The 55,380-nt window shown below is 64.2% G+C and carries 59 protein-coding genes (2 of these 59 only partly in view); 34 read left to right on the forward strand and 25 right to left on the reverse strand.

Features of this window, described 5'->3' with window-relative positions; translation table 11 throughout:
* The 6 genes from lgt to EN861_RS31215 form a co-directional block, all read left to right on the forward strand.
* A protein-coding gene (lgt, locus tag EN861_RS31190; RefSeq protein ID WP_135867480.1) for a prolipoprotein diacylglyceryl transferase crosses the window boundary here: on the forward strand, window positions 1-676 show its 3' portion. Its footprint begins 185 nt before the window's first position; the window shows 676 of its 861 coding nt (coding positions 186-861); its start codon lies beyond the left edge, outside the window; its stop codon occupies window positions 674-676.
* Entirely contained in the window at window positions 673-1,761 is a 1,089-nt protein-coding gene (locus tag EN861_RS31195; protein WP_135867481.1) for a class I SAM-dependent methyltransferase, read from the forward strand. The genes lgt and EN861_RS31195 overlap by 4 nt, the downstream gene beginning before the upstream one ends.
* Window positions 1,762-1,864: 103 nt before the next feature.
* On the forward strand, window positions 1,865-2,659 hold the full coding sequence (gene pgeF / locus EN861_RS31200; protein WP_135867482.1) for a peptidoglycan editing factor PgeF: 795 nt from the start codon (window positions 1,865-1,867) through the stop codon (window positions 2,657-2,659).
* On the forward strand, window positions 2,659-3,810 hold the full coding sequence (locus tag EN861_RS31205; RefSeq protein ID WP_127278812.1) for a Xaa-Pro peptidase family protein: 1,152 nt from the start codon (window positions 2,659-2,661) through the stop codon (window positions 3,808-3,810). Before pgeF ends, EN861_RS31205 begins: the two co-directional genes overlap by 1 nt.
* A 43-nt stretch (window positions 3,811-3,853) precedes the next feature.
* A complete protein-coding gene (locus EN861_RS31210) occupies window positions 3,854-4,492 on the forward strand; it encodes a hypothetical protein (protein ID WP_135867483.1) in 639 nt (212 codons plus the stop codon).
* A gap of 155 nt (window positions 4,493-4,647) precedes the next feature.
* Window positions 4,648-5,583, forward strand: coding sequence for a ribose-phosphate pyrophosphokinase (locus EN861_RS31215; RefSeq protein ID WP_019860650.1), 936 nt, complete (start codon window positions 4,648-4,650; stop codon window positions 5,581-5,583).
* A gap of 214 nt (window positions 5,584-5,797) precedes the next feature.
* Here the strand turns inward: EN861_RS31215 and EN861_RS31220 are convergent, their stop codons facing one another.
* Window positions 5,798-6,898, reverse strand: a complete 1,101-nt coding sequence (locus tag EN861_RS31220; protein WP_135867484.1) for a Gfo/Idh/MocA family oxidoreductase — start codon at window positions 6,896-6,898, stop codon at window positions 5,798-5,800.
* A 157-nt stretch (window positions 6,899-7,055) separates the two neighbouring features.
* On the opposite strand from EN861_RS31220, the gene EN861_RS31225 reads away from it, so the two are divergent.
* Entirely contained in the window at window positions 7,056-8,033 is a 978-nt protein-coding gene (locus EN861_RS31225) for an AraC family transcriptional regulator (RefSeq protein WP_135867485.1), read from the forward strand.
* Here the strand turns inward: EN861_RS31225 and EN861_RS31230 are convergent.
* A complete protein-coding gene (locus EN861_RS31230; RefSeq protein WP_135867486.1) occupies window positions 8,008-8,757 on the reverse strand; it encodes a glucose 1-dehydrogenase in 750 nt (249 codons plus the stop codon). The genes EN861_RS31225 and EN861_RS31230 overlap by 26 nt on opposite strands.
* Window positions 8,758-8,888: 131 nt before the next feature.
* Between EN861_RS31230 and EN861_RS31235 the strand changes: the two genes are divergently transcribed.
* Window positions 8,889-9,782, forward strand: a complete 894-nt coding sequence (locus tag EN861_RS31235; protein ID WP_135867487.1) for a LysR family transcriptional regulator — start codon at window positions 8,889-8,891, stop codon at window positions 9,780-9,782.
* 129 nt (window positions 9,783-9,911) lie between these two features.
* Here EN861_RS31235 and EN861_RS31240 read toward each other — a convergent pair whose 3' ends face one another.
* Window positions 9,912-10,790 carry a helix-turn-helix transcriptional regulator gene (locus tag EN861_RS31240; RefSeq protein ID WP_135867488.1) on the reverse strand — a complete coding sequence of 293 codons (879 nt, stop codon included), beginning with the start codon at window positions 10,788-10,790 and terminating at the stop codon, window positions 9,912-9,914.
* A 139-nt stretch (window positions 10,791-10,929) separates the two neighbouring features.
* Here EN861_RS31240 and EN861_RS31245 point away from each other — a divergent pair, with 139 nt between their 5' ends.
* Window positions 10,930-12,171: an MFS transporter gene (locus EN861_RS31245; RefSeq protein ID WP_189343780.1), complete on the forward strand. Its 1,242-nt coding sequence runs from the start codon at window positions 10,930-10,932 to the stop codon at window positions 12,169-12,171.
* 72 nt (window positions 12,172-12,243) lie between these two features.
* On the opposite strand, the gene EN861_RS31250 is transcribed toward EN861_RS31245, so the two are convergent.
* On the reverse strand, window positions 12,244-13,101 hold the full coding sequence (locus EN861_RS31250) for an alpha/beta hydrolase (RefSeq protein WP_135867489.1): 858 nt from the start codon (window positions 13,099-13,101) through the stop codon (window positions 12,244-12,246).
* 153 nt (window positions 13,102-13,254) lie between these two features.
* Between EN861_RS31250 and EN861_RS31255 the strand changes: the two genes are divergently transcribed.
* The 7 genes from EN861_RS31255 to EN861_RS31285 all read left to right on the forward strand — a co-directional run bounded on the left by EN861_RS31255 (window position 13,255) and on the right by EN861_RS31285 (window position 18,772).
* Window positions 13,255-13,683 (forward strand): MarR family transcriptional regulator, encoded by a 429-nt coding sequence (locus EN861_RS31255; protein WP_127278808.1) that lies wholly within the window; start codon window positions 13,255-13,257, stop codon window positions 13,681-13,683.
* Between the two features lie 236 nt (window positions 13,684-13,919).
* Window positions 13,920-14,561 (forward strand): 50S ribosomal protein L25/general stress protein Ctc, encoded by a 642-nt coding sequence (locus EN861_RS31260; protein WP_135867490.1) that lies wholly within the window; start codon window positions 13,920-13,922, stop codon window positions 14,559-14,561.
* Between the two features lie 23 nt (window positions 14,562-14,584).
* Complete coding sequence (gene pth, locus EN861_RS31265; RefSeq protein WP_127869760.1) at window positions 14,585-15,322, forward strand: aminoacyl-tRNA hydrolase; 738 nt, start codon at window positions 14,585-14,587, stop codon at window positions 15,320-15,322.
* A 96-nt stretch (window positions 15,323-15,418) separates the two neighbouring features.
* On the forward strand, window positions 15,419-16,522 hold the full coding sequence (gene ychF, locus EN861_RS31270; RefSeq protein ID WP_135867491.1) for a redox-regulated ATPase YchF: 1,104 nt from the start codon (window positions 15,419-15,421) through the stop codon (window positions 16,520-16,522).
* Window positions 16,523-16,756: 234 nt separating this feature from the next.
* Window positions 16,757-17,731 carry a magnesium/cobalt transporter CorA gene (gene corA / locus EN861_RS31275; RefSeq protein ID WP_127276056.1) on the forward strand — a complete coding sequence of 325 codons (975 nt, stop codon included), beginning with the start codon at window positions 16,757-16,759 and terminating at the stop codon, window positions 17,729-17,731.
* A gap of 115 nt (window positions 17,732-17,846) precedes the next feature.
* Window positions 17,847-18,317: a MaoC family dehydratase gene (locus tag EN861_RS31280; RefSeq protein ID WP_167531307.1), complete on the forward strand. Its 471-nt coding sequence runs from the start codon at window positions 17,847-17,849 to the stop codon at window positions 18,315-18,317.
* Window positions 18,314-18,772, forward strand: a complete 459-nt coding sequence (locus EN861_RS31285) for a MaoC family dehydratase (RefSeq protein WP_127276057.1) — start codon at window positions 18,314-18,316, stop codon at window positions 18,770-18,772. The genes EN861_RS31280 and EN861_RS31285 overlap by 4 nt, the downstream gene beginning before the upstream one ends.
* Before the next feature lie 42 nt (window positions 18,773-18,814).
* On the opposite strand, the gene EN861_RS31290 is transcribed toward EN861_RS31285, so the two are convergent.
* From EN861_RS31290 to petA, 5 genes are all read right to left on the reverse strand, one after another.
* Complete coding sequence (locus tag EN861_RS31290; protein WP_027143364.1) at window positions 18,815-19,360, reverse strand: adenine phosphoribosyltransferase; 546 nt, start codon at window positions 19,358-19,360, stop codon at window positions 18,815-18,817.
* A 228-nt stretch (window positions 19,361-19,588) separates the two neighbouring features.
* The gene (locus tag EN861_RS31295; protein ID WP_135867492.1) at window positions 19,589-20,284 is read right to left on the reverse strand and encodes a phosphatase PAP2 family protein; all 696 of its coding nucleotides are present in this window, start codon (window positions 20,282-20,284) and stop codon (window positions 19,589-19,591) included.
* A gap of 149 nt (window positions 20,285-20,433) precedes the next feature.
* A complete protein-coding gene (locus EN861_RS31300; protein WP_127276059.1) occupies window positions 20,434-21,306 on the reverse strand; it encodes a cytochrome c1 in 873 nt (290 codons plus the stop codon).
* A gap of 27 nt (window positions 21,307-21,333) precedes the next feature.
* Window positions 21,334-22,635 (reverse strand): cytochrome b N-terminal domain-containing protein, encoded by a 1,302-nt coding sequence (locus EN861_RS31305; RefSeq protein ID WP_127276060.1) that lies wholly within the window; start codon window positions 22,633-22,635, stop codon window positions 21,334-21,336.
* A gap of 16 nt (window positions 22,636-22,651) precedes the next feature.
* Entirely contained in the window at window positions 22,652-23,212 is a 561-nt protein-coding gene (gene petA, locus EN861_RS31310) for a ubiquinol-cytochrome c reductase iron-sulfur subunit (protein ID WP_127276061.1), read from the reverse strand.
* Between the two features lie 314 nt (window positions 23,213-23,526).
* Between petA and EN861_RS31315 the strand changes: the two genes are divergently transcribed.
* The gene (locus EN861_RS31315) at window positions 23,527-23,871 is read left to right on the forward strand and encodes a cupin domain-containing protein (RefSeq protein ID WP_127276062.1); all 345 of its coding nucleotides are present in this window, start codon (window positions 23,527-23,529) and stop codon (window positions 23,869-23,871) included.
* An 83-nt stretch (window positions 23,872-23,954) separates the two neighbouring features.
* On the forward strand, window positions 23,955-24,839 hold the full coding sequence (locus tag EN861_RS31320; RefSeq protein WP_127276063.1) for an alpha/beta hydrolase: 885 nt from the start codon (window positions 23,955-23,957) through the stop codon (window positions 24,837-24,839).
* On the opposite strand, the gene EN861_RS31325 is transcribed toward EN861_RS31320, so the two are convergent.
* Genes EN861_RS31325 through EN861_RS31345 form a run of 5 tightly spaced genes read right to left on the reverse strand, consistent with a single transcriptional unit; the run spans window position 24,820 to window position 29,989 of the window.
* Window positions 24,820-25,131, reverse strand: a complete 312-nt coding sequence (locus tag EN861_RS31325; protein ID WP_127276064.1) for a DUF6665 family protein — start codon at window positions 25,129-25,131, stop codon at window positions 24,820-24,822. The genes EN861_RS31320 and EN861_RS31325 overlap by 20 nt on opposite strands.
* A 1-nt stretch (window position 25,132) precedes the next feature.
* Window positions 25,133-25,636 (reverse strand): GNAT family N-acetyltransferase, encoded by a 504-nt coding sequence (locus EN861_RS31330; RefSeq protein WP_127276065.1) that lies wholly within the window; start codon window positions 25,634-25,636, stop codon window positions 25,133-25,135.
* Window positions 25,637-25,640: 4 nt separating this feature from the next.
* Window positions 25,641-27,524, reverse strand: a complete 1,884-nt coding sequence (locus EN861_RS31335; RefSeq protein ID WP_127276066.1) for an ABC transporter ATP-binding protein — start codon at window positions 27,522-27,524, stop codon at window positions 25,641-25,643.
* Window positions 27,525-27,534: 10 nt separating this feature from the next.
* Window positions 27,535-29,436: an ABC transporter ATP-binding protein gene (locus tag EN861_RS31340; protein WP_135867493.1), complete on the reverse strand. Its 1,902-nt coding sequence runs from the start codon at window positions 29,434-29,436 to the stop codon at window positions 27,535-27,537.
* Between the two features lie 31 nt (window positions 29,437-29,467).
* Window positions 29,468-29,989 carry a hypothetical protein gene (locus tag EN861_RS31345; protein ID WP_189343782.1) on the reverse strand — a complete coding sequence of 174 codons (522 nt, stop codon included), beginning with the start codon at window positions 29,987-29,989 and terminating at the stop codon, window positions 29,468-29,470.
* 283 nt (window positions 29,990-30,272) lie between these two features.
* Between EN861_RS31345 and EN861_RS31350 the strand changes: the two genes are divergently transcribed.
* A complete protein-coding gene (locus EN861_RS31350) occupies window positions 30,273-30,731 on the forward strand; it encodes a tRNA (cytidine(34)-2'-O)-methyltransferase (RefSeq protein ID WP_127276068.1) in 459 nt (152 codons plus the stop codon).
* A gap of 129 nt (window positions 30,732-30,860) precedes the next feature.
* On the forward strand, window positions 30,861-31,307 hold the full coding sequence (gene soxR, locus EN861_RS31355; protein ID WP_127276069.1) for a redox-sensitive transcriptional activator SoxR: 447 nt from the start codon (window positions 30,861-30,863) through the stop codon (window positions 31,305-31,307).
* Here the strand turns inward: soxR and EN861_RS31360 are convergent.
* On the reverse strand, window positions 31,304-31,561 hold the full coding sequence (locus EN861_RS31360) for a hypothetical protein (protein ID WP_023770299.1): 258 nt from the start codon (window positions 31,559-31,561) through the stop codon (window positions 31,304-31,306). The two genes, soxR and EN861_RS31360, sit on opposite strands and share 4 nt — an antisense overlap.
* Before the next feature lie 132 nt (window positions 31,562-31,693).
* Here EN861_RS31360 and hemF point away from each other — a divergent pair, with 132 nt between their 5' ends.
* The 4 genes from hemF (at window position 31,694) to EN861_RS31380 (ending at window position 34,840) form a co-directional block, all read left to right on the forward strand.
* Window positions 31,694-32,608, forward strand: a complete 915-nt coding sequence (hemF, locus tag EN861_RS31365; protein WP_127276070.1) for an oxygen-dependent coproporphyrinogen oxidase — start codon at window positions 31,694-31,696, stop codon at window positions 32,606-32,608.
* 148 nt (window positions 32,609-32,756) lie between these two features.
* Window positions 32,757-32,942 carry a DUF1059 domain-containing protein gene (locus EN861_RS31370; protein ID WP_027047304.1) on the forward strand — a complete coding sequence of 62 codons (186 nt, stop codon included), beginning with the start codon at window positions 32,757-32,759 and terminating at the stop codon, window positions 32,940-32,942.
* Between the two features lie 245 nt (window positions 32,943-33,187).
* Window positions 33,188-33,766: a hypothetical protein gene (locus EN861_RS31375; protein WP_135867494.1), complete on the forward strand. Its 579-nt coding sequence runs from the start codon at window positions 33,188-33,190 to the stop codon at window positions 33,764-33,766.
* Window positions 33,767-33,853: 87 nt separating this feature from the next.
* Window positions 33,854-34,840 carry a S8 family serine peptidase gene (locus tag EN861_RS31380; protein ID WP_127280919.1) on the forward strand — a complete coding sequence of 329 codons (987 nt, stop codon included), beginning with the start codon at window positions 33,854-33,856 and terminating at the stop codon, window positions 34,838-34,840.
* A 48-nt stretch (window positions 34,841-34,888) separates the two neighbouring features.
* Here the strand turns inward: EN861_RS31380 and EN861_RS31385 are convergent, their stop codons facing one another.
* The 3 genes from EN861_RS31385 to EN861_RS31395 are packed head-to-tail and all read right to left on the reverse strand — an operon-like array spanning window position 34,889 to window position 37,409.
* Entirely contained in the window at window positions 34,889-36,151 is a 1,263-nt protein-coding gene (locus tag EN861_RS31385) for a CCA tRNA nucleotidyltransferase (protein WP_127280918.1), read from the reverse strand.
* Complete coding sequence (locus EN861_RS31390; protein ID WP_127869773.1) at window positions 36,148-36,780, reverse strand: CoA pyrophosphatase; 633 nt, start codon at window positions 36,778-36,780, stop codon at window positions 36,148-36,150. Before EN861_RS31390 ends, EN861_RS31385 begins: the two co-directional genes overlap by 4 nt.
* Window positions 36,780-37,409, reverse strand: coding sequence for a DUF1285 domain-containing protein (locus tag EN861_RS31395; RefSeq protein ID WP_127280907.1), 630 nt, complete (start codon window positions 37,407-37,409; stop codon window positions 36,780-36,782). The genes EN861_RS31390 and EN861_RS31395 overlap by 1 nt, the downstream gene beginning before the upstream one ends.
* A gap of 158 nt (window positions 37,410-37,567) precedes the next feature.
* On the opposite strand from EN861_RS31395, the gene EN861_RS31400 reads away from it, so the two are divergent.
* From EN861_RS31400 to EN861_RS31415, 4 genes are all read left to right on the forward strand, one after another.
* Window positions 37,568-38,572, forward strand: coding sequence for a MoxR family ATPase (locus EN861_RS31400; RefSeq protein WP_127280906.1), 1,005 nt, complete (start codon window positions 37,568-37,570; stop codon window positions 38,570-38,572).
* On the forward strand, window positions 38,572-39,540 hold the full coding sequence (locus EN861_RS31405) for a DUF58 domain-containing protein (RefSeq protein WP_135867495.1): 969 nt from the start codon (window positions 38,572-38,574) through the stop codon (window positions 39,538-39,540). Before EN861_RS31400 ends, EN861_RS31405 begins: the two co-directional genes overlap by 1 nt.
* Window positions 39,537-42,359, forward strand: coding sequence for a DUF4159 domain-containing protein (locus EN861_RS31410; RefSeq protein WP_135867496.1), 2,823 nt, complete (start codon window positions 39,537-39,539; stop codon window positions 42,357-42,359). Before EN861_RS31405 ends, EN861_RS31410 begins: the two co-directional genes overlap by 4 nt.
* 63 nt (window positions 42,360-42,422) lie before the next feature.
* A complete protein-coding gene (locus tag EN861_RS31415) occupies window positions 42,423-44,495 on the forward strand; it encodes a hypothetical protein (RefSeq protein WP_135867497.1) in 2,073 nt (690 codons plus the stop codon).
* 174 nt (window positions 44,496-44,669) lie between these two features.
* On the opposite strand, the gene clpS is transcribed toward EN861_RS31415, so the two are convergent.
* From clpS to EN861_RS31435, 4 genes are all read right to left on the reverse strand, one after another.
* Window positions 44,670-44,975 carry an ATP-dependent Clp protease adapter ClpS gene (gene clpS / locus EN861_RS31420; protein WP_127278085.1) on the reverse strand — a complete coding sequence of 102 codons (306 nt, stop codon included), beginning with the start codon at window positions 44,973-44,975 and terminating at the stop codon, window positions 44,670-44,672.
* Between the two features lie 129 nt (window positions 44,976-45,104).
* Window positions 45,105-45,419 carry a hypothetical protein gene (locus EN861_RS31425; protein ID WP_135867498.1) on the reverse strand — a complete coding sequence of 105 codons (315 nt, stop codon included), beginning with the start codon at window positions 45,417-45,419 and terminating at the stop codon, window positions 45,105-45,107.
* Between the two features lie 162 nt (window positions 45,420-45,581).
* Entirely contained in the window at window positions 45,582-45,875 is a 294-nt protein-coding gene (locus tag EN861_RS31430) for a hypothetical protein (protein ID WP_135867499.1), read from the reverse strand.
* A gap of 37 nt (window positions 45,876-45,912) precedes the next feature.
* Window positions 45,913-46,212 (reverse strand): hypothetical protein, encoded by a 300-nt coding sequence (locus EN861_RS31435; RefSeq protein ID WP_127278088.1) that lies wholly within the window; start codon window positions 46,210-46,212, stop codon window positions 45,913-45,915.
* Window positions 46,213-46,494: 282 nt separating this feature from the next.
* On the opposite strand from EN861_RS31435, the gene EN861_RS31440 reads away from it, so the two are divergent.
* Together EN861_RS31440 and EN861_RS31445 are read left to right on the forward strand one after the other, a co-directional pair.
* Window positions 46,495-47,211 (forward strand): response regulator transcription factor, encoded by a 717-nt coding sequence (locus tag EN861_RS31440; protein ID WP_127278089.1) that lies wholly within the window; start codon window positions 46,495-46,497, stop codon window positions 47,209-47,211.
* On the forward strand, window positions 47,208-48,617 hold the full coding sequence (locus EN861_RS31445; protein ID WP_127278090.1) for an ATP-binding protein: 1,410 nt from the start codon (window positions 47,208-47,210) through the stop codon (window positions 48,615-48,617). The genes EN861_RS31440 and EN861_RS31445 overlap by 4 nt, the downstream gene beginning before the upstream one ends.
* A gap of 19 nt (window positions 48,618-48,636) precedes the next feature.
* Here EN861_RS31445 and choV read toward each other — a convergent pair whose 3' ends face one another.
* The 3 genes from choV to EN861_RS31460 all read right to left on the reverse strand — a co-directional run bounded on the left by choV (window position 48,637) and on the right by EN861_RS31460 (window position 51,726).
* Window positions 48,637-49,818, reverse strand: a complete 1,182-nt coding sequence (gene choV, locus EN861_RS31450) for a choline ABC transporter ATP-binding protein (RefSeq protein ID WP_127869780.1) — start codon at window positions 49,816-49,818, stop codon at window positions 48,637-48,639.
* On the reverse strand, window positions 49,815-50,669 hold the full coding sequence (gene choW / locus EN861_RS31455) for a choline ABC transporter permease subunit (RefSeq protein WP_135867500.1): 855 nt from the start codon (window positions 50,667-50,669) through the stop codon (window positions 49,815-49,817). Before choW ends, choV begins: the two co-directional genes overlap by 4 nt.
* Window positions 50,670-50,790: 121 nt before the next feature.
* Complete coding sequence (locus tag EN861_RS31460) at window positions 50,791-51,726, reverse strand: choline ABC transporter substrate-binding protein (RefSeq protein WP_135867501.1); 936 nt, start codon at window positions 51,724-51,726, stop codon at window positions 50,791-50,793.
* Window positions 51,727-52,130: 404 nt separating this feature from the next.
* On the opposite strand from EN861_RS31460, the gene EN861_RS31465 reads away from it, so the two are divergent.
* From EN861_RS31465 to EN861_RS31480, 4 genes are all read left to right on the forward strand, one after another.
* Window positions 52,131-52,742, forward strand: a complete 612-nt coding sequence (locus EN861_RS31465; RefSeq protein WP_127278094.1) for a thymidine kinase — start codon at window positions 52,131-52,133, stop codon at window positions 52,740-52,742.
* A gap of 131 nt (window positions 52,743-52,873) precedes the next feature.
* On the forward strand, window positions 52,874-53,263 hold the full coding sequence (locus EN861_RS31470) for a cytochrome c family protein (RefSeq protein WP_127869783.1): 390 nt from the start codon (window positions 52,874-52,876) through the stop codon (window positions 53,261-53,263).
* A gap of 318 nt (window positions 53,264-53,581) precedes the next feature.
* Entirely contained in the window at window positions 53,582-54,670 is a 1,089-nt protein-coding gene (locus EN861_RS31475) for a hypothetical protein (protein WP_027143401.1), read from the forward strand.
* A gap of 40 nt (window positions 54,671-54,710) precedes the next feature.
* On the forward strand, window positions 54,711-55,380 hold the 5' portion of the coding sequence (locus tag EN861_RS31480) for a hypothetical protein (RefSeq protein ID WP_135867502.1). Its footprint extends 476 nt past the window's final position; 670 of the gene's 1,146 nt are visible here — the first part of the coding sequence; it begins with the start codon at window positions 54,711-54,713; its stop codon lies beyond the right edge, outside the window.

The raw sequence follows: 55,380 nt of genomic DNA on the forward strand, positions 1-55,380 counted from the left end.
GCCGATGAAGCCGGAGGATCTCGACGATTTCATCGTCTGGGCGGCCATCGGCGTGGTTCTGGGCGGCCGCACCGGCTATGTCCTGTTCTATGACCTGGCGCGCTATATCGCCCATCCGGTCGATATCTTCGCCGTCTGGCAAGGCGGCATGTCCTTCCATGGCGGCCTGCTCGGCGTCATCCTCGCCATGACGCTGTTTTCCATGAAGCGCGGCATCCGCACATGGTCGCTGTTCGATGTCGTGGCAGCCGGCGTGCCGGTCGGCCTCGGCCTCGTGCGTGTCGCCAACTTCATCAACTCCGAACTCTGGGGGCGGCCCACCGATGTGCCCTGGGCGATCGAATTCCCCAATGGCGGTCCGTTCACCCGCCATCCGAGCCAGCTCTACGAGGCCCTGCTCGAAGGCCTGGTGCTGTTTGTCGTGCTGCGCATCCTCACCCATTCGCGTCTCAAGCTGAAGACGCCGCGCTTTGTCGGCGGCGCCTTCATCTGCGGCTACGGCCTGTCGCGCATCTTTGTCGAGTTCTTCCGCGAACCCGACCAGCAGCTCGGCTATCTCCTCGGCACCAACTGGCTGACCATGGGCATGATCCTGTCGACGCCGATGGTGCTGGCCGGCATTTGGGCGATGGCGACAGCCAAGCCGGTGACCCAAGCACAACCGCAGGTGACATGACGCGACTGAAATCCCGCATCGTCGACCTGATCGAGGCGGTGGGCCCGATGCCCGTCAACGAATACATGGCGCTGTGCCTGTTCGATCCGCGCGACGGTTACTACACGACCCGCGAACCGTTCGGCGCGGCCGGCGACTTCATCACCGCGCCGGAGATCAGCCAGATGTTCGGCGAGCTCGTCGCCGTCTGGCTTTACCAGGCCTGGACAGCAATCGGCCGGCCGATGCCGGTCACCATCGCCGAGATCGGCCCCGGCCGCGGCACGCTGATGAAGGACATGCTGCGCACCTTGTCGCGGCTCGATCCGGCCTTGGCCGATGGCGCCGCCTTCGCCATGGTCGAGACCAGCCCGCGCCTGACGGAAGTCCAGAAACAGACGCTCGGCGAGACACCATTCGATGTTTCCTGGCACGAGATCATCGACACGCTGCCGCGGCAGCCGCTGCTGATCGTCGGCAACGAATTGTTCGATGCCGTGCCCATCCGCCAGTTCGTCCGCGCCGGCGCCGAATGGCGCGAGCGCATGGTCGGCCTGGACGAGGCCGGCAATCTCTGCTTCTTCGCCGGCGCCGGCTCGGTCGACCCGACGCTGCTGCCCAGGGATGCGGGCGACGCGCCGCGAGGCGCGATCGTCGAAGTCGCGCCCGCCCGCACCGCACTGATGGCGGCCATCGCCGAGCGCATGGCCAGCGACGGCGGCGCCGGACTATTCCCCGACTACGGCCATCTGCGGCCTGGTATCGGCGACACGCTGCAGGCCTTGCGCCGGCACAATCATGAAGATGTGCTGGCCAATCCCGGCGAGGCCGACCTCACCTCGCATGTCGATTTCGCCGCTCTTGCGGCAGTCGTGCGCGCGCATGGTCTCGACGCCCATCTGTCGACGCAGGGCAATTTCCTGCTCGGGATGGGCATTCTGGAGCGCGCCGGCCAGCTGGGCGCCGATGCCGGCCAGGCGGCACGCGACAGGATATCCAATGCCGTCGAGCGCCTCGCCGGCCCGCAAGCGATGGGCGAGTTGTTCAAGGTGCTTGCCGTCATGCCACGTGGTATCTCCGTCAGGCCCTTCGCCACGGCGGATTGACTTTTTGCCGCTGCCCCTCCCAATCTCCCGTCCGGTAAGAGAGCGGCCGGACCGCCGGCTGCTTTTCCTTGACGAAACCGCCCACACGGACAACAACGCCCACATGCTCAATCAGACCAAACCGGATCCCGTTCGGTCGCCGCTGCTGGACAAGGCGCAGGCACAAGGCATCCGCCACGGCTATTTCACCCGCAATGGCGGCGTCTCCACCGGCATCTACCAGGGCCTCAACATCGGCACCGGGTCGGATGACGACCAGGCGCTGGTGGCCGAGAACCGGGCCCGTGTCGCCGACTGGATGGGCGTGCCCGCAAGCCATCTCCTGACCGCCTGGCAGATCCATTCGCCCGACGTCGTCATCGCCAGGGAACCATTCGCGGGCGAGCGGCCCAAGGCCGATGCCATCGTCACCGACCGGCCCGGCATCGCCATCGGCGCCTCGACCGCCGATTGCGGCCCGGTTCTGTTCGCGGATGCCGGCGCGCGCATCATCGGCGCGGCGCATGCCGGCTGGAAAGGCGCTTTCACCGGCGTGCTCGAAAACACCATTGCCGCCATGGAGAGCCTCGGCGCCCGTCGCGAAAACATCATCGCCGTGCTCGGCCCTTCGATCGGCCCCGACAATTACGAAGTGGGGCCGGAATTCGTCGCCCGCTTCGTCGAGGCCGACAGCGAAAATGCCCGGTATTTCGTGCCTTCGGCACATGCCGGCCATTCGATGTTCGACCTCGCCAGTTACACGGTCGACCGGCTGGCCAGGGGCGGCGTGACGGCCGAGGGTCTCGGCCGCTGTACCTATGCCGAGGAAGATCTGTTTTACTCCTACCGGCGCACCACGCACCGCAAGGAGCCCGATTATGGCCGGCAGGTTTCGGCAATCGTTTTGGAGAAGATATAATGGCGCTGCATTTTGAACGATCGGAATTCGACGCGCGGCGCGACCGGCTGATGATCGAGATGGCCGAAAAGAAGCTCGACGCCATGCTGCTGTTCGCGCAGGAAAGCATGTACTGGCTGACCGGCTACGACACGTTCGGCTTCTGCTTCTTCCAGTGCCTGGTGGTGAAGGCCGACGGCTCCATGGTGCTTCTGACGCGCTCGGCGGACCTTCGCCAGGCGCGCAACACCTCGATCATCGACAACATCGTGCTGTGGACCGACCGCGACGGCGCCAATCCGGCGGTCGACCTGCGCAACCTGCTCAACGAACTCGACCTGCTCGGCGCCCGCATCGGCGTCGAATACGACACCCACGGCCTCACCGCCTATAATGGCCGCCGCCTGGACGAGCAGTTGCAGACCTTCGGCCAGATCGCCGATGCCTCCGGCATCGTCGGCCGGCTGCGCCTGTTCAAGAGCCCGGCCGAGGTCGCCAAGGCGGAAAAGGCCGCCAATCTCTCCGACGACGCGCTGGACGCGGCCCTGCCGCTGATCAAGCAGGGCGGCGACGAGGCCCTGATCCTGGCCGCCATGCAGGGCGCGGTCTTCGCCGGCGGCGGCGACTACCCGGCCAACGAGTTCATCATCGGCTCCGGCGTCGATGCGCTGCTGTGCCGTTACAAGGCCGGCCGCCGCAAGCTCACCAAGAACGACCAGCTGACGCTCGAATGGGCCGGCGTCTTCCATCACTACCATGCGCCGATGATGCGTACCGTGCTGACCGGCAAGGTCTCCAAGCGCCATCAGGAGCTGTTCGACGCCGCACGCGCCGCACTCCTGGCCGTCGAAAAGGCGATGACGCCCGCGAACACCTTCGGCGACGTGTTCGACGCCCACGCCCGCACCATGGAATCGCACGGCCTGACCAAGCATCGGCTGAACGCCTGCGGCTATTCGGTCGGCGCCCGCTTCACGCCGTCCTGGATGGACATGCCGATGTTCTATCAGGGCAATCCCGAGCCGATCGCGCCGAACATGACGCTGTTTGCCCACATGATCATCATGGATTCCGAGACCGAGACGGCGATGACGCTTGGCCGCACCTACCTGACCACCGAATCCCAGCCGAAGCCGCTGTCCCGCCATGATCTCGACTTGATCGTGCAGTGAATCCATAATGGGAGGCGTTCTTCGCCAAGGAGTTAGAAGGCAAATGAGACGATCGCACCTGACGACCGTGTCATTGCTTGTGGCATTGGCTTTGACTGCCTGCACCAACGCAAAGGACGTTCTCGAACCCTCCGCCATCACCCCGCCGGCAGCCTCGGCACAGCCAGCACCCGCCACGCAGGGCAGCGCCGCCGCGACCGTTCCCGCCCCCCCGCCATCGACGGCCGCGCCGGCCTCCACGACCGCGGGCGCACCCGCCGCCTCGCCCGTCACCTCCGCCCAGGCCGCCGCGATCCTGTCGAAGACCCGGCTGCAGATCGCGCCGATCGTCGGCGCTTCGGTGGACGCCGCCACGCCGCTGACGGCGGAACTGCAGACACGCGCCAAGCAGCGCGGCATCACTCTGGCCGGCAGCCAGGACCAGACCGCGACCCATGTGCTCAAGGGTTACTTCTCGACGATGACGGAGGGCAAGGACACCACCGTCATCTATGTCTGGGACGTCTACGACCCCTCCGGCAACCGGCTGCACCGCATCAACGGCCAGATGAAGGCGCCTTCGACCGGTTCCGGCGGCAGTGCGGCCGACAGCTGGAAGTCGGTCTCGCCAGCCACCATGCAGGCGATCGCCGACCAGACCATCGATCAGTTTGCGGCCTTTCTCAGCGGCAAGGCGAGTTGAGGTGTTGCCAGCCGGTGATGCCGAACAGCTTTCTTAGGCTTAGCCGGCGGATTCGCGATCACGGCGCTTGCAATAGCCGCGCGGGCCGCTAAAAGCCCGGTTAAAAGGCGCAGGAGAGTCTGTTGGGGCTCTCCCTCCTCCACCAGGAACGGTGCATGAAACTCTTCGCAGGCAATTCCAACAGGGTGCTGGCCGAAGCGGTCGCTCGCTATCTCAACATCCCGCTGGGCAAGGCCAGTGTCAGGCGCTTCGCCGACCAGGAAATCTTCGTCGAAATCCAGGAGAATGTGCGCGGCGAGGATGTCTTCATCCTGCAGTCGACCTCGTTCCCGACCAACGATCACCTGATGGAACTGCTCATCATGATCGACGCCTTCATGCGCTCCTCGGCCAAGCGCATCACGGCGGTTATCCCCTATTTCGGCTATGCCAGGCAGGACCGCCGCGCTTCCGGGCGCACGCCGATCTCGGCCAAGCTGGTCGCCAACATGATCACACGCGCCGGTGTCGACCGGGTTTTGACGCTGGATCTCCATGCCGGCCAGATCCAGGGTTTCTTCGACATTCCGACCGACAATCTGTTCTCGGTGCCGGTGATGGCCCGCGACGTGAAGGCGAAATACAAGCAGCTCGGCAATGTCGTGGTGGTGTCGCCCGATATTGGCGGCGTGGTGCGCGCCCGCGCGCTGGCCAAGCGCTTCGACGCACAGCTCGCCATCGTCGACAAGCGCCGCGAGCGTCCGGGCGAATCGGAAGTCATGAACATCATCGGCGCGGTGGCCGGCAAGGATTGCCTTTTGATCGACGATATCGTCGATTCCGGCGGCACGCTGTGCAATGCCGCCGATGCGCTGCTCGCCAACGGCGCCACCAGCGTCACCGCCTACATCACCCACGGCGTGCTGTCGGGCGGCGCGGTTGCCCGCATCAGCGGCTCGAAGCTGCAGGAACTGGTGATCACCGATTCCATCCAGCCGACGCAAGGCGTGCTCGACGCGCCCAACATCCGCGTCATCTCGATCGCCGACCTGATGGGCGAGGCGATCTCGCGCACGGCAACCGAGGAATCGGTGTCGAGCCTGTTCGACTGAACCGGGACGCCCCTTTCCCGCCCATCGCCTGCATCGTGCCGCGAGCGAGATTTCCTTACGCGCTTGCCATGGCTGTTGCCCTCCAAACAATGGAGGAGCAGCAGATGCCGATCATGCAATTCCAGGAACCGCTTTCGCGCTTTCCTGGAATTTCTCCATAGGCCCGAGATCAAGCGCCACTCCAGCGATCGGCAGGGACGCGGAGCAGGAGCATTCAACTGATGATCCGCTGCCGTTCGCCGGTCTCGTCGGCGCGTTCGATGGCGTCGATGACGCGATGACGCCTCACCGCTGTCGCGAAATCCGGCACCAGAGCGGTTCCCGAAGCAAGGTCGCGGGCGAGTTGCGCATAAAGCCGCGCGACATTGGCCGGCGGCCCGGCCAATCCGTCGATGCGGTGCCTGTAGGCCTGCGGTATCGCGATCGGGGCGAAGCCATCGCTTCCCCTTTGCCCGCTGATCGCGAGGTCAGCCATGTTGGCGTAACCGCTCCGCGCCTCGAGCACGAGGCTGCCCTCTCGTCCCCTGATCTCCCACACGAAGTCGCGTCCACGCGATGGGCCGGCGCTGTAGTGGATGGACGCCGCGACGCCGCGGTCGACGGTGGCATTAACCAGCACCTCTTCAGGCATGTCGGCCGGGACCGGCTGGCCATCGCTCAGGCGGATCACCTCGCCGCGTATCTTGAGCTGTGCCGAAAGCGCATCGACCTCGCCAAGCACCGAAACCAGCATCTCCAGCGCATGGCCCAGCACAACCGCCTGCAGCGTGGCGCCATTGTTCTTGTGCGCCATGAATTCGTAATGCGGATCCATGCGCCCGGCCCAGACATCGTCAGGCGCAAAACCCCTGATGTTGGTGCTGACCGGCTCGCCGATAAAGCCCTGCCCGATCAGGTCGCGGGCGAGATGCACCGCCGGGCTGAAATGCCCTTGCAGCCCGATGACGGTTTTCACGCCCGCTTTCGCCGCCTTGCGCTCGAGATCGATCGCTTCAGTGAGATTGCGGCCGAGCGGCCACTCGCAATAGACATGCTTTCCCCTGGCGATTGCATCGGACGCAATCTCGTGGTGTTCGGTCACCTTGACGCCGACCACAACAAGGTCGATCTCGGGCCGCGACACCAGGTCCCGGTGGTTGTCGAAGGCAAGGCCCGCGCCCAAAGCGCGCGCCGTGGCATCCGCCGTCTCCTGCCGCGTGGTGCTGACCCCACGGATTTCGAATGCGTCCAGGCCCCTCAGCGCCGGCAGATGCGCCACGCCCACCCAACCACGCCTGGAACTTGCCCCGACGATCCCGATGCCAATCTTTTTCATGTCTGCACACCAACTCCAATGCGGTCTTCAAGGCGCTGACCATCGGGGATGGCAACCGTGTTTTCCATGCTGGTTTGGCCGGAATTTCTTGCCGTTCGTCCGATATGCCATCGAAGTTGCTTGAGCCTTCCGGAGGAACGGTGTTAATTTTCCGGCCATGCTTGATAATCTGTCCACATCGGCCTTCGCCTCCGAACGCGACCCGTTGAGCGAAGTGCTGCAGGATCTACGCATTTCAGGCGTCGAATACGGCTATTGCGGCCTGTCCAGACCATGGGCGGTGAGCGTGCCGGGCAATGCCATGCTGCGCGTCCATTTCGTCATCAGCGGCGAGTGCTGGCTGCGCCCGCAGGGGCGGCCGCCGCTGAAGCTGGTGAAGGGTGATGCCGCGCTGCTTCCGGGCGGGGCAAGCCACATCGTCTCGGACCATCCGAGCCGCCGCGCACGCCCCCTGTCGGATTTCCCGCGTGAAGAGATCGGCGACCACATCTATCGGCTGAAGATCGGCCAGGCTGCCTTGTCGGCTGTGATGGTGTGCTGCGGCGTCGACTTCGCCGAGCCTGTGATGCATCCGCTGCTGACGCTGATGCCCCCGGCACTCGTCGTTCACGCGGCGAAGGGCATGGACCCGATGCTGCCGATGCTTCTCGACGCCATGGCCGACGAGATCGCCGAGCAGCGCATGGGCTCGGCGACGGTGCTGATCCGGCTTGGCGATGTGCTGATCACGCGGCTGCTGCGGTCCTGGGTCGAGGCCAGTTGCGACGACGCCACGCAAGGCTGGTCGGCCGCCATCCGTGACGCCCGCATCGGCCAGGCCCTGGCCGCGATCCACCGCGAGCCCGGCCGTCCATGGTCGGTCGAAGCGCTGGCCGGCGTCGCCGGCGCCTCGCGCTCGACCTTCTCCGAACGCTTCACCGCGCTGCTCGGCCTGTCGCCGGGCCAGTACCTCACCCGCTGGCGCATGCGCCGCGCCGCCGCCTGGCTGCAGACGGAACGGCTGAGCGTCGCGCAAGTGGCCGATCGGCTCGGCTATGAATCGGAAGCCGCCTTCAGCCGCGCCTTCAAGCGCGTCGTCGGATCGCCGCCGAGCGCGCTGCGCCGGAAATCTACCGCCACCCGCCCGCGGCCGTGATGCGCTCGCCGCTCACCCATCCCGCCTCGTCGGAGGCTAAAAACACCGCCACCTTGGCAATATCCTCCGACTGGCCGAAGCGGCCGAGCGGGGTGACCGCCACCAGCGCCTTTTCGTGTTCGCTACCAACGATGCCGATGCGCTGTAGCCCTTCGGTGTCGACGCCGCCCGGCGCGATCGAATTGACGCGGATGTGGCGGTGGCCGAGCTCGCGAGCCATTGACAGCGTGATCGAGTCTACGGCCGCTTTGGTGGCGGCATAGACCACCGAATTCGGCTGCGGATTGAAGCTGGCGACCGAACTGATGTTGACAATGCTGCCGCCCGTTGGCCCGAAATGCCTGGCCGCTTCCTGGGTGGCCAGCACGACGCCCAGCACATTGGTGTCGAACTGGCGGTGGAAAGCGGCCTCGGTGACCGCCTCCAGCGGCTCGAACTCGAACACGCCGGCATTGTTGACCAGGATGTCGACGCCACCGAACGTGGTTTTGGCCGCTTCGAACAGACCACGCACATCGGCCATCTTGGCAACATCGCCCTGCACCGCAACCGCGCGGCCGCCACCCGCCTCGATTGCCGCGACGACACGCTCGGCCCCTTCCCGCGACGAGGCATAATTGACCACCACGGCCGCGCCCGCCGCGCCCAAAGCTTTGGCTGTTGCCGCGCCGATGCCCTTGGAAGCGCCGGTGACGATGGCGACCTTGCCATTCAGACTGCTCATCAAATCTCTCCTTGTGTTGACGATGAGCAGCTATTTAAGATTGCTGGGAATTCATATTAGTCCGATATATAGCCCTTCTTTCCTGCCTGTAATTCCGTAATCAATTCCGTCTCGCCAAGCGATGTGCCGACATGACCACCATCCTCGAAAAAACCGCCGGCCTTGTCGCCTTCGTGCGCACGGTGGATGCCGGCTCTTTCCAGGCCGCCAGCCGATTGATCGGCTCCAGCCCGTCTGCCGTGTCGAAAAGCGTCGCCAAATTGGAGCGTCGGCTTGGCGCGAAACTTATCCAGCGCTCGACGCGGCAACTGGGGCTGACCAGCGAAGGCATCGCCTATTACGAGCGCGTGGCCCCACTGCTACGCGCGCTGGACGATGCCGGGGATATCGTCCAGAACACCGGCACGGCGCGAGGGCTGTTGCGCGTGACCGCCCCGGTGGAACTCGGCCGCGGCCTGATTGCCTCGTGGGCACAGCTGTTCCTCACCGAGCAGCCCGAGGTGAAGCTGGAGCTCAACGTCACCGACCGTCACGCCGACCTGATCCGGGAAAACTATGATGTGGCGGTGCGCATCGGCGCGCTGACGGATTCCGGCCTCACCGCGCGCGGCATCGCCAGCCTGCCCACCCTGCTGGTCGCCGCCCCCGCCTATCTCCAGCGACGAGGCACTCCCGCCTCGATCGCGGATCTGCGGGCTCACGATTTCATCCGCTACATCAGGTCCGGCCGGCCGCTCTCGGTCACTTTCGCCGATGGTACCGAAATCATGCCCGACGGCCGCTTCGACACCGATGACGGTGGCGCCATCCGCCACGCCGCACTCGCCGGCGCCGGCATCGCTCACCTCATGCAATTTGCCGTGAAGGAAGACCTCAACGCCGGCCGCCTGCTGCGCGTGGTGCCCGACATGCCACTGCCGACCATGCCCGTGCATATAGTGCACGCCTTCGGCCGACAGTTGCCGGTGCGGGCAAGGTTGTTCGTCGAGTTTCTGGTGCGGCAGATGGGGCGGTTGGATCGATAGCGCCTCGAACCGGATGCAAAGGTAACAGTCTATAGATTCTCCGCAGCGGCCGGCCGGCTGAAGAGGATGCCGTACGCTTGGGTGCTCCGATTTTGCATGATCAGGCGCAGCACCGTTCCCGGGATTAACTCAGGGTGCCGGAGCCTCGAGTCGAGGCTGAGTCCGCCGCATGGCTTCGCCATTGTCGCGCGCGCCGCGCATATAGCCGCGCGGCGAGGAGCCGAGCATGCGCTTGAACATAGTGATGAAGGCCGGCACGCTGTCATAGCCGAGATCGAGCGCCACCCTGGTGATCGGCTCGCCATCGGCGAGCCTCGGCAAGGCCGCGAACAGGCAGGCCTGCTGGCGCCACGTCGACAGCGACAGGCCGGTCTGGCGCTGGAAGGCGCGCGTGAAGGAGCGCCGGCTCATGCCAGCGGCGTCGGCCCATTCGTCGATCGTCGCATGCGGCGAAGGGGCCGCGACGAAGCGACGGCACAGCGCCGCCAGCCTGGGATCGGACGGGAACGGCAGGCCGAGCGGCCGCTCCGGCAATTGCGGGATCTCGTGCAGGAGCAGGTTCATGATCAGGCCGCCGCGTCCCTCCAGTTCGCCGCCTTGCGGCAGCTTCTCGGATTCCACGATCAGGCTGTGCATCAGGTCGGTGATGCCGACGACGCGCATGCCCTCCGGCAGGCCCGGGATCGCCTGCGGCATGACATAGACCGAGCGCATCGACACATCGCCCAGCATCTCGACGGAATGTTCGATACCGGCCGGAATCCACATCGCATGGTCGGGCGGCACCATCCAGCGCCCATGCCGCGTCGTCACCAGCACGACACCGACCAGCGCATGCAGCAACTGGCTGCGGCTGTGGTGGTGGTGCGGCACGTGGTAGCCGTCCGGATATTCCGTCGGCAACACCACCGCCGGCCCGACCGCCTGCTCGAGCCACTGCCAACGCAGCCCGTGCAATTGCCCGAGATCGGTGTGGCCGGCGCCGAAAATCTCCCTGGCTTTTGGCATTCGGTATGGCCCACTTGCGAAACTATTGGACCAAACCACGAAAGAAGTCGCTTGGCAACCGGACTATAAGGCTGCCTGCGGGAAGCGCCCGCCACGTCGCCTGCGGGAACAACCCGCCAAAAAGACTACGGAGCCTATCTTGACCGATACGACAGCCACCAGCGTCGCGCCGCCTGCGACCGCCAGTCACGCTTCAGCCCAGGCGACGGCCTTCACCGTCATCCTGGCGGTGAGCCTGTGCCACTGCATCAACGACATCATGCAGTCGCTGCTATCGGCCATTTATCCGCTTCTGAAAGACAATTACGGCCTCGACTTCTGGCAGATCGGCCTGTTGACCTTCACCTTCCAGGTGACGGCATCGCTACTGCAGCCGATCATCGGCGCGGTCACCGACAAGCGGCCGATGCCTTATTCGCTGCCCTGGGGCATGGCGTCCTCGCTGATCGGCCTGGTCGTGCTGGCCTATGCCGGGCACTACTACCTGCTGCTGATCGGCGCCTCGCTGATCGGCATCGGTTCGGCGATCTTCCATCCGGAATCCTCGCGCATCGCCCGCTTCGCTTCCGGCGGCCGGTTCGGCCTGGCGCAGTCGCTGTTCCAGGTCGGCGGCAATTTCGGCCAGTCCATGGGCCCGTTGCTCGCCGCCTTCATCGTCGTGCCCTTCGGCCAGACCAGCATCGCCTGGTTCGCCGTCGGCTCGCTGATCGGCATCGTCATCCTGTGGCAGGTCGGCGGCTGGTACAGCCGTCTGCGCGCCGCGCAAGGCAATCGCAAGACGGCAAGCTTCGTCTCGCCCTTCCCGCGCCGCAAAGTTATGTGGGCCTTGGCGGTGCTGACCTTGCTGGTGCTGACCAAGAACGCCTACATCGCCAGCCTCGCCAGCTACTACACCTTCTACTCCATCCATAAGTTCGGCGTTTCGGTGCAGATGTCGCAGGTCATGCTGTTCCTCTTCCTTGGCTCCTCGGCGCTGGGCATCCTGCTCGGCGGTCCGTTCGGCGACCGCTATGGACAAAAGGCGATGATCTGGTTCTCGATCGTCGGCGTGCTGCCCTTCACGCTGGCGCTCCCCTACGCCAACCTGGAATGGACGATGGTGCTGACCGTGCTGATCGGCCTCATCCTGTCGTCGGCCTTCTCCAACATCGTCGTCTTCGCGCAGGAACTGGTGCCGGGCCGCGTCGGCACGATCGCCGGCATCTTCTTCGGCTTCGCCTTCGGCGTCGGCGGCATCGCGGCCGCCGTACTTGGCGTCGTCGCCGACATGAAGGGCATCGATTTCGTCTTCCAGATCTGCTCCTACCTGCCGTTCTTGGGGCTGCTGACGGTGTTCCTGCCCAACATGAAGCAAGCCCGCAAGGCGCAAGCAGCCGCTTAAATCATCCGGGCTGTGTCCAGGCAAAGGCACCCGCCACATGGCGGGTGCCTTTTTCGTTCAGGCGGAAAGGTTTCAGGCCTTGAAGAAGGCCAGCAGGTCGGCGTTGATGATTGCGGCGTGGGTCGTGGCCATGCCGTGCGGAAAACCCTTGTAGATCTTGAGCTCGCCCTTCTTGAGCAGCTTGATGGTCAACAGCGCCGAGTCGGCGATCGGAACGATCTGGTCGTCATCGCCATGCATGACCAGCACCGGCACGTCGATCTTTTTGAGGTCCTCGGTGAAGTCGGTCTCCGAGAAGGCCTTGATGCAATCGTAGTGCGCCTTGGTGCCGCCCATCATGCCCTGGCGGTACCAGTTGTCGATAACACCCTGCGAAACCTCGGCGCCCGGACGGTTGAAACCGTAGAACGGGCCGGTGGGAACATCCACGTAAAGCTGGGCGCGGTTGGCGGCGACGCCGGAGCGGAAGCCGTCGAACACCTCGATGGGAAGGCCGCCGGGATTGGCCGGCGTCTTGAGCATGATCGGCGGCACCGCGCCGAGCAACGCTGCCTTGGCGACGCGTCCGCCCGCTCCATACTGGGCGACATAGCGCGCCACCTCGCCGCCGCCGGTCGAATGGCCGACATGGATGGCATCCTTGAGGTCGAGATGCGCGGCAAGTTCAGCCACGTCGGCGGCGTAGGTGTCCATCTCGTTGCCGACATCTGTTTGGGTCGAGCGGCCGTGGCCGCGGCGGTCATGGGCGATGACGCGGTAGCCCTGTGCCAGGAAGAAGAGCATCTGGGCGTCCCAGTCGTCGCTGCTCAACGGCCAGCCGTGATGGAAGACGATAGGCTGACCGGTTCCCCAGTCCTTGTAATAGATCTGCGTGCCGTCCTTGGTGGTGATCGTGCCGCTGCCTGAGCCTGATTTGGTCTGCGAGGTCATCTCAATCTCCGTTAAATTTGGTGTCGCGATAAACAATATCGCGATATCAATATTGCTAACGCAGCTTGATCCCCGTGTCCACAAAAAATATATATCGCGATATCATTTCTCGTGGTACATACTTGAGGCGCTTAATCGGCAAAGGACTGCGTCGTGCCTCTCCCGTTGGACAATCAGCTCTGTTTCACGCTCTACGCCACCAGCATGGCGATCAACCGCACCTACAAGCCGATGCTGGACGAGATGGGCATCACCTATCCGCAATATCTCGTACTCAACGCGTTGGGCGAGGCCGACGGCATGTCGGTCGGCGCGATCGCGCACAGGCTCGCTCTGGAATCGAGCACCGTCACGCCGCTGGTCAAGCGTATGGAACAGGCTGGCGTGGTGACCCGCCAGCGCAATCAGGCCGACGAGCGCCAGGTACAGGTCGACCTGACATCCGCCGGCCGCAAGCTGCTCGTCCAGTGCAATTGCCTGAACGAGACCCTGATCGAGCGCTCGGGCATGACGCTGGCCGAACTCGACGCCCTGAACCGGCAGGTCCAGGCACTGCGCGATGCGTTGAGCGGCGACCGGTAGCGACGGCTCTTCGGCCGCCGCTTGCACCTGGGACCACCTTCCGCTATAGAGCCGCCACCCGCGTAGACACCCTTGGAGGCAACGCGGCGGAAGGCTGCCTTCCCCTTGTGATCCCGAACAAAGATCCGCTCGCTGCGGTTTCCGGCATTCGGACATCGAGGTCCGGCGGCTTTCGACGTTTGCGGCCTGGCACATCGCCAACCGTAGGCGCTCCATAACACGCGAAAGGAAAAGCCATGAGCCACGATACTTACGAGCTCAAGGCCGAAGCGCGCGAACAGGTCGGTAAGGGGTCCGCCCGAGCAGTTCGCCGCAACGGTAAAGTGCCTGCAGTAATTTACGGTGACAAGCAGCCTCCCCTGGCGATCGCGCTCACCTACAAGGACATCTTCTACAAGATCCATGGCGGCGGGTTCCTGACCACGGTCGCCACGATCGATGTCGACGGCAAGAAGATCCAGGTCCTGCCGAAGGACTTCCAGCTCGACCCGGTCAAGGACTTCCCGATGCATGTGGATTTCCTGCGCATCGGCAAGGACACGGAAGTCAATGTCGACGTGCCTGTCCACTTCATCAATGAAGACAAGTCGCCCGGCATCAAGCGCGGCGGCGTGCTCAACATCGTGCGTCACGAGGTCGAGTTCCACTGCCCGGCCAATGCGATCCCGGAATTCATCACCGTCGATCTCACCGGCGCCGACATCGGCGATTCGATCCATATCTCGGCGGTCAAGCTGCCGGCTGGCGTCAAGCCGGTCATCTCCGATCGCGACTTCACCATCGCGACCATTGCCGGTTCGGCGGCGATGAAGCCGGAGACTGAAGAGACGGCTGAGGTTGCGGCCCCCGAAGCGGCTCCTGCCGCCGAAGAGAAGTAACTCTTTCACGCCCGGAGCAGACGATGCCAGGGAAGACGGCGCTTGTCTTTGCAGGCCTCGGCAATCCGGGCGCGAAATATGCTGAAAACCGGCACAATGTCGGCTTCATGGCGGCGGACGCTATCGCCCGCCGCCATTCCTTTTCGCCCTGGTCGAAGAAGTTCCAGGGCCTGATCGCCGAGGGCACGCTCGGCGGTGAAAAGATCATCCTGATCAAGCCGCAGACCTTCATGAACCTGTCCGGCCAGTCGGTCGGCGAAGCGCTGCGCTTCTACAAGCTCGACCTTTCCGCCCTCACCGTCTTCTATGACGAGATCGATCTTGCCGAAGGCAAGCTGCGCATCAAGACCGGCGGCGGTGCCGGCGGCCACAACGGCATCCGCTCGATCGATGGCCATGTCGGCAACGCTTATCGCCGCGTGCGCATCGGCGTCGGCCATCCCGGCGTCAAGGAAATGGTCCAGCATCATGTGCTCGGCGATTTCGCCAAGGCCGACCGCGACTGGCTCGACCCGTTGCTCGACGCGATCGCCGACAACGCTGCCATGATCGTCAAGGGCGACGAATCCGGCTTCATGAACAAGGCCGCCCTTGCCGTACAGGGCAAGGCGGGCGCCGAACCGGAAAAGCCGGCGCAAAAACAGGCTCCGAAACAGCAAAGCCATGTCCGCCAGGCCCGCCCCCAGCAGGCGCCCGCCAAGCTGCCCGAGACCGGCCCGATGGCGGCGATGCTGAAGAAACTGTTCGGCAACAAGGACTGAGCCGCGGGACCATCGGCGTTACAGGGCTTGACGTTCCCAACCCCTATCGCCCATAGCCCTCATCAAATTTCGCTTTTCCCGATAGGACCGGACAAAATGGGTTTCAAATGCGGCATCGTTGGCTTGCCCAATGTCGGCAAGTCGACGCTCTTCAACGCGCTGACGAGGACGGCCGCCGCACAGGCCGCCAACTATCCGTTCTGCACCATCGAACCGAACACCGGCGAGGTGGCGGTGCCGGACCCGCGCCTGCAGAAGATCGCCGCGATCGGCAAGTCGAAGGAGATCATCCCGACTCGCATCTCCTTCGTCGATATTGCCGGCCTGGTGCGCGGCGCCTCTAAGGGCGAAGGGCTGGGGAACCAGTTCCTCGCCAACATCCGCGAGGTCGACGCCATCGTCCACGTGCTGCGCTGCTTCGAGGATGACGACATCACCCATGTCGAGGGCCGCATCGACCCCGTCGCCGACGCCGAGACGGTCGAGACCGAGCTGATGCTTGCCGACCTCGACAGCCTCGAGCGCCGCATCGTGCAATTCCGCAAGCGCGCCGGCAGCAAGGACAAGGAAGCCACCGCCGTGCTGCCGATGATGGAGGCAGCGCTCGAGTTGCTGCAAGCCGGCAAGCCGACCCGCATCCTGCTCAAGGGTATTTCGGCCGAAGATTTGCGCATCCTGCAGGGGCTGAACCTGCTCACCTCGCATCCCGTGCTCTATGTCTGCAACGTCGCCGAGGCCGATGCCGCGACCGGCAACGAGCACACAAAGGCTGTGGAGAAAATGGCCGCCGCGCAGGGCGCCGGCACCGTAGTGATCTCGGCGGCGATCGAGGCGGAAGTCGCCCAGCTTTCCGACGAGGAGGAAATGGAATTCCTATCCTCGCTCGGCCTCGACGAGCCCGGCCTGAACAAGGTGATCCGCGCCGGCTACGACCTGTTGCACCTCATCACCTATTTTACCGTTGGGCCGAAGGAGACGCGCGCCTGGACCGTGCACAAGGGCGACAAGGCCCCTCAGGCGGCTGGCGTCATCCACACCGATTTCGAGCGCGGCTTCATCCGCGCCCAGACCATCGCCTACAACGACTTCATCACACTGGGCGGGGAAGTGGCGGCCAAGGAAGCCGGCAAGGCGCGCGATGAAGGCAAGGAATATGTCGTCCAGGACGGCGACATCATGCTGTTCAAGTTCAACACGTGACCCTCCTGCCCAGTCGACAATGACTGGGCGGAAGTAGAGCCGACGAAGCTTTCGTACCACCGGCTCCTCGACGAATTTTTCTGAGTGGCCGATGCCAGCCGGCCCTGCTCGGCTTGTCTTGATTTTGTCATGCCGCGGGTCTAAGCGGCAGCCACACGGTCGGCGTGCGACGAAAAACCGTGCAATCCGACACGATGCGTAACCTCAACGCGGCTCTGGCAGGGAGATTCGGCGATGATCAAGGCCTTCGTCGTCGACAATGATCGCCTGCGCCTCACCGACGACCTGCTGGTCAATGGCGACAAGGTCGTCTGGGCCGATCTCGTCAATCCGACCAAGGAGGAAGAGGCCACCATCGAAAGCTGGCTCGGCATCGCCATCCCGACCCGCGAGGAGATGGAGGAGATCGAGATTTCAAGCCGCCTCTATATCGAGGACGGCGCCTACTTCATGACCGCCACCTTGCCCGCGCAGACCGAGGTCGACGATCCCCTGATGTCGCCGGTCACCTTCGTGCTCGCCGGCGCCAGGCTGATCACCGTACGCTATCACGAACCGAAGGCGTTCAAGACCTTCCCGCTGCGCGCCGAGAAGGTGGCGACCGGCTGCAGCAGCGGCGACACCATCCTGATCGGCCTGCTGGAGGCGATCGTCGACCGCCTCGCCGACATCCTCGAGCGCGCCGGCCGCGATGTCGAAGTGATTTCGCGCGACATCTTCGAGGCGCGCTCGACCAAGGTGTCGAAGCGCAACCGCGACTTCCAGGAACTGCTGAAGGCCATCGGCCGCAAGGAGGACATCGCCTCCTCCATCCGCGACAGCCTGATCTCGCTGCAGCGGCTGGCGGGTTTCCTCGCCCATGTCGCGACTCTGACCAAGATGAGCAAGGACGTCCGCGCCCGCATCAAGACCCTGTCGCGCGACGTGCTGTCGCTTGCCGACCACGCCACCTTCCTGTCGCAGAAGATCTCCTTCCTGCTCGACGCCACGCTCGGTATGATCTCGATCGAGCAGAACGCCATCATCAAGATCTTCTCCGTCGCCGCCGTCATCTTCCTGCCGCCGACACTGGTCGCCTCGATCTACGGCATGAATTTCGATGTCATCCCCGAGCTGAAGTGGGAGTTCGGCTATCCCTTCGCCATCGCCATGATGGTGCTGTCGGCGATCCTGCCTTTCTGGTATTTCCGCCGCCGCGGCTGGCTCTGAACACCCGCTGCCTGGGCCTGGCTCACCAGAAAGGGCTTGACCAAACCGCCCGCGGCCTGCATCCGGGTTTTCCGATCCAAAGGGATCGCGCATTCTACAACCGGATTTGCTGACCATGACCGGAAAGACATGGGCGTATGAGGACTTCGTCGAGGGGGCCTCGTTCGACCTCGGCGCGAAAAAAGTAAGCGCGGCCGAGATCATCGAGTTCGCCAGCGAGTTCGACGCTCAGCCGATGCATCTCGACGAGGAGGCCGGCAAGGCCAGCATCCTCGGTGGCCTCTCGGCCTCGGGCTGGCACACCTGCGCCATGTTCATGCGCATGCTGTGCGATGCCTTCCTGCTGGATTCCACCTGCCAGGGCGCGCCCGGCGTCGATCAGGTCAAATGGAAGAAGCCGGTGCTCGCCGGCGATACGCTGCGGGGCAACCTGGTGGTTCTCGCCAGGCGCCTGTCGAAATCGAAGCCGCAACTCGGCTTCGTGACCATGCGCAGCGAACTGGTCAACCAGCGCGGCGAAAGTGTCTTCGAGCTCGAGAACTCCATCATGTTCCTGACGCGCGATGCCGCTGGGAGCCTGTCATGACATTGGACGAATTCTTCCGCATCGGCACCACGGTGACGCTGGGCTCGCACACATTCGAGCCCGAGGCGATCAAGGCGTTCGCCCGCAAATACGACCCTCAGATCTTCCATATCGACGAGGAGGCGGCGAGGAAGAGCGTGCTTGGCGGGCTCTGCGCCTCCGGCTGGCACACCGCGGCCACCTGGATGAAGCTTAATCTGGAAACCCGCCTGGACGCCGAAGGCTGGGACGGCCCGGTGCCCGAATTCGGCCCCTCGCCCGGATTCAAGAACCTGAAATGGCTAAAGCCCGTCCATGCCGGGCAAACCATCACCTTCGCACGCACGGCGCTTTCCCACCGCCCCATAGCGTCCCGTCCCGGCTGGCGGTTGCTGGCGCTGCTCTGCGAGGCCTCCGATTCGACCGGCGCCAAGGTGCTGGAATTCGAGAGCGCCGTGCTGGTGAAGGTGGAATGAGGTGTCTTTCCCTTCTCCCACAAGGGGAGAAGGGAAAAATGCTCAATGCCCCTCGAACCCGATCAGCGTCCTCACCGGCACGCCGAGCGCTTCGAGCTTGGCGCGTCCGCCCAGATCCGGCAGGTCGATGACGAAGCAGGCGGCGAGGATGTCGGCGCCGATCTGGCGCAGCAGCTTGACCGCCGCTTCCGCCGTGCCGCCGGTGGCGATCAGGTCGTCGACCAGGATGACCTTCTCGCCGGGCGCGACGCCGTCCTTGTGCATCTCCATCTCATCCAGCCCGTATTCCAGGCTGTAGGCGACGCGCACGGTCTCGTAAGGCAGCTTGCCCTTCTTGCGGATCGGCACGAAGCCGGCCGAGAGCTGGTGGGCGACGGCGCCGCCGAGGATGAAGCCGCGCGCCTCGATACCGGCGATCTTGTCGATCTTCTGCCCGGCATAGGGATGCACCAGCTCGTCGATGGCGCGGCGGAAGGCGCGTGCGTTGCCGAGCAGCGTGGTGATGTCGCGAAACAGGATGCCGGGCCTGGGATAGTCCGGGATGGTTCGGATCGACGCCAGCAGCGTGTCTTCGAGAGAGGATTTCATGAAGCGGCTCCGGGTGATCCAGCTGACAGAAGCGAAACGGCGCGGGGCCGATCGTAGCCCGGCGCGGCCGACAACGGCTAGCGCGATGTGACGGTCGACACAAGCACGTCCGGCAAAGGATATGGCGGCAAACGCGAGGCGATTTCCTTGCAGTGGGCGCAGGCCGCGGCCGACACGAAAAGGGGCGCCCGAAGGCGCCCCGCTCGGAAAGATGGCTACCGGCCAGTCCTACATGCCGAGGTCGGAACGAAGCTCCGCCCTGGCCACTTCGTACTCGGCCTTGAAATCCTCGCGGTTGAGCAGGACCGCGGCGATGACGCTGCCGGAAATCTTGCCCATCTCGACGTCGGACGGATAATGGATGCCGCCGACGATGCGGTTGTGGGCGAACTCGGCCGCGCGCGCCATGATCTGGGCCCGCTTTTCCGGAACCATGTCAGCCAGGATGATGCCCATCATCGTGCCGACGGTCGCATGGCCGGACGGCCAGGAACCGGAGCTCGAGAGCTTGACCACCGGCTTGACGAGATCGCTGAGCTGGTGCGGACGCGAACGCTTCCAGACGTCCTTGGCCGGATCGACGACGGCGCCTTCGGTCTCCACCACGCGATCGAAGAAGGCGCTGAATTTCGGCAGCTTGTCCTTGTTGAAATCCGGCCCCATGACATCGGCGAAACGCCAGACGTTTTCCTCGGCATCGGCGATGGCGCGGGCTTCCATTTCGGGTGTGCGCGTGACTTGCATGGTCAGCACCTCGCCAAGCTCGGCCTTGGTCTCGGCCGAATCATTGGCCGGAGGCGGCGGCAGGATCATCGTCAGGTCGACATCCTTGTTGGTAATGAAGGGTTTCGCGTCTTCGGCGCGGGCCGCGGAACCAACGACGAGCAGCAGCAGGCCTGCCGCAAGCGATGCGTATCTTTTCATGGGCGTGATCCTTTGATGAGAGCACCGCAGGATCGCGATGTGCGATGACGGCCATGTGACACCGCCGACGCGTGGCCTGAGCTATCCACCCCAAAAGCAGAAAAGGGCACCTCGCGGCGCCCCTTTTGAATTCCAGACTATGGCATCGCTTAGTGAGCGACGGCTTCCCATACCTTACGCTTGGTCAGGTAGACCAGGGCGCCAAACAGAAGCAGGAACACCAGCACGCGGAAGCCCATCTTCTTGCGGTCTTCCATGTGCGGCTCGGCCGCCCAGGTCAGGAAGGCAGCCACGTCGCGGGAATACTGGTCGATGGTCTGCGGCGAGCCGTCGTCATAGGTCACCTGGCCGTCGGAGAGCGGCTTGGGCATCTTCAGCGACACGCCGGACATGAAGTACGGATTGTAGTGGGTGCCTTCCGGGATGACCATGCCGGCGGGCGGCGTCTCGTCGTAGCCTGTCAGCAGCGAATGGATGTAGTCAGGACCACCCGCATCATACTGGGTGAAGATGTCGAAGACGAACTGCGGGAAGCCGCGCTCGACGCCGCGCGCCTTGGCCAGCAGCGACATGTCGGGCGGCGCCGCGCCGCCATTGGACGCAGCGGCGGCTTCCTCATTGGCGAAGGGCGCCGGGAAATGGTCGGACGGCTTGCCGGGACGGTCGAACATGTCACCGGCATCGTTGGGGCCGTCGTGGATGGTGTATTCTGCTGACAGCGTCTTGATCTGCGCGTCGCTATAGCCGAGGTCCGACAGCGTGCGGAACGCCACCAGGTTCATCGAATGACAGGCCGAGCAGACTTCCTTGTAGACCTTCAGGCCGCGCTGCAGCTGCGCCTTGTCATAGGTGCCGAACGGGCCGGTGAAGCTCCAGCTCATTTCCTTCGGCTCGTTGATCGGGAAATGCGTGGGTGCCGCCGCGTTGTGCGCTTCTTCGGCCGCGAACGCCCAAGTGCCTGCAACCCCAGTGCCGGCGGCCACAAGGCCGACCAGCGCCAGCGAGGTGAGAATCTTCTTCATGCCAAATCCCCTTAGATTCTCTACCGCTCAGCCCTTGGTCTCGGGTGCTGCCGTGGCGCCCGCCGGATGTCCGCCGCCACCCTTGTTCTTTTCGAGCACCGCCTCGGTGATCGAGTTCGGCAGCCTGCGCGGAGTCTCGATCAAGCCGAGCACGGGCAGCGCGACCAGGAAGAAGGCGAAGTAGAACAGCGTCGCCATCTGCGCCATGAACACATAGCTACCTTCCGCCGGCTGCGAGCCCAGCCAGCCCAGCAGGATGGCATCGGCCACGAACAGCCAGAAGAACAGCTTGTACCAGGGCCGGTAGACCGCCGAGCGCACCTTGGAAGTGTCGAGCCACGGCACCAGGAACAGCATGACGATGGCGCCGAACATACACAGCACGCCGCCGAGCTTGGAATTGATCGGGCCGATGTTGAAGGTGATGGCGCGCAGGATCGCGTAGAACGGCAGGAAGTACCATTCCGGAACGATATGGGCCGGCGTCTTCAGCGGGTTGGCGACCGTGTAGTTGTCCGGATGGCCGAGATAGTTCGGCAGGTAGAAGACGAAGTAGGCGAAGACGAACAGGAACACGATCATGCCGAACGCGTCCTTGATGGTCGCGTAGGGCGTGAAGGCGACGGTATCGGTCTTCGACTTGACCTCGATGCCAGTCGGGTTCGACTGGCCGACGACATGCAGCGCCCAGACGTGCAGCACGACGACGCCGGCAATCATGAACGGCAGCAGGTAATGCAGCGCGAAGAAGCGGTTGAGCGTCGGATTGTCGACGGCGAAGCCGCCGAGCAGCAGTTGCTGGATCCAGTCGCCGACCAGCGGGATGGCGCTGAAGAAGCCGGTGATGACGGTGGCGCCCCAGAAGCTCATCTGCCCCCATGGCAGCACATAGCCCATGAAGCCGGTCGCCATCATCAGGAGGTAGATGATGCAACCCAGGATCCACAGCAGTTCGCGCGGCGCCTTGTAGGAGCCGTAGTAGAGACCGCGGAAGATGTGCAGGTAGACGGCGATGAAGAAGAACGAGGCGCCGTTGGCGTGCATGTAACGCAGAAGCCATCCGGAATTCACGTCGCGCATGATCTTCTCGACCGAACCGAAGGCGAGATTGGTGTCGGCCGTATAGTGCATGGCCAGGACGATGCCGGTCAGGATCTGCGCCACCAGCATGATCGCCAGTATGCCGCCGAAGGTCCACATATAGTTCAGGTTGCGCGGCACCGGATAGGCGATGAAGCTGTCATAGACCATCCTGGGCAGCGGCATGCGGGCGTCGAACCAGCGTTCGATACCGGTCTTCGGCGTATAGGTCGAGTGTCCCTCGCTCATCGAAATATCCCCTGCCTCAACCGATAAGGAGTTTGGTATCGGAAATGAACTTGAATACCGGAATCGCCATGTTCTCAGGTGCCGGGCCTTTGCGGATGCGGCCGGCAGTGTCGTATTGCGAGCCATGGCACGGGCAGAACCAGCCGCCGAAATCGCCTTCCTGGCCGAGCGGAATGCAGCCCAGATGGGTGCAGACCTGAACCATAACCATCCAGGCTTCCTTGCCGGGCGTGGTGCGGTTGGCGTCGGTCGCCGGCGCATCGGACGGCAAATTGGCGTTGCGGGCGATCGGATCCTTGAGATCGGAGAGGCTGACGGCCTCGCCGTCCTTCATTTCCTTCTCGGTGCGGTTGCGTACCACGACCGGCTTGCCGCGCCACTTGACGATCAGCGAGCTGCCGGGCGTCAGCGAGGAGACATCGACCTCGACCGAAGCGAGCGCCAGCGTCGAGGCGTCGGGGCGCATCTGGTCGATGAACGGCCAGGCGACGGCACCGGCGCCGACCACAGCGGCCATGCCGGTGGCGACGTAGAGAAAATCTCGACGGTTGGGATCGTGGATGTCGGTTGCGCTCACGGGTGCCTGATCCTTTCGCCTCTTCCGCGCCGGTGGCTGAGCCTTGTTCCCCGCTCAATCACGCCAACCCGACAGCGCATGGCGAACAGGCTAGCGAATTCCTCCGGCATTTGGACTTCGGTTTATGCGTGAAGCCCGTTTTTGTCCAGACGGGTCAAGGCACAAGGGCAGATTGTCGCGGGGACAAAATCCGCTGTCGCGCGGCAAGGCGGCGAATGGCCGCAAAAGGCGGCTAAACAACCGGGAAACAACCGGAAATCCGGCATCGTTGTTTGCCTCGACATAGGCTGCCCGAGTGATCTATTTTCCCTACCATGGTGCATGTCATCGATCGCGAGGAATGGTCTGTTCGTTCCAACCACTGGAAGGGCGAACTGCAAGGCGGCGTCTACGGCTCCAACTCCTGCCTGATCTTCAATTACTTGCCCGATGTCGGGGGCGGCCCGCGGCTGCACGCTCATCCCTATGCGGAGATCTTTATCATTCGCGAGGGAACCGGCCTGTTCACGGTCGGCGACCAGGAGATCGAGGCCTCGGCGGGGCAGATCGTTATCGTGCCGCCGCACACGCCGCACAAATTCACCAATCTCGGTCCAGGTCCGCTGGAAACGACCGACATCCACGAAAACGGTAGCTTCATCACGGAATGGCTGGAGTAATTCCTGCATAGCCCTGGCGGCTTCCCGGTTGGCGCCTAGATCTACGGCATAGGCGCCAACCAGAGAGTCGCCAGAGCCAGGATATGCAAACCTCGACCATCGAAATCGAAGGGCTGAGCATTGCGACCCGCGAGGCAGGCCCCGCTGGTGCGCCGGCTTTCCTTCTGCTGCACGGATGGCCGCAAAGCTCCTACGCCTTCGAGCGGGTGATCGGCCGGTTGGCGGCCGACTACCGGGTCGTCGCCCCTGACCTGCCCTGCATCGGCGGCTCGCAAGGCGTAGCCGAGGCTGGTGATAAGAGAACCTTGGCGAGGCTGATGAGAGGCGTCGCAGAGACTTGCGGGCTGCGCCAGCTCGTGGCCGCCGGCCACGATGTCGGCGGCCAGATCGTATTTGCCTTGTTGAGCGACCATCCTGAGATTCTTTCCGGCGCGGCGATCATGGATGTCGTCATTCCGGGCGTCGCTCCGTGGGAGAAGGTCATTCGCAATCCGCAAATCTGGCATTTCGCCTTTCACGCTATTCCAGCCTTGCCGGAAACGCTGGTCAGCGGCCATCAGAGCGCTTATTTCGACTTCTTCTTCAATGTGCTTTCGAAGGATCGAGCCTCGATCCCTGACGACGCCAGGGAAATCTACGCCAAGGCCTATTCCCGGCCGGAAAGCCTCCAGGCGGGGTTCGACTGGTATCGTGCCTTTCCCGAGGATGCCAAGGCCAATGCCGCGCGGCCCGCGAAGCCGATTGCGGTTCCGGTGCTGTATCTGAGGGGTGCGGCCGAGTCCGGCGACATCGGCGACTATGTCGATGGCCTGCGCGCGGCCGGGCTCTCAAATGTCGAGGGCGACATCATAGCCGACAGCGGACACTTCGTTGCCGATGAAAATCCCGAAGCGCTTGCCGCCCGCCTGGCGCGCTTCCACAGGGAAATCAGCGCGGCAGGTTCCAACTCTACATGGCGCCAAGCCTGACCAGCACGGCTTTGGGGATGTTGTATTCGCGGATGACGGCGTCATGCTTGCGAAGGCCGCACAATTCGCGCTGGATGAAATAGCCGTGAACGGCCATGGCGGCCTCCTTGAGAAGCAAGGGACGCATGTCCTCGTCGGCATTGCTGGTCAGCCGGGCCAGCGTTTCCTCGACCTTTTGACCGGCGCGGCCAAGTGCGGCCGCCTTCTCGGCGAGGATCTCATGACCAAGCGCGTCGAAGGCCGCTTCGGCGGCCGACGCGCCGGCAAGATGAGATGGCGGACGCAAGGACATTTCAGTTCCCTTTCCCGAACACTATGCGGTGGGTGACGAATTCTTCGCCTTCCACGCGCTGAAAGCCAAGCCGTTCATAAAAACCGAAGGCTTCCGGCGGCGCGCGGGTGTTCAACACGGAGAAATATTGGCCGGCCCGATCGATCACGGTCTCGACCAGCATGCGGCCGAGGCCGTTGCGGCGGTGGCGTGCGCTGACGAACAGGTGCCGGACCCGGCCCTGGTCCCTGCCCTCGAAATAGGGATCGATGTTCAGCCCGCACACGCCGGCGAGTTCCCGGCCATGCCATATCCCAAACAGTCCCTCCCCTCGCTTCAGGAACTTGTTGCGGCCGCTTGCCCAGCCATCGCCCAGGCGCACCAGCATCCAGTAGCCTTCCAGCCGGCTCTCGTCCTTCAACGCGTCGAAGGCCGCCACGGTTGGTCGCAAACGCTTGAGCGCATAGTCGATCTCCGGGCCAACCTCTCGGCCGATCTCCGGACTGACCTCTGGCGATCCAGCCATGCGCCTACTCCGCCGGCCGCGTCTCTTCGAGCACGCTTTCCTCGTGATAGAGGAAGCCGCCGGACTGGCGCTTCCACAGCCGGGCATAGAGCCCGTCGCGCGCCACCAGTTCGTCATGCGTCCCTTGCTCGACGATGCGGCCGCCGTCGAGCACCACCAGGCGATCAAGTGCCGCGATCGTCGACAGCCGGTGCGCGATGGCGATCACGGTCTTGTTCTCCATCAGCCGCGTCAGATTCTCCTGGATCGCCGCCTCGATGTCGGAATCGAGCGCCGACGTCGCCTCGTCGAGGATCAGGATCGGCGCGTCCTTGAGGAAGACGCGGGCGATCGCCACGCGCTGGCGCTGGCCGCCCGACAGCTTGACGCCGCGTTCGCCGACAAAGGCTTCGTAGCCCTGGCGATCCCTGTTGTCGCGCAAGCTCAGGATGAATTCGTGGGCCTCGGCCTTCTTGGCCGCCGCGATCACCTCCGCGTCGGTCGCATCGGGCATGCCGAGCTTGATGTTGTCGCGCAGCGAGCGATGGAACAGGGCGGTGTCCTGGCTGACGACGCCGATATTGGCGCGCAGCGAATTCTGCGTCACACCGGAGACGTCCTGGCCGTCGATGGTGATCCGGCCGCTTTCGAGGTCGTAGAGGCGCAGGATCAGGTTGGCCAACGTCGTCTTGCCGGCGCCCGATGGCCCGACCAGCCCGACCTTCTCGCCCGGCTTGACGACAAGGTCGACGCCGTTGAGCACGCCAAACCCCTTGCCGTAATGGAACTCGACATTCTTCACGTCGATGCGTCCGCCCGTGACGACCAGCTCTTTCGCGTCCAGTGCGTCGGTCAGTCCCAGCGGCTGCGAGATCAGCGCCTTGGAGTTCTCCAGCACGCCGAGGTTTCGCAAGATACTGTTCATCTGCATCATCAGCCGGCCGAGCAGCATGTTGAGGCGCAGCACCAGCGACAGCGTGAAGGCGACGGCGCCGACGGTGATCGAGCCCTCGACCCAGAGATAGACGGCAAAGCAGCCGATCGCCGTGATCATGATGCCCGACAGCGTCGTCAGCGCCATGCGCACGCCGGTCAACCGGCGGGTGAAGGGGCGCAATGCGTCGAGATAGATGTCGAAGCCGTTCCTGATGTAGCGGTCGTCGCCGTCCGCCGCGAAAAGTTTCAGCGTCTGCACGTTGGAGTAGGAATCGACGATGCGGCCATTGATCATCGAGCCCGCCTCGGCCGTCGCTTCGGCGTGCTTGCGGATTGCCGGCAGATAGCGCCTGGCCAGAAAGCCGAAAGCGGTGATCCAGATCACCACCAATGCCGCCAGCCTGAGATCGAGTCCTGCGACCAGTGCCAGCGTCGTCACCGTATAGACGATCATGAACCAGACGACCTCGATGAAGCTTTCCATCAGGTCGCCGGTCGCCTGCCCCGCCTGCCAGACTTTCGTCGCGATCCGGCCGGCGAAGTCGTTCTGGAAGAAGGCGTAGGACTGGCGCGAGACGTGCCGGTGCGCCTGCCAGCGCACCAGATTGTAGAAGCCGGGCGTGATCGTCTGCTCGTCGACCAGCGCCGAGAGGGCCACGACCATTGTGCGGAGGACCAGCACCACTGCGACCATGAACATCAGTTCGGGGCCGGCGGCGGTCCATAATGCATGCCAGCTCCGCTCGCCGGGCAATTGATCGAGAATATCGACCAGCCGCCCGACGAAATAGAACAGCCCGGCCTCGACCAGCGGCGCGATGCCGCCGACGACCAGCATGGCGAAGAAGGCGAACTTCGCCTGGCCGACATAGTGCCAGAGGAAGCCGGCGACGCTGGCCGGTGGCCGAAGATGCGCCGGCTCCCTGAACGGATAGACCCAGGTCTCGAACCAGCGGTAGACGGCTGTCATCATGCGGCGGCCATCATTCTGCGGCTTGCCCCTTCGCGCCAATGTCGCTGGCGACACTGTCGTTGGCGGCGCCGACCGGACTGTCCTCGAGCAGGAATCCACCCGACTGGCGCTGCCAGAGCTGCGCGTAGAGCCCGCCGCCGGCGACCAGTTCCTCGTGCGAACCCTCCTCGATGACGCGGCCCTGGTCCATCACGACGAGCCTGTCCATCGCCGCGATGGTCGACAGCCGGTGCGCGATGGCGATGACGGTCTTGCCCTGCATGAGCTTGTAAAGATTCTCCTGGATGGCGGCTTCCGCCTCGGAATCGAGCGCCGACGTCGCTTCGTCAAGGATAAGAATAGGCGCGTCCTTCAACATAACGCGAGCAATGGCGATGCGTTGCCGCTGCCCACCGGACAGTTTGACGCCGCGGTCGCCGACATAGGCGTCGAAACCCTTGCGGCCGCTATGGTCCGAAAGCGCCGATATGAAATCCAGCGCCTCGGCCCGCCGTGCCGCCTCGACCAACATCTCATCGCTCGCATCGGGCCGGCCATAAAGGATGTTCTCGCGCACCGAACGATGCAGCAGCGAGGTGTCCTGTGTGACCATGCCGATCTGGGCGCGCAGTGAATCCTGCTTCACGCCGGCGATCTCCTGGCCGTCGATCAGGATCCGGCCGGATTCCAGGTCGTAGAAGCGCAAGAGGAGATTGACCAGCGTCGACTTGCCGGCGCCCGAGCGTCCGACAATGCCGACCTTCTCGCCCGGTTTCACCGCCAGCGACAGGTTTTCGATGACGCCCTTCTGCTTGCCGTAGTGGAAGCGGATGTCCTCGAAGCGGATATCGCCTTTGGAAACGTTGATCTCCCTGGCATCCGGCCTGTCCTCGACGAGGCGTGGCAGCGAGATCGAGGCAATGCCGTCCTGCACCGTGCCGATATTCTCGAACAGGCCCGACATTTCCCACATGATCCACTGCGACATGCCCCACATCCGGAGCACCAGGCCGATGACCACGGCGACCGCGCCGATCGTCACAGCTTGCCCCATCCACAGCCACAGCGAGATGGCGGTGACCGAGAACAGCAGAAGCGCGTTCAATATGTAGAGCGAGCCGAACAGCACCGTCACCAGCCGCATCGACCGGTAGACCGTGTCGAGGAAGCCCATCATGCCTTCCCTGGCGAAGGCGGCCTCGCGGCGCGAATGACTGAACAGCTTGACCGTCTGGATGTTGGTGTAGCTGTCGACGACGCGGCCGGTCATGGTCGAGCGCGCATTGGCCTGCTCCTCGCCGACCTTGCCCAGGCGCGGGATGAAAAAGCGCAGCAACAGGATGTAGCCGACCAGCCAGACCCCGAGCGGCGCGGCCAGCCGCCAGTCGGCCGAACCGACGATCAGCAGCATGCCGAGGAAATAGACGATGACATAGTTCAGGACGTCGATCACCTTGATGACGCATTCGCGCACGGCGAGCGCCGTCTGCATCAGCTTGGTGGCGATGCGGCCGGCGAATTCGTCCTGGTAGAAGCTCATCGATTGCTTGAGCAGGTAGCGATGCACCTGCCAGCGGATGCGCATGGGATAGTTGCCCATCAGTGTCTGCTGGTTGAGCAGAGAATGCAGCCAAACCGTGCCGGGCAGCGCGAACAGCACGATGAACGCCATGCCGGCGAGCTTCCAGCCCTCCGTCTGCAGGAAGGTCTCGCGGTTCTGCCCCGACAACCAGTCGACGATGCGGCCGAGGAAGCCGAACATCCACACTTCCGCGATGGCGATGGCCGCCACCAGCACCGCATCGACCAGGATGTAGGGCCACGCGCCGCGCGTATAATGCAGGCAGAAGGCAACCAGCGTCTTGGGCGGCTCGACCGGTTCCGCGGCCGGGAACGGATCGAGCCTTCTTTCAAACCAGCTAAACAACAACATTGGGGCATGCCTGTAAAAATCTGTTTTCCGCTCACGCGGCTTGGCGACGTACAAAGTCCTCGGACCGCATGGCGTCGAGGGCCGACGCTCCGGAATCATCCGGAGCGTCGGCCCTGCTTCGCGCAATATAGGGGCTCGCCGGCTTTTCGCCGACAGCCACCTTTGTCGATGCTGACGACACGGTGCCACCAGTGCGGTTTTTCGCGCCCGGCCGCATCAGCCGGATGATGCGGCGCACCAGCGACGGTCGGCTCGGGTCGGGAACCGCGTGCGAGAAATCGACATCCGGCAGCATGCCGCGATGCGGACGCCGGCGCACTTCGGCATGAACCGCCGACGAATAGGTTTCGCCGATCAGCAGCGCCCAGGTCGGCAGCCGGTGGATATGCAAGCTCCTCGAGCCCGGTATTCTGTATGGATCGAACATCGGTCCGTCCTCCGTGTTGAAATAGAGATAAAAAGGATGATCGACATCGTGCCGCGGGATCGGCGGCTGATCAGTCGGGACGCGTTGGGACGGGGCCATCGGCCCCTTCGGCAGCTTGAAAAACATCGCAGGATTCCTTCGAAGACCAGGGTATGGTTTCGGCGGAGATCGGTGCGGAAGTGCCTAAAAGATCAGGAGAAACGTCGTACCGAAACCGCCAGGGCGCAAGTAAGCCCACGGGTGGGGCGCTGGATGTGCATGGTCATCATGAATTACCCCTCCATCGGTTCGGGTTGACAATGCTGGTCGTATACCCGACTTCGAAAAAAATGGCCACCCGCAGGTCCAGGAATTTCCAAAACCAGGAAGCTGCTGTGGCCGATCTGCCACTTATTAGAAGGACGCGAAAGTGAACCGTGGTCTCCGCATCGCGCTCTACCAGCCTGACATAGCCGGCAATACCGGGACAATCCTGCGCTTCGCCGCTTGCCTCGGCCTTGGCGTCGACATCATCGAGCCGGCCGGCTTCCCGCTTTCCGACAGAGCGCTCAAGCGCGCCGGTATGGACTATCTCGAAATGGCCGCCCTGACCCGGCATGTCGACTGGAATGCCTTCGAGGAGTGGCGCAAGGCCCGCGCGGACCGGCTGGTGTTGCTGTCGACCAGGGCCACGGCCCCCTACACCGACTTCAGCTTCACCGACCGCGACATCCTCCTGTTTGGCCGCGAATCCGCGGGCGTGCCGGATCCAGTCCATCAGGCGGCGGATGTTCGGCTGACGATCCCGATGCAGCCCACCGCGCGCAGCCTCAACGTCGCCCTTTCCGTGGCCATGGTGGCGGGCGAAGCCATCCGGCAACTCGGCTAGGGGATCGCCGGCAGCGCGGTCCGCGGTGATTTTTGCCCAGGCGCACATCCGCCTTCTCCTTCGTTTGCACATCCAGGCTTTCTTGGCTACAAGCTCAACTTAACTTGAGGTCAAGGGGAAAGTGCGAAGATGGCGCCGGTAACGGAATTGACGGTCGGCCAGGTGGCCGCGCGCAGCGGCGTGGCGGTGTCGGCGCTGCATTTCTATGAAGCCCGCGGGCTGATTCGCAGCCACCGCACCTCCGGCAACCAGCGCCGCTACGGCCGCGATGTCCTGCGACGCGTGGCCATAATCCGGATTGCCCAGGAGGTCGGCATCACGCTCGCGGAGATCGGTGTCGCACTTGAATCATTACCTGAAGGCCGCACCCCGACGCGCGAGGATTGGAATCTGCTTTCAACGGCTTGGCGCGATAGCCTCGATCAGAAAATCAGCCAGCTGAAGAAGCTGCGTGATGGCCTGACCGACTGCATCGGCTGCGGCTGCATGTCGATCGACAAATGCCCGCTGAGGAACAAGGGGGATCGGCTTGCCGGGGAGGGAACTGGCGCGAGAAGGCTGTTGGTCGAGCGTTAATCCGCTGCCGGCAGGCGCCTGATCGTGAACTCGATCAGATCGCCCGGGCGCTCGAACCAGCTTTCGATCTCGGTCCAGTAGGCCTGCTTGGGAAAGCGCTCGAACCATTCCTTGGCCTTGAGCCGGGCATCGGAGCGCGGCAGGACGAACGTCTCGCGCAAAAAGCCGTCGCGTGGCATACGCGCGCGCTCGGCCCGGCTTTGGTCGAGCCTTTTCTTCAGGCCATCCAGCGGCGGTCTTGCCGGGGTGCGCACGAAGCAACTCCTTACACCCTAAATCAGACGGGACTTGACCCTGACCCTCAAGAGATTAGGGATCGCGCCGGCAAAAGACGAGTCATTTATCGGGAATCCCCACAACGGGTGGCCCACAACCGGAGACGGCACTTGGAACGACCCGAAATACCGGCAGGGCTGCCCGCCGACATCGAAGAGAAGAAGATGAAGGCCCGGCTTTGGTTCGAGGCGCTGCGCGAGCGCATCTGCGCCGCTTTCGAGCAGATCGAGCAGGACCTCGGGGGTCCGCTCGCCTCGTGGTCGGCCGGCCGCTTCGAAAAGACGCCGTGGGAACGCGATCAGGGCAAGGGCGGCGGCGGCACCATGTCGATGATGCATGGCCGCGTCTTCGAGAAGGTCGGCGTCCACACGTCGACCGTTTATGGCGAGTTCTCGCCCGAGTTCAGGAAGCAGATGCCCGGCGCCGAGGAAGACCCGCGCTTCTGGGCATCGGGCATCTCACTGATCGCGCACCCGTGGAACCCCAACGTTCCGGCCGTGCACATGAACACGCGTATGGTCGTCACATCCAGGCAATGGTTCGGCGGCGGCGCCGACCTGACGCCGGTGCTCGACCGCCGCCGCACCCAGGATGATCCCGACACGGCAGCCTTCCACCGCGCCATGCAGTTCGCTTGCGAGAAGAACGCCGACGTCGCCGACTATCCGAAATTCAAGGCCTGGTGCGACGAGTATTTCTTCCTGCCGCACCGCAACGAGCCGCGCGGCACCGGCGGCATCTTCTTCGACTGGCTGCATTCGGGCGAGGAGAAGGGCGGCTGGAACGCCGATTTCAACTTCGTCCAGGATGTCGGGCGTTCGTTCCTCGTCGTCTACGGCCACCTCGTGCGCGCCAACTTCAACGAGAACTGGACCGATGGCGACCGCGACGAACAGCTCATCCGCCGCGGCCGCTACGTCGAATTCAACCTGCTTCACGATCGCGGCACCATCTTCGGCCTGAAGACCGGCGGCAATGTCGCCTCGATCCTGTCCAGCCTGCCACCGGAGGTGCGCTGGCCATGACCTCGGCGGGCGGGGTGCACGATGCTTTGATGCAACCATGCCGCCCCTCCCGTGTTATAGCTTTCGCCCCGCTTACGTCTGACCATTCGACCGTAAGCCAAAAGTGGCGGAGCCTCGACCGGCTCCATGGAGCAAGAGGAGAAATCCCATGAAGCAATTTCACTGCGGGTCGCTCGTTCCCGGCTGCGAATGGCACACACGGGCCGACGAGGAGGCCGAGGTGATGCGCCGCGCCGTCGAGCATATGCGCGAGACGCATGGCGAGACGACCATCCGCGAGACGATGATCGAGGCGATCCGCTCGCGCATCGAGAAGGTCCGCGACGCCGCGTAGGTGCGGCGGGGGGGTTTCAGGTAATAACAAAAGAACCGCGGTGCGCTTGGGTAACGCGTGCCGCGTTGATTTATTTGGGAGACACTGCCTGCATCTCAAAAAAAAATATTTGCTCCAGCTAAAATAAACCGTGCGGTAACCGAACCCGTGCGATCGTCGGACTGATTTCCAGACTACAGGGGGCCGCCAGAGAAGCCCGTCGCCGTCAGGCACTGGTCCGGAATCGGTGGGCGAGGTGTTCGCGCATGCGCGAAAAGTCCGGCAATCGTGCCAGTTTGTGCGCAACGGCGCTCCTGCCGTGGGCGCTCCTTGGCGCGTCGCCGGCGATTGCCCAGGACATGACGACATCGCTCATCGACATCCATCAGGGCTCGCCGGTCAGCGACAAGGCGAGAGGCCTGGGTGACGGCGGGTATGAGTTGCAGACCGGAAGCCGGGTATCGTTCAACCAGTGGTACCAGACAAACTGGGTCGACACGCATGTGGACCTGATGACGCAGATCACGCAGGACACCGGTATCCTTTGGGGATTTGGCACTGGGGAACAAGGCGAGAAGTATCGCATCGCGCCCAGCCTCAAGCTCGGATTCCTCACACAGCTGCATCCGAGCGCGAACAGCATCCTGTCCCTGTCGTTCACCACGACCTTCGGCGGCAAGCTCAGCGAAAAGCCCTGCCAGGCCGATTATGGCGATCTGGGCACCTTCAGCGTCAATTGCCGGCTCGCCGCCGGGGAGATGGCACCCGAGGAAACCTTGAAATATCTGGCTAACGCTAAACCGGAGAGCCAGCATCTGTGGCCGAATTACCGTGTTACTTTCTGATCGCGAGGGGCCGGGCACGAGATGTCGCGTAGCCGCGGAAGATCCGCGATCCTCCGTCCTAGCTTCTGTTTGAACCGGGGTAAAAACATGTCAAATACGCATTGGAAATTCGCTATTGCCACGGCCCTCGCCCTCCTGCCGGCATCGATTGCCGTGGCTCAGGAAGCTGTCGGTCCAGATCCGCTGTCCGCGCTCTGCGGCGGCGGTCAATCCAACGCATCCATATGCCTGAGCGCAACCCTGCCGGCGGCCACGTCGCAGACCTTGCAAAACTGGATGAGCCCGGATGTCGGGGCCGCATGGCGTGCCGGTTACAAAGGCAAAGGCGTCACCATCACGATCGTCGACGACTTCTCCAGCACCTCGAAGTTCAGCGGCAATTTCGGCATCGGCACCCAGACCCAGCGCCATGGCGAATGGACCCGCGAAGAAGCCAGCATGATCGCGCCGCTGGCGACGATACGGTCGAAAGACTTCTCCACCAGTTCCTCGGTCGCGCTGGCGCCGGGCCTGAACGTGCTCAATCTGAGCTATGGCATGTACGCCAAGGCAGGCTACAGCCCAAGCCAGATCGGATGGAGCGCCGAGGAGGCCTCCATCATCTCCTATGCCACCAAGGGAACGGCCGTGGTTTCGAAGGCCGCGGGCAACGACGCGGTTGCCGTGGGCGGCGTCACCAGCGGCCAGCAGGATTATCTCGACCTCGCCTTGGTCGGAAAGGCATCCGCGATTTTCGTCGGCGCGCTCAACAGCAACGGCACGACGTCGAACAAGGCCACCATGGCCTGGTATTCCAACACCGCCGGCACCAACACGGCTGTGCAGAGCCATTTCCTGGTCGTGGGTGTCACCGGGGACAAGACCGGCCTTTACGGCACCTCTTTCGCCGCGCCGATCGTTGCCGGCTACGCCGCCATCGTGGGCAGCAAGTTCACCAAGGCAACGTCGACCCAGATCACCAACCAGTTGCTGAATACGGCCCGGACCGACACGTTGGCCAACTACAGCGCCTCCGTCTATGGCAAGGGCGAGGCAAGCCTTTCGCGTGCCCTGGCTCCGCTGTCGATCAAGTAGCAGGACGGAACAGCAGGGCAACACCGGCGGAGATCCGGCGTTTCCGACCTACGTGTCAAGCGCTTGCGCGGCGCGTTCGAGCAACGTGTCGCGATCAGGCGCAAATCCCGCCTCGACCCATTCGGCTTCGAGGTTCTTGAGGATTTCGCCAAGCTTCGGTCCCGGCTTTGCGCCGAGCGCCGTCAGATCGGCCCCTCTGAGCGGAAACTCGGGCCGTTCCCATTTGAGCGCAAAGCCAAGCAGGCGCGAAAAGCCGCCCGCTTGAAGCAATGCGTCATTGTCCTCGACGGCGCGCACCCGCGCCGCGGCAAGCGACAGACGCAGGCGGTCGACAAACCCTTGCCGGTTGCCGCGATAGAGCCGTTTCGCCAGTTCGCCTTCGGTCGTCTTCGGCTCGACGGCCGTGGTGAGGGCCCAATGGAGCATGCGGTCGGCTTCGGCGGTCGAGAACCTGAGCCTCTCGGCCAACGTCTTCATGCGCGCCGCATCCGGCGGCACGATTGCCTCCAGCCGCAGCATCGGATCCACCGCCCAGCCCAGGTCTTTCTCGGCCTTGGTCAACCCGTGGATCGCATCGATACCCCATTTCTCGCTTTCCGACAGCGCGGCGGTCAGGACACCAGCCTGGCGCATCCACAACAGGGCGCGTGAGGGATCGGGGGCCGACAAAAGCTTCTTCAGTTCGGACCAGACGCGTTCGGCCGAGAGTTGGCCAAGGCCGTCCTTCAGCCGGGCGCAGGCCTTCAACCCCTCGGCATCCGGCCGGCCGTCGCCATACCAGGCAAAGAAACGGAAGAAGCGCAGGATGCGCAGATAATCCTCGCGGATGCGCGCCTCCGGGTCGCCGATGAAGCGCAGCCGGCGCGCCTCGATGTCGGAAATGCCGCCGACAAGGTCGACAACACTGCCGTCGGCCTCGGCGTAGAGCGCGTTGATGGTGAAGTCGCGCCGCTCGGCGTCGAGCTTCCAGTCGCGTCCGAACGACACCTTGGCGCGGCGGCCATCGGTCTCGACGTCGGCGCGCAAGGTGGTGACCTCGTAGGGTTTGCCGCCCGCGACCACCGTGATCGTGCCATGTTCGATGCCGGTCGGCACCGCCTTGAAGCCTTCCGCTTCGGCACGGCGGATGGTCTCCTGCGGCAGGCAAGAGGTGGCGATGTCGACGTCGGCGACAGGCTGGCCCATCAGCGCGTTGCGCACGGCGCCGCCGGCGATACGCGCCTCTTCACCGCCTTCGGTGAGCGCGCCAAGCAGGCGCTGCAGATGCTTGTCGGAGAGCCAGTCGGCCCTGCCCGCGATCGAAACACTCACGCATAGAGCCTTTCATAGAGCGTACGGATGATACCGGCGGTGACGCCCCAGATGCGCCGGTCACCATAGGGCATGTCGTAGAAGAACCATTCGAGATCGTTCCACATGCGGCTGTCGCGCTTGTGATTGGCGGCGTCCATCAGGAAGCGCAGCGGCACCTCGAAGGCGGCATCGACTTCGTCGGCGTTCAAAGCCAATTGGAAACCCGGCCGCACGATGCCGAGCACCGGCGCGATGCGGTAGCCGCTGCCGGCAACGTAATCCGGCATGCGGCCGATGATTTCGATACGATCCTGGCCAAGGCCGATCTCCTCGAAGGTCTCGCGCAGCGCCGCCGCCTCCGGGCTCGCGTCGGTCGCATCGATCGTGCCGCCCGGGAAAGCCACTTGCCCGGAATGATTGCGCAGTCTCTCGGCCCGTTTGGTCAGGAGAACCGTCGCCTCGCCGTCATGGTCGACCACCGGGATCAGCACCGCCGCATTGCGCAGCGGCTTGCCCGGGTTGAGGCGTGGGTGGCCGGGATTGAAGCGGTGATCGCCATAGTCGTCGCCGGCATGCGCGTCCGGCTGCGCGGCGAAGCGCGCGCGAAAATCCGCCGATGAGAACGGCGCCGGCGATATCTGGTCCATCACGCGCTCAACCGCTTCAACTGATCCGCAGGCATGATCGGAAACACGGCATTCTTCGAGCGCACCGAAAACATCGTCCGGCCGTCGATCTCGATCTCCTCGCCATGCCCCACCAACTCATACATGACCGGCCGCGCCACCAGCGCCTCCAGCCTGCCGCGCACCAGCAGATATGGCTTCAAACCGCCGGTCTCGTTCTCGTCGACGAAGCGCAGCGGCCGCTCCGGCCCGGCCTCGACCACGTCGCCGACATTGGTGCGGAAGGTGATGACCTGATCCTCGCCTTCGCCCGAAACATCCATCTCGACGGCGATGAACGGCGCATCGGCGACGCGGATGCCGACCTTTTCCACCGGCGTCACCAGATAGGTCCTGCCGTCGGCGTCCTTGCGCAGCACGGACGAGAAAAGTTGCACCAGCGGCATGCGGCCGATCGGCGTGCCCAGGTAGAACCAGGTGCCGTCGGCCTTGATCTCCATGTCGAGATCGCCGCAAAAGTCGGGATTCCAGCGCTCGACCGGCGCCGCGCCCTTGCCGGCACGGGCCGCGCGCGAGATCAGCGCCTCGAGGCCTCGGGCCTCGGTGGCCTGCGTAAGGCTTTGTTGGCGATGTTCGTGGTGTTCGCTCATCGTCACGAAATAGTCACTGTTGTTCCGCTTGTCAGCCTAAGTCTGTGATTTAAGTTCCAGCATAGGCGCTCCGCGAGGCCGAATCGCGGCAACCTATGGTATGGTGCGGGCCAGTATTTCCAAACCATGGCATTTCCAACCAAAGGGATCGATGCGGCATGAGCGTGATGGTCAAGGAAAGCCCGATTAGCGAAACGGACATGGTCGCCGAGGCCGAGAAGGCGCTTGCAGACATCTCCAGGATCCGCGACGGGGTTGGCCGGGTGATCTTCGGCCAGGAGCACGTCGTCGAGCGCACCCTGGTGGCGCTGCTTGCCGGCGGCCACGCGCTGCTGGTCGGCGTGCCGGGCCTGGCCAAGACCAAGCTGGTCGAGACGCTGGGCATCGTGCTCGGGCTCGATTCACGCCGCATCCAGTTCACGCCCGACCTGATGCCGTCCGACATCCTCGGTTCCGAGGTCATGGAGCAGGACGAGACCGGCAAGCGCTCGTTCCGCTTCATCTCCGGCCCGATTTTCGCCCAGCTGCTGATGGCCGACGAGATCAACCGCGCCTCGCCGCGCACGCAATCGGCGCTGCTGCAGGCGATGCAGGAATATCACGTCACCATCGCCGGCGCGCGCTACGATCTGCCCTCGCCCTTCCATGTGCTGGCGACGCAGAACCCGCTGGAGCAGGAAGGCACCTACCCGTTGCCCGAAGCCCAGCTCGATCGCTTCCTGATGCAGGTCGACATCCTCTATCCAGAAATCGAGGCCGAGCGCCGCATCCTTCTGGAAACCACCGGCGTCGAGGACGCCAAGGCCACCAACGTGCTGCAGCCGGCGCGGCTGAAGGAGATCCAGACACTGATCCGCCGCATGCCGGTGCCCGAAAGCGTGGTCGAGGCGATCCTCACCCTGGTGCGCTCGGCGCGTCCCGGCCAAGGCAATGCCGACACCGACAAGCATGTCGCCTGGGGCCCAGGCCCGCGCGCCAGCCAGGCGCTGATGCTGTGCACCAGGGCCCGCGCGCTCTACGACGGACGGCTGGCACCCTCGGTCGACGATGTCAGGGCGCTGGCCGAGCCGGTGCTGCAGCACCGCATGGCGCTGACCTTCGCCGCCCGTGCCGAAGGCACCAGCGTACGCGATGTGGTGGCGAAACTCGTGAAAGGTATTTGATGGCGCGTATCGGCGAGGTCCAGGCTCCGGCAGCGACGCGCGACGCGCTCGCCCGCGGCCGGTTGCGGGCTTCGCTCGTGCCTGACCTGCTGGTCGAGGCGCGCCGCATCGTCAACACCGTGATCGCCGGCTGGCATGGCCGCCGCAAGCGCGGCATCGGCGAGAATTTCTGGCAGTTCCGGCCCTACGTCGAAGGCGATTCCTCGCGCATCGACTGGCGCCGCTCGGCCCGCGACGACCACACCTATGTGCGCGACCGTGAATGGGAAGCCGCCCACACGGTCTGGCTGTGGGCCGATCCCTCGCCGTCCATGCTCTACAAGTCGACCGGCGCCGGCGTTTCCAAGCAATCGCGCGCGCTGGTGCTGACGCTGGCCATGGCCGAGCTTCTGTCGCGCAGCGGCGAGCGCATCGCCTGGCCAGATCTGACCGATCCGTTCACCGCCCGCAACGGCGCCGAACGCATCGCGGCCCAGCTCATGCATGCCGGCGAGCTGCCGGCAAAACCCGATCTCTCCGACATCAGGCGCTTCTGCGACATCGTCATCGCCAGCGATTTCCTCGATCCGGTCGAGGAGACCGTGGCCTGGCTCGACGTGCTCGCCCGCCACGGCGTGCGCGCGCATCTGATCGAGGTCGCCGACCCGGCCGAGGAAACCTTCCCCTATGCCGGCCGCACCGAGTTCACCGATCCCGAGACCGGCGACAAGCTGACCGCGGGGCGCGCCGAAATGCTGGCCGACGAATACCGCCTGCTCTACACCGCCCGCCGCCAGGAACTGGCCAGTTGGTGCAAGCGGCTCGGCTGGAGCTTTACCGTCAACCACACCGACCGGCTGGCGTCCGACGCGCTGGTGCGCCTGCACATGGCGATGACCGCCGATGGCGGTAAGCCCGGCATTTCCGCCGATGGCGGTAAGCCTGGCATTTCCGCCGATGGCGGTAAGCCTGGGAAGGCTGTCGCATGAGCTGGCTGCCGCTCTCCTTCGGCGCCCCCATGGTGCTGTGGGGCCTGTTGGCGCTGCCGGTGATCTGGTGGCTGCTGCGGCTCACCCCACCCAAGCCGCAGACCGAGGTGTTTCCGCCGCTGAAGATCCTGGCCCGCGTGCTGAGGCGCGAGGAGACACCGCAGCGCAGCCCCTGGTGGCTGACGCTGCTCAGGCTGCTGATGGCGGCCCTCGTCGTCGCGGCATTGGCCGAACCGGTCTTCAATCCGCGTGAAAAGCTGCCGGCCGAGGGTGCCGCGCTTGCCCTGGTCATCGACAATGACTGGGCCAGCGCCGCCGACTGGAACAAGCGCGTCGCCACCGCCGAACGGCTGATCAACGACGCCGGCTCGAACGGCGTGCCGGTCGTTATCGCCTTCACCGCCGAAAAGCCCAATGCGGAGATCGGCCCCTTCGATGCCGCCGCCGCACTCGACCGCTTGCGCGCCGCCAAGCCGCGGCCGATCCCGACCGACCGGCCCGCCGTCTATGCCCGCGTCGCCGGCGTGCTGGGGGGCTTGCCCGGCGCCAGCGTCGCCGTGCTCGCCGATGGCCTGGCGGCAAAGGGCGACGAGGCCGCCTTCAACACGCTGTTGTCGAAAAATGCCGCCCGCGTCGTCTGGGCGGTGGCCGACCGGCTTTCCCTGACCGGCCTGACGTCTGCCGAAAACCAGGTCGATGGCTTTGCCCTGACCGCCGTCCGCGCGCCCGGCGATCCCGCCCCGGCTCAGGTCACCGCCGGCGCCTTCGACGACAAGGGCCGCCGCATCGCCGATGCGACCCTGACCTTCGCGCCGGGCGAGGCCGCGGCCACCGGCACCATGGCGGTGCCGTTCGAATTGCGCAACGACTTCGCCTCGATCGCGCTCGATGGCGAGCGGCATGCGGGTGCCGTGCGCGTGCTCGACGAAAGCTCCAAGCGCCGCCGCGTCGGGCTGTTGTCGCAAGCCGAGGCCGACCAGGCGCAGCCGCTTCTGTCGCCGCTCTACTACATCAGGCGCGCGCTGCAGCCCTTCGCCGATCTGGTCGAGCCCTCCAGCGCCGATCTCGCCGACGCCATCCCGCAGATCCTCGACCAGAAGCCGGCGATGATCGTCATGGCCGATATCGGCACCATTCCCGCCCAGGTTCGGCAAAGGCTGGTCGACTGGGTCGACAATGGCGGCACGCTGGTGCGCTTCGCAGGCTCGCGGCTGGCCGCCGCCGGCAATGATGACGATTTGCTGCCGGTCCGCCTGCGCACCGGCGAACGTTCGCTCGGCGGCGCGCTGTCATGGACCTCGCCGCAGCCGGTCACCGAATTTCCCAAGGCCGGCCCGTTCGCCGACCTGGCGCCGCCGACCGAGGTCACGGTGACCAGGCAGGTGCTGGCCGAACCGACACCCGACATCGTCGAGCGCACCTGGGCCGCCCTTGCCGACGGCACGCCGCTGGTCACCGGGCTGAAGAAGGGCAAGGGCACGCTGGTGCTGTTCCACGTCACGCCCGAGGCGACATGGTCGAACCTGCCGATCTCGGGCAGTTTCGTCGAGATGCTGCGCCGCATCGTGCAGCTGTCGCGCAACCAGGGTGCGGCGGTCGCCAATGCCGAAGCCGCCGCCACGTCGCTGGCACCCTATCGCATGATCGCGGCCGACGGCTCGCTGGTGCCGCCGACACCCGATGCACGGCCGCTTGGGCCGGGCGCGGGCACGCTGCCGGTCACCTTCGAGAACCCGCCAGGCCTATATGGTTCGGAGACCGGCGTCTTCGCCCACAATCTGCTCGATGTCGCAAGCACGTTCGAGCCGCTGGCGCGCCCGCAACTGACGGTGCCGGTCACCACCATCCAGTATGCCTTTGACGAATCGCGCAACCTGAAGGGCGCGTTGGTCGCCGCGGCTCTGTTGCTGATGCTGCTCGACACGCTGGCGGTGTTGTGGATGGGCGGCCTGTTTTGGCGCCGGCCGCACCGGGCCGGTGCCGCTGCAACCACCGCCGCCGTGCTGATCGCGCTTGGCGCGCTGTTCGGCCACGCCGACCTTGCCCGTGCCGACGATGCCAAGCCGGGTGACCAGGGCGCTATCGAGGCAATTTCGAAAACCCGCATCGCCTATGTGCTGACCGGCGTGCCGGGTGTCGATTCGATCAGCCGCGCCGGGCTCGAGGGCCTGACCCGCTTCCTGATCGAGAAGACGGCGCTCGAACCGGGGGCGCCGGCCGGCGTCGACATTTCGAAGGACGAGCTGTCCTTCTATCCCCTGATCTACTGGCCGATCGACCCGGCGGCACCGATGCCGAGCCAGGCGGCCATCGCCCGCATCGACGCCTATATGCAGCAAGGCGGCACGGTGCTGTTCGACACGCGCGACCAGTTCGCCAACGGCATCGGCGCCGATTCCACCAGCCCGGCGACCGAACGGCTGCGCGACATTCTCGGCAACCTCAACGTGCCGCCGCTGGAGCCGGTGCCGTCGGACCATGTGCTGACCAAGTCCTTCTTCATCCTGCCCGAATTTCCCGGCCGCTTCGCCGGCAGCCCGCTCTGGGTCGAGGCATCGCTCGATGCCAGCAATGCCGACAACCGGCCGGTACGCACCGGCGACGGCGTGTCGCCGATCATGATCACCGCCAATGATTTCGCCGGCGCCTGGGCAGTCGACGAGAATGGCGACCCGCTCTTGCCGACCGTGCCCGCCGACCCGATGCAGCGGGTCTACGCGCTGCGCGCCGGCGTCAACATCATGATGTACATGCTGACCGGCAATTACAAATCCGACCAGGTGCATGTTCCCATCCTGCTCGAACGTCTGGGGCAGTAGGATGATGCGTTTTCTTGCGCCCCTCACGATGATCGATCCTCCCCCGGCGCGGGAGGATAGGGCATGAACTGGTCGATCTCCTTCGAACCGCTTCTATCCTGGCCGCTTTTGGCCCTGGTGCTGGTGCCGTTGGCGCTGCTGGCGCTCGTCGGCCTGTGGTTCCGCCAGCGCGGCGCGGTCCTCCGCTTCGTCGCCCTGTTGGCGCTCGCCGCCGCCCTCTTCAATCCGGTGTTCCTCAATGAGGAACGCGAGCCGCTGAAAAGCGTCGTCGCGCTGATCGTCGACCGCAGCCAGAGCCAGGATATTGGCGACCGCACCAAACAGACCGACGAGGCAGTGGCCGGGCTCCAGCAGCGTCTTGGCCGCTTCAAGCAGTTCGACGTCCGCGTCGTCGAGGCCGGCAAGTCCGACGCCGCCGAGGAGCGCACCGAAACGCGGCTGTTCGGCGCGCTGGAAGGCGCCTTCCGCGACGTGCCGCCCTCGCGCATCGGCGGCGCCATCATGATCACCGATGGCGAGGTGCATGACACGCCCTCGGGCACGCCCGATTTCAACGCCCCGCTGCACGCCTTGATCACCGGCAACGATCACGAAAAAGATCGCCGCATCCGCTTCGAGAACGCGCCGCGTTTCGGCCTTGTCGGCAAGCCGCTCGACATGACTTACCGCGTCATTTCGACCGAAAACGAGACCGGACCGGTCGACGTCCGGGTCTCGGTCAATGGCGAGCAGGTTTCGGTCGAGCATGCCACTGTCGGCCAGGCCATGCCGCTGCAGGTGACCATCCCGGGTGCCGGCCGCAACATCATCGAACTGGCCATCGACCGCGAGCCGGGCGAACTGACCGACACCAACAACCGCGCCATCGCGCTGGTCGACGGCATCCGCGAGAACCTGCGCGTTCTGCTCGTTTCGGGCGAACCGCATGCTGGCGAGCGCACCTGGCGCAACCTGCTGAAATCCGACGCCTCGGTCGATCTCGTCCATTTCACCATCCTGCGGCCGCCGGAGAAGCAGGACGGCACGCCGATCAATGAATTGTCGCTGATCGCCTTCCCGACCCGCGAGCTGTTCGTCGAGAAGATCAAGGATTTCGACCTCATCATCTTCGACCGCTACCAGCACCGCGACGTGCTGCCGATCCTCTATTACGACTACATCTCCGAATATGTCGAAAAGGGCGGCGCGCTGCTGATCGCCGCTGGTCCCGAATATGCCGGCGAGGCGTCGATCGCGCGCACGCCGCTGATGTCGGCCCTGCCGGCAATGCCGACCGGCGAGGTCGTCGACAAGGCCTTTTATCCCCGCCTCACCGAACTCGGCCAGCGTCATCCGGTGACGCGCGGCCTCGATGGTTCGGCCACCGAGCCGCCGCACTGGAGCCGCTGGTTCCGCACCATCGGCGTGCAGAACCCGCAAGGCGAAGTGGTAATGAAGGGTGCCGACAACCGGCCGCTGCTGCTGCTCGACCGCAAGGGCGAAGGCCGCGTCGGCATGCTTCTGTCCGATCAGGGCTGGCTCTGGGCGCGCGGCTTCGAGGGCGGCGGCCCGCATGTCCAGCTCTACCGGCGCATCGCCCACTGGCTGATGAAGGAGCCCGAGCTCGAGGAAGAACGGCTGACCGCCGAGGGACGCGGCATGGTGCTGGAGATCCGTCGCCAGACCATGGCCGACGATCCCGGCCCCGCGCAGATCATCACCCCCTCCGGCAAGACGCTCACCGTCAAGCTCGACAAATCCGAGCCCGGCGTCTTTCTCGGCAGCGTTCAGACCAGCGAGATCGGCCTCTTCCAGGTCGCCAATGGCGATCTCACCGCCCTCGCCCATGTCGGCCCGGTCAACGCACCCGAATTCGCCGACGTCGTCTCCACGCAGGAGCGGCTGAAGGCGCCGGCGGAAGCCACCGGCGGCAGCGTGCGCCGGCTGGCCTCGTCCACGGGCAGCGACGCGACGCTGCCATCCATCGTGCCGGTGCGTTCGGCCGGCGAAGCGTCGGGCAGCGACTGGATCGGCCTGCGCACCACCGACGACAGCGTGTTGAAGGCCGTGTCGCGCGTACCGCTGTTCGGCGGCTTCCTCGGCCTCGGACTGCTGCTTCTGGCGATGGGCTCGATGTGGTACCGCGAGGGAAGGTAGCGGAGCGCTCTTCCCTTCTCCCCTTGTGGGAGAAGGTGGCCTCGCGAAGCGAGGTCGGATGAGGGGTGCTCCAGCTTGGCGCCGACGACACACCGGCACCCACCCCTTAACCGTCTCGGCGCTGCGCGCCGATCCACCTTCTCCCACAAGGGGAGAAGGAAGAAGCTACCTCCCCTACTCCTCCGGTTCCGTCGTGAACAGCAGCGGATAACCCTTCGCCTTGCCGGCGTCGGTGGCTCTCGTCGCCTTGGTCTCGGCGACATCCCTGGTGAAGACCGCGACCACGCAGACGCCGTGCCGGTGCGCGGTGATCATGACCCGGTGCGCCTGGTCCTCACTGAGCTTGAACTCGCCCTTCAGCACCGTCACCACGAATTCGCGCGGCGTGAAATCGTCGTTGACGAGGATGACCTTGTAGAGCTTCGGCCGCTCTGTCTGCGGCTTGACCTTTACGCGCGGTTTTGTGGCGATTTCAGGCATTCGAACCGACTGTTTCGCGATCGAGCTTGAGTCCGCATTTTGCCACGGGCGGCAGCGATCGTCCATTTGCGGACCGTCGGCGGGCACGCCCGGTCCTTCAGGATCATGTGGGAAATGGTCTTTCGCGGTTCAACGGCCCTGACGGCCGAAGATGCGGCGACTTGCATCGGCATCCGCCCGGCGTTCCAGCCATGCCGCGATCGGCCATCCGGCAACGCAGATCAGTGTCGCGCCGGCGAGCACGATCAAGAGCCAGGCCTGCACGGGCGCGATGTAATCCCAATTGCTGGAAATCGCCGGCGCGAACAGCGAGGGCTCGGTGCGCCCGCTTGCCGGATCCGGCACGGGGCTGGCGGTGAGCAGAATCAGCACCCTGGCGGCGCCGGTGGCAACCAGGCCGCCGATCACCATGGAGCGAAAAATGGACGAAGGCCGCTTCTTCATGCGGATTGTCCTACCGGGCCGGCATTGCAAACGGGTTAAGCACGATCGAGATGCGTGGCTGGAAGCCGCCGGTGTTCAGCTCATCGATCATGCACTTGGCAGAAGGCCGCCCCAGCCGGTTTGCGGCTGGAGCGGCCTTGCTAGAACTGACCTCGAAGCTGATCAGGGCTTCTTGGGAGCAGCCTTCGCGGGGGCCGCCGTCGCGGGAGCCATCTTCGCGGGGGCCTTCTTGACCGGGCACTTGTGCTTCTTGGTCTCCTTGCAGACGGTCTTCTTGGCGACCTTCTTCGGAGCAGCCTTGGCCGGAGCGGTGGTCGTCGCGGCAGCAGCCGGAGCGGTGGTCGTGGTGGCGGCAGCCGGGGCAGCGGTCGTGGTGGCGGCTGCATAGCCGAGAACCGGCATCGAGAAGGCGAGAGCGACGGAGAGACCAAGGGCGGACAGGATGGACTTGTTCATGGCTTCATTTCCTTTTGTATGCGGGTCTTTTTGAGTGTCACTGGACCGGGTCGTTCGGTGTCACTCCAAGCAGCTTCAGAGCATTGGCGAGCATCCGGATGCCCTGCGCCTGTTTCTTGGCGGCACAGTACCGGTTGCCCTTCCTCTGAAGTGCCTTTGCCGCGGTGACCTGCGTTGCCGTGGCATGGGTTTCGAGGGCTTCATCAAATTGGTGGCTGAGATTGGCGCACCGTTCGCTCCGGGTGAGCGGCGCCTTTGCATCCGATTGGCCGACAGCGGCAGTGAGCAGGCCAAGGCCCAGCAAAACTCCCAACAAACTGATCGACAATCTTGGCATTGGTTTATCCGTGAACCCGGAGACTAGCGTCGCAGCCGATGACCTGACCGCCACGGCACCTTTATGCCGACCAACCTTTTCAGGAGTTTTTCCCGATTGTAGAATTTTGTTTCTGGATTGTGTCTGGCCAGGCCGGGGCCAGGCCGGCCGTCGCTTTCCATGTGGAGAAGGCGGAATTCATTCTCCCTTGAAAAGCAAGGCACTGGCCAACATATGGCCCGAATTCTATCGTGTGGCTCACCAGCCAAGAATGGCTTGGCCGGCAAACCAGACAGGGCAGCTGTGAAATCCGATGCGCACATACTGATCGTCGACGACGACAAGGGCATCCGCGACCTGCTTCAGGAGTTCTTCCAGAAGCGGGGCCTGCACACCTCGGTTGCCGCCGACGGCAACGAGATGGAAGCCATCCTGCGCCGCTCGCAGGTGGACCTCATCGTGCTCGACGTGATGCTGCCCGGCAGGAGCGGGCTGGAACTGTGCCGCGACCTGCGCGCCCAGTATACGACGCCTATCATCATGCTGACCGCCGTCACCGAGACAACGGACCGTGTCGTCGGCCTCGAGATGGGCGCCGACGACTATGTGCCCAAACCCTTCGACCCGCGCGAGTTGCTGGCCCGCATCCGCGCCGTGCTGCGGCGCAATGGCGCCACAGAGCCCAAGCGCGCCACCAGCAAGCAGATTTACCATTTCGCCGGCTGGACGATGGACTGCTCGCGGCGCCGGTTGACCGCGCCCGACGATGTCAGGGTCGAACTGACCATGGCCGAGTTCAACCTCCTGCACACCTTCGTCAAGAGTGCCCAGCGCGTGCTGACCCGCGACCAGCTCATCGAACTGTCCGGCGGCGACAGCGACTATTCCTTCGACCGCAGTATCGACATCCTGGTCAGCCGGTTGCGGCGCAAGATGGAAGATGATCCCAAGACGCCCAAACTGATCCTCACCGTGCGCAGCGGCGGCTACCAGTTCCTGCCCGAGACGACCTCCGAATGAGACGTTTCCTGCCGCAGACCTTGCCTGTCTGGGTGCTGCTGATCGTCATTGCCGGCCTGCTGATCAGCCAGGTCGCGACGCTCTACATCGTGTCGCGCGACCGCGCTGCTGCCAATGACGTGGTCGACCTCTACCGCCTCAACGACCGCGCCTTCTCGCTCGTGCAGCTGATGAGTGGCGCCACGCCGGAGGAGCGCAAGGCGACCGCCGCGGGCCTGTTCAACTCAACATACGCGCTCACCGTCTCGGACACGCCCGCCGTCACCTCCTCGATCGCCGGCGATGACGAACTGGCCGAGCTCGAGGACATTCTTGTCGGCCGGCTGTCGAAGTTCGGCATCACCGACGCGCGCGTGCGCCGCGATCCGGCGACGCGCGAAGCCGACGATGCCGGCGGCGCCGCGCCGGGCCCCGATATCGGCCAGGTCGAGCGGGACCTCCTGGTGCTGGCCGCCGATTTCGCCCAGAGCGACAAGCTGACGGCCTCGCTGCGCTTCGCCGACGGCCAGTGGCTGAACTTCACCGAACCGATAACGCCCGTCGGCCCGATCCTGAGCATCGACAGCCTGCCGCTCTATGCGCTGATCGCCGGGCTGGTGGTGATCATGTCGATCTGGTCGCTGCGCCGGCTGACCGCGCCCTACCGGATGATGGAAACCGCCGTCAACCGGATCGGCAATGATCTCAAGAGCCCGCCGGTCACCGAGAGCGGCAGCCGTGAGGTGCGCGCCGCCGCCAGGGCGATCAACGCCATGCAGAAGAGGCTGCGCGAATATGTCGAGGACCGCGAGCACCTCGCGGCGGCCCTTGCGCACGACCTGCGCACGCCGATGACAAGGATGCGGCTGCGTCTGGAACTGTTGCGCAGATCACCGGCGCGCGAAGCGCTCGCCCACGATCTCGCCGACATCGAAGGCATCGCGAGCTCGGTGATAGACTTCGCCAAATTCGAGGTCACGGAAGAGAAGGCCGAGAGGATCGATTTCTGGTCGCTCGTGGAATCGATCGCCGACAGCTACGAGACCGTTTCCTTCGACAATGACGACACCCGCTCACGCGGCCTGATCTGCATGGCGCGGCCGGTGGCGCTCAAGCGCTGCGTTACCAATCTTGTGCAGAACGCCGTCACCTACGGCAAGCATGCGCATCTCAGCCTCAGCCGCTCGGACGGCACGATCACACTCGCCATCCGCGACGAAGGGCCGGGCATACCCCAAGCCCAGATCGACGCCGTGTTCGGCTCCTTCGTGCGCCTCGAACACTCCCGCAACCGCCAGACCGGCGGGCTCGGGCTTGGGCTGACCATCGCCCGCAACATCGCGCGGGCGGCGGGTGGTGAAGTGCGCCTGTCCAACCACCCGCAAGGTGGGTTGCTGACGGAGCTGAGGCTGCCGCTGGCGGCTTGAGCCTTGTCGCTTGGGACCTCTACCGCCGCAGCACCGCGCTCAGCACATCCCTGATGCCGATGGCGCCGACGAAGCGGGACTGGTCGTCGAACAACGCCACCGGCGCCGTCTGCGAGCGGTGCATGGCCAGCATCACGGTTTTCAGCGACGTGCCCGGATTGGCCCAGAACACCTGACCTGCTTCTTCGGGCTGGCCCTCTATCCCGGTGCACGACGTCCACACCGCCGGCTTGCCGTCGCGTTCGGCCGCCGCCACCAGCCCGTGCTCGTCGATCTTGAAACGGGTCGTCTTGCGTCGGTCGAGCCACACCCAGCCGTCCGTGCCCTGTTCGAGATCGCGGCGGTCGCGCATCACGTTCCATGCGGTCAACACCGAGAGCGGGTTCACATTGGCGATGAAGTCGCGGACATAGTCGTTGGCGGGACGCAGCACGATGTCTTCCGGCGCGCCTGTCTGCACGATACGCCCGCCCTCCATGATGGTGATGTGGCTGCCGATCTTCAGGGCCTCCTCGAGGTCGTGGCTGACGAAGATGATGGTCTTCTTCAGCTCCGCCTGCAGCTGCAGAAGCTCGTCCTGCAGCTTGGTGCGGATCAGCGGGTCGAGAGCCGAGAACGGCTCGTCCATCAACAGGATAGGCGCCTCGGTGGCGAAGGCGCGCGCCAGACCGACGCGCTGCTGCATGCCGCCCGAAAGCTCATGGGCGTATTTGTTCGACCATTGATCGAGGTTGACCAGCTTGAGCTGGCGATGCACCCGCTCCTTGCGCTCGGCATCCGGCACGCCGGCGAGTTCGAGACCCAGGCCGACATTCTCTTCCACCGTGCGCCATGGCAGGAGGCCGAACTGCTGGAACACCATCGCCACCTGTTTCTGTCGCAGCCGCCGCAAGGTTGGCTCGTCGCAGGTGACGACGTCGACCGTACGGTCGCCGTCCTTGACCAGCACTTGTCCGCGCGACACCACGTTGAGCCGGTTGACCGCGCGAAGCAGCGTCGACTTGCCGGAGCCCGACAGGCCCATCAGCACCGAGATTTCGCCTTCATGCACGGTGAGGCTGGCGCCTGCGCAGCCGAGCACATTGCCGGTCTTCTCGAGGATCTCGGCTCGGGTAGCGCCCTTGTCGATCATCGCCAGCGAGCCGGCCTGGTCGGCGCCGAAGACGATATCGACATTCCTGAAATCGACGGCGACGGTCATTTCTTGCCTCCAACGCCAATGCGGGTCATCCGGTCGAGCACGATGGCGAGCACGACGATGGCGAGACCGGCCTCAAGGCCAAGGTCGATGCGGCGCGAACCGAGCGCCCGGTTGATTTCCGTGCCGAGGCCACCGGCGCCGATCAGGGCCGCGAACACCACCATCGACAGCGACAGCATGATCGACTGCGTCAGGCCCGCCATGATGGTGGGCAGTGCGGAGGGCAGCTCGACCTTCCACAACAGCTGGCTCTTGGTGGCGCCGAAGGCCTCGCCGGCCTCGATGATCGACTTCGGCACCGAAACGACGCCCAGATGAGTGAGCCTGACTGCTGTCGGGATGACGAAAATGATGGTGACGATGAGGCCGGGCGCGTTGCCAAGGCCGAACAGCGTCAGCACCGGGATCAGGTAGACGAAGGTCGGCAGTGTCTGCATCAGGTCGAGCACCGGCAGCATGACGCGGTAGACCTTCGGCTTGTGCGCCGCCCAGATGCCGAGCGGCACGCCGATGGCCATCGCCATGGCGGCGGCGGCCACGACCAGCACCAGCGTCTGCACCGTCTGTTTCCAGAGGTTCTGGTTGATGATGAAGATCAGGCCGAGGAAAACGCCGATGGCGAGCGGCCGTGAGCGCTGCAGCAGCCAGGCGACGATGGCGATCACCAAAGCGAGCAGCACCGGCGGCACCATCAGCAGGATGTTGACCAGCCCGTCGAGGATGAAATTCAGGCCATTCGAGAACGCCCTGAACACAGTGTCGAAATGGTCGGTGAGGAACCCGAAGAAAGCCTTGCCCCAGGGCCCGATGGGAATCTTGTAATCGACCAGGAATTTGGAAATCGGATCCATCTTGCCCCTCTTTGGCCTGCGCCGTCCTTGCCGGACGGTCATCTTCTCACAGCATATGAAAAAGGGCAGCCTTTTCCAGTGGCTGCCCTGTTTTTGAGGTCATGCCGAAATCAAAGCCGGCTCAGCCTCCGAGCGCGGTCTTGACCGCCGCCGCCGCGTCGCCGCCGTCGAAGGTGGTCACGCCGGCGATCCAGGGCTTGACCGCATCCGGGTTTTTCTTCAGCCAGTCGGTTGCCACCTTGTTGGCATCGCTGCCCTTCAGGATGGCGTCCATCATCTGGCCTTCCATATCCAGATTGAACTTCAGGTTGGTGATGAACTTGCCGACGTTCGGGCACTCGGTCGTGTAGCCCTTGCGCACGTTGGTCGAGACGGTGGCGGCGCCGAAACCGCTGTCGCCCATGCCGTCGAGATAGGTGATCTTCATGGCGCCCATCACCGGATGCGGCGTCCAGCCGAGGAAGGCGATCCACTCATTGTTCTTCATCGACTGCTCGGCCTGCGTCAGCATGCCGGCCTCCGAGGATTCGACCAGTTCGAACCCGTCGAGATTGTCCTTCGGGTTCTTGATCATGTCGAGGATGATGCGATTACCGTCATTGCCGGCCTCGATGCCGTAGATCTTGCCGTTGAACTTGTCCTTGAACTTGCCGAGATCGGTCAGCGTCTTGACACCGGCATCCGCGACATAGGTCGGCACGACGATGCCGTAACCGGCGCCGGCCAGGTTCTGGCTGACGGTCTCGACCGAACCGTCGGCCGTGTAGTCCTTGATGTCGTTGGTCATCGACGGCATCCAGTTGCCGAGGAAGACGTCGAGGTCCTTGTTCTTCAGCGACGCATAGGTCACCGGAACCGAGAGCTGGATCACCTGCGGCTCGTAGCCGAGCGCGGTGAGCAGTACCGAGGCCAGCCCGGTGGTGGCCTGGATGTCGGTCCAGCCGACATCGGAGAGGCGAACCGCCTTGCAGCTCGCCGGATCGCCGGCGAAGGCGGCACTCGTGGACAGGAAGGCCGCCAAGCCGAGGCCGGCGACGAAGGAATTCATACGCGACATCTGTATTCTCCCATTGCGATTCTTTGGCGGGGCGAAGTTACGGTTTTTGTGTCCGCCTTGTTTCGTCAGCCAAACACCATTCTGGAGTGGTTTCAAGCGCTAAGACAATCACGATCAACGGCGCTGGCTGGCCAATCAGCGACACCGCTGACGCTTTCCGTGCCAAGCCTGAGCGCAATCTGCCTCGGCAACGGCGGCTTTTTCAGGGGAATGCGGCGGCGGCCCCTCCCCGCGCGGCGGCAAGTCGGCTTAAGGTCTGTTTGGATTCAGGTCAGGCCGCGCCGAAAATGGTGGGCTCCGAGAACCGGAGCGGAGCGTACTTTGAGTACGCGAGCACCGGAAGCGGAGGAACCGCCTTTTGCAGGCCGGCCTCACCTGAATATGAACAGACCTTAAAGGGCGGCATGGCCAAGCTGTATTTCCATTACGCGACGATGAACGCCGGCAAGACGACCATGCTGTTGCAGGCATCGTACAATTACCGCGAGCGCGGCATGACGACGATGCTGTTCGTCGCCGGCCATTACCGCAAGGGCGATACCGGCCTGATCTCGTCGCGCATCGGGCTGGAGACGGAAGCCGAGATGTTCCGCGACGGCGACGACCTGTTCGCCCGCGTGGCCGAGCATCACCAGCACACGGCGGTGCATTGCATCTTCGTCGATGAGGCGCAGTTCCTGGAGGAGGAGCAGGTCTGGCAGCTTGCCCGCATCGCCGACCGGCTCAACATCCCGGTCATGTGCTATGGCCTGCGCACCGATTTCCAGGGCAAGCTATTTCCCGGCTCGCGCGCGCTGCTGGCGATCGCCGACGATCTGCGCGAAGTGCGCACCATCTGCCGCTGCGGCCGCAAGGCGACCATGGTCGTGCGCCTCGGTCCCGACGGCAAGGTGGCCCGGCAGGGCGAACAGGTGGCGATCGGCAAGGATGTCTATGTCTCGCTCTGCCGCCGCCACTGGGAAGAGGAAATGGGCCGCGCCGCACCCGACGACTTCATCGGCTTTGTCAGCGGTTGAAACGAAGGCCCGCTGGACGTCGGCCTCGGGTAGCCGGCTGCCACCTCTTGCAGCCACGCCATTCTATGGTGCCTTTGTTAAGGTCAGCGCCGTATTTTCACGCGCTCAGCCAGAACTCTCCGGGGTCAGCTATGCTTCGAGCCGTCTTGTCCGCCAGCCTTCTTTTGCTTGCCACTTCCCTTGCCGCCCGGGCCGGAGGCGATCCCATCCTGGGCAAACATGTCTTCAATCGGTGCATGGCCTGTCATGAGGCGGCGACCGACCACGACAAGGTCGGCCCGCATCTGATGGGCGTCGTCGGCCGCAAGGCGGGGACCGCCGAAAGCTTCCTCGGCCATTATTCGGATGCCATGAAGAACGCGGGGGCTGCCGGTCTCGTGTGGGACGAGGCAAATCTTGCCGAATACCTCAAATCGCCCAAGCTGAAGGTGCCCGGCAACAGGATGGCCTTTGGCGGCCTGGGCAATGACGACGACATCGCCAACGTCATCGCTTATCTGAAAGCCGATCCCAAGCCCTGAGCAGCCGTTCGTTGTCGGACGGGGCGACTTGTGCGCGCCGGGTCGGGGCTGCAAAGCGCCAGTTGTTGTCGAGTTTCAGAACGATCCGCTTCGGCGTCGACTGATTGCTTTGCCGGCATGAAAGTTCAAAATCAGCTGAACCAGGCTTGGCCGGCCAGTTGATCCCGCCATGACCACGGCTCCATTACCATTCAAGGGTTCGGCCGAATATTTGTTTTCGCGCCGCGCACTCTCTTCACGTCTTTCAATCCCCTGATACCCCACATATATTCGCCGCTGTTCGCAACCAGCGAGCGGAAGCCGAAGCGGGAGGCCCCTATGGCGACATTGCAGAATTTCGATGCCGAAATTGCCAAGACCAAGCAGGTCGTCCAGGATATGCGCACCAAGATCGAGCAATCCGGCACCGTGCTCGACACGCTCGCAACCGCCGACAAGAAGATTGGCGACGCCAATTTCGACATCGAGAACGCCCGCATCGAGGATGTGCTGAAGCAGCAGAAGGTGATGGAAGGCAACATCGCCGACCTGATCATCGGGCTCGAGGACGCCACCAATGTCTTCGGCGCCGAGTTCGAGAGCATGAAGAACTATACCGGCTGGGAAAACTTCGTCGGCGTTTTTTCGGCACAGCGCAAGCAGCGCATGCGCACCGACCGCGTGCGCAACATGTCGCTCGCCGGCAATTTGCAGGAACTGCTGGCCAAGTCCGACACCATCGTCGGCATATTGAAGGCGCAGAAGGAAGTTCTCGACCAGCGCTACAAGACCTCCGAGGCCAGCCTGTCGCAGGTTATCGAACGCCGCAAGACCACCATGACCAACCTCGAAGCCGTGCAGAAGCGCATCGAGGAGCTCAATCCGATGTTGCTCGACATTGAGAACAAGATCGCCGCCTCGACCAGCCAGAAGGACCGCACGCAGCTCGAGGGCGAGCGCTCCAAGCTCGCCACCGAATACAATGAAAAGCAGGCCAAGGAGCAGGAGCTGCTGGCCGAAAGCCAGACGCTGGAGCGCTACACCTCCATGTTCCAGACCTTTGTCGATTCGCTCAACAACCAGATCGCCGCGCAGTCGACGCTGATCAACAAGCTGACCATCGATACCGAGCAGCGCATCGTGCTGTACAAGGCTTTGGAAGATTCCTTGAAGACCGCCGCCCAGCAGGACGTCGCCCACAAGATCAACACGCTGGGCAGCCAGGTCGACAACACCGCCGAGGAAACCATGGCCGGCATCGGCGCCGCCTCGCAGAAGCACATTGGTGACCTGCTGGAGATGCACGAGAAGAACATGGTGGCCAGCGCCGACATCCAGCGCCGCAAGAAGCTGGCCGACGATGCCTTCGCCCGCCGCTTCGACGAGGTGCTGAAGAAGCACAATTCGGCCAACTACGTGCAGTCATAATTGCCGCGCGCACCGGTGCGACAATCCCAGGGCTGACAGCATGACCCCCGAAAACGACGCTGCGGCGCGGTATTTCTCGGCAATCACGGCCGCGCTTAGCGGCCTTGAAGTGTTCATGCGCGACGACCGCTCGCCGCTCTACCGGCACGGCATCGTCGCCAGGATCGTTGCCGAATACATCGCCCGGCTCGACAAGTCCTTCTCCTGCTGGCGCAATCGCCTGGGCTTCATGGACACGTTCCGCATTTCGCGCGCCGAAAGCGGTTTCCCGGTGTTCCAGAACCTGCTCGAACTGGAGAACGACCGCCGGCAGGCTGATGCACGCCTTGCCAACATCCCGCTGGCCGGCGAACTGCGCGAGGAGATGGCCGACTTCATCCTGCGCCACAAGGCGTTCCCCGAGGCGCTGCAGAAAACGATGGCCGAGCGGCTCTATCTCGAGGACGTCAAGAGCGAACAGACCTTCGGTCCGTTCACGCTGGCGCAGACAGCCAAGGTGTCGGTCAATCCGAAGACGGCGCGGCCTTATTATCTGGTCCACTGGGCGACCTTCGACGGCAGCGCCAACTTGCCCTTGATCTACATGGTGACGGTGGAGGATTCCTCGGAAAGCATGGTCAGCCAGCTTGTCGACCGGAGCGGCAAGCTCAACGACAAGGTCGACATTCCGCTGCCGGTCGACGGCTTGCTCAACCCCGAGCTTGCCCACC

Source organism: Mesorhizobium sp. M8A.F.Ca.ET.218.01.1.1 (assembly GCF_004791165.1).
GTDB lineage: Bacteria > Pseudomonadota > Alphaproteobacteria > Rhizobiales > Rhizobiaceae > Mesorhizobium.

Bases quoted from the DNA above. Each gene is read 5' to 3' on its own strand.
- EN861_RS31410 (WP_135867496.1), top strand. From the start codon at position 39,537: ATGAGCTGGCTGCCGCTCTCCTTCGGCGCCCCCATGGTGCTGTGGGGC.
- EN861_RS31295 (WP_135867492.1), bottom strand. From the start codon at position 20,284: ATGAAAAGATACGCATCGCTTGCGGCAGGCCTGCTGCTGCTCGTCGTT.
- EN861_RS31390 (WP_127869773.1), bottom strand. From the start codon at position 36,780: ATGGACCAGATATCGCCGGCGCCGTTCTCATCGGCGGATTTTCGCGCG.
- EN861_RS31330 (WP_127276065.1), bottom strand. From the start codon at position 25,636: ATGGCTGGATCGCCAGAGGTCAGTCCGGAGATCGGCCGAGAGGTTGGC.
- EN861_RS31370 (WP_027047304.1), top strand. From the start codon at position 32,757: ATGAAGCAATTTCACTGCGGGTCGCTCGTTCCCGGCTGCGAATGGCAC.
- EN861_RS31235 (WP_135867487.1), top strand. From the start codon at position 8,889: ATGACCACCATCCTCGAAAAAACCGCCGGCCTTGTCGCCTTCGTGCGC.
- EN861_RS31335 (WP_127276066.1), bottom strand. From the start codon at position 27,524: ATGATGACAGCCGTCTACCGCTGGTTCGAGACCTGGGTCTATCCGTTC.
- EN861_RS31205 (WP_127278812.1), top strand. From the start codon at position 2,659: ATGGCGCTGCATTTTGAACGATCGGAATTCGACGCGCGGCGCGACCGG.
- EN861_RS31250 (WP_135867489.1), bottom strand. From the start codon at position 13,101: ATGACCTCGCAGACCAAATCAGGCTCAGGCAGCGGCACGATCACCACC.
- EN861_RS31300 (WP_127276059.1), bottom strand. From the start codon at position 21,306: ATGAAGAAGATTCTCACCTCGCTGGCGCTGGTCGGCCTTGTGGCCGCC.
- EN861_RS31415 (WP_135867497.1), top strand. From the start codon at position 42,423: ATGAACTGGTCGATCTCCTTCGAACCGCTTCTATCCTGGCCGCTTTTG.
- corA (WP_127276056.1), top strand. From the start codon at position 16,757: ATGATCAAGGCCTTCGTCGTCGACAATGATCGCCTGCGCCTCACCGAC.
- EN861_RS31260 (WP_135867490.1), top strand. From the start codon at position 13,920: ATGAGCCACGATACTTACGAGCTCAAGGCCGAAGCGCGCGAACAGGTC.
- pgeF (WP_135867482.1), top strand. From the start codon at position 1,865: ATGCTCAATCAGACCAAACCGGATCCCGTTCGGTCGCCGCTGCTGGAC.
- EN861_RS31445 (WP_127278090.1), top strand. From the start codon at position 47,208: ATGAGACGTTTCCTGCCGCAGACCTTGCCTGTCTGGGTGCTGCTGATC.
- EN861_RS31405 (WP_135867495.1), top strand. From the start codon at position 38,572: ATGGCGCGTATCGGCGAGGTCCAGGCTCCGGCAGCGACGCGCGACGCG.
- EN861_RS31195 (WP_135867481.1), top strand. From the start codon at position 673: ATGACGCGACTGAAATCCCGCATCGTCGACCTGATCGAGGCGGTGGGC.
- EN861_RS31280 (WP_167531307.1), top strand. From the start codon at position 17,847: ATGACCGGAAAGACATGGGCGTATGAGGACTTCGTCGAGGGGGCCTCG.
- EN861_RS31325 (WP_127276064.1), bottom strand. From the start codon at position 25,131: ATGTCCTTGCGTCCGCCATCTCATCTTGCCGGCGCGTCGGCCGCCGAA.
- EN861_RS31470 (WP_127869783.1), top strand. From the start codon at position 52,874: ATGCTTCGAGCCGTCTTGTCCGCCAGCCTTCTTTTGCTTGCCACTTCC.
- EN861_RS31225 (WP_135867485.1), top strand. From the start codon at position 7,056: ATGCTTGATAATCTGTCCACATCGGCCTTCGCCTCCGAACGCGACCCG.
- EN861_RS31465 (WP_127278094.1), top strand. From the start codon at position 52,131: ATGGCCAAGCTGTATTTCCATTACGCGACGATGAACGCCGGCAAGACG.
- EN861_RS31380 (WP_127280919.1), top strand. From the start codon at position 33,854: ATGTCAAATACGCATTGGAAATTCGCTATTGCCACGGCCCTCGCCCTC.
- EN861_RS31435 (WP_127278088.1), bottom strand. From the start codon at position 46,212: ATGCCAAGATTGTCGATCAGTTTGTTGGGAGTTTTGCTGGGCCTTGGC.
- EN861_RS31375 (WP_135867494.1), top strand. From the start codon at position 33,188: ATGCGCGAAAAGTCCGGCAATCGTGCCAGTTTGTGCGCAACGGCGCTC.
- EN861_RS31320 (WP_127276063.1), top strand. From the start codon at position 23,955: ATGCAAACCTCGACCATCGAAATCGAAGGGCTGAGCATTGCGACCCGC.
- ychF (WP_135867491.1), top strand. From the start codon at position 15,419: ATGGGTTTCAAATGCGGCATCGTTGGCTTGCCCAATGTCGGCAAGTCG.
- EN861_RS31230 (WP_135867486.1), bottom strand. From the start codon at position 8,757: ATGAGCAGTCTGAATGGCAAGGTCGCCATCGTCACCGGCGCTTCCAAG.
- EN861_RS31305 (WP_127276060.1), bottom strand. From the start codon at position 22,635: ATGAGCGAGGGACACTCGACCTATACGCCGAAGACCGGTATCGAACGC.
- clpS (WP_127278085.1), bottom strand. From the start codon at position 44,975: ATGCCTGAAATCGCCACAAAACCGCGCGTAAAGGTCAAGCCGCAGACA.
- EN861_RS31220 (WP_135867484.1), bottom strand. From the start codon at position 6,898: ATGAAAAAGATTGGCATCGGGATCGTCGGGGCAAGTTCCAGGCGTGGT.
- EN861_RS31430 (WP_135867499.1), bottom strand. From the start codon at position 45,875: ATGAACAAGTCCATCCTGTCCGCCCTTGGTCTCTCCGTCGCTCTCGCC.
- soxR (WP_127276069.1), top strand. From the start codon at position 30,861: ATGGCGCCGGTAACGGAATTGACGGTCGGCCAGGTGGCCGCGCGCAGC.
- EN861_RS31290 (WP_027143364.1), bottom strand. From the start codon at position 19,360: ATGAAATCCTCTCTCGAAGACACGCTGCTGGCGTCGATCCGAACCATC.
- EN861_RS31340 (WP_135867493.1), bottom strand. From the start codon at position 29,436: ATGTTGTTGTTTAGCTGGTTTGAAAGAAGGCTCGATCCGTTCCCGGCC.
- EN861_RS31475 (WP_027143401.1), top strand. From the start codon at position 53,582: ATGGCGACATTGCAGAATTTCGATGCCGAAATTGCCAAGACCAAGCAG.
- choW (WP_135867500.1), bottom strand. From the start codon at position 50,669: ATGGATCCGATTTCCAAATTCCTGGTCGATTACAAGATTCCCATCGGG.
- EN861_RS31395 (WP_127280907.1), bottom strand. From the start codon at position 37,409: ATGAGCGAACACCACGAACATCGCCAACAAAGCCTTACGCAGGCCACC.
- EN861_RS31315 (WP_127276062.1), top strand. From the start codon at position 23,527: ATGGTGCATGTCATCGATCGCGAGGAATGGTCTGTTCGTTCCAACCAC.
- EN861_RS31240 (WP_135867488.1), bottom strand. From the start codon at position 10,790: ATGCCAAAAGCCAGGGAGATTTTCGGCGCCGGCCACACCGATCTCGGG.
- choV (WP_127869780.1), bottom strand. From the start codon at position 49,818: ATGACCGTCGCCGTCGATTTCAGGAATGTCGATATCGTCTTCGGCGCC.
- EN861_RS31215 (WP_019860650.1), top strand. From the start codon at position 4,648: ATGAAACTCTTCGCAGGCAATTCCAACAGGGTGCTGGCCGAAGCGGTC.
- EN861_RS31460 (WP_135867501.1), bottom strand. From the start codon at position 51,726: ATGTCGCGTATGAATTCCTTCGTCGCCGGCCTCGGCTTGGCGGCCTTC.
- EN861_RS31425 (WP_135867498.1), bottom strand. From the start codon at position 45,419: ATGAAGAAGCGGCCTTCGTCCATTTTTCGCTCCATGGTGATCGGCGGC.
- EN861_RS31210 (WP_135867483.1), top strand. From the start codon at position 3,854: ATGAGACGATCGCACCTGACGACCGTGTCATTGCTTGTGGCATTGGCT.
- EN861_RS31345 (WP_189343782.1), bottom strand. From the start codon at position 29,989: ATGTTTTTCAAGCTGCCGAAGGGGCCGATGGCCCCGTCCCAACGCGTC.
- pth (WP_127869760.1), top strand. From the start codon at position 14,585: ATGCCAGGGAAGACGGCGCTTGTCTTTGCAGGCCTCGGCAATCCGGGC.
- EN861_RS31285 (WP_127276057.1), top strand. From the start codon at position 18,314: ATGACATTGGACGAATTCTTCCGCATCGGCACCACGGTGACGCTGGGC.
- EN861_RS31400 (WP_127280906.1), top strand. From the start codon at position 37,568: ATGAGCGTGATGGTCAAGGAAAGCCCGATTAGCGAAACGGACATGGTC.